This is a genomic window from Vibrio sp. CJQ_6 (assembly GCF_043106745.1).
GTDB lineage: Bacteria > Pseudomonadota > Gammaproteobacteria > Enterobacterales > Vibrionaceae > Vibrio > Vibrio furnissii.
The window spans coordinates 1-57,671 of record NZ_JBICMV010000012.1 but is presented as its reverse complement, the minus strand read 5'-3'; the positions used below and the strand labels follow the sequence as shown (position 1 = coordinate 57,671).

At 49.6% G+C, this 57,671-nt stretch carries 44 protein-coding genes and 1 pseudogene (1 of these 45 running past the window's edge); 25 read left to right on the top strand and 20 right to left on the bottom strand.

Annotated elements, in window-relative coordinates; all coding sequences use genetic code 11:
- The 9 genes and pseudogenes from cmk to ACF8PK_RS07190 form a co-directional block, all read right to left on the bottom strand.
- On the bottom strand, positions 1-58 hold the start of the coding sequence (cmk, locus tag ACF8PK_RS07230) for a (d)CMP kinase (RefSeq protein WP_038151335.1). It extends 623 nt beyond the left edge of the window; only the first 58 of its 681 coding nucleotides appear in the window; it begins with the start codon at positions 56-58; its stop codon lies beyond the left edge, outside the window.
- Between the two features lie 181 nt (positions 59-239).
- Complete coding sequence (locus ACF8PK_RS07225; RefSeq protein ID WP_392440656.1) at positions 240-536, bottom strand: ComEA family DNA-binding protein; 297 nt, start codon at positions 534-536, stop codon at positions 240-242.
- A 138-nt stretch (positions 537-674) separates the two neighbouring features.
- Positions 675-2,534 (bottom strand): peptidylprolyl isomerase, encoded by a 1,860-nt coding sequence (ppiD, locus tag ACF8PK_RS07220; protein WP_055466333.1) that lies wholly within the window; start codon positions 2,532-2,534, stop codon positions 675-677.
- Between the two features lie 153 nt (positions 2,535-2,687).
- Complete coding sequence (locus tag ACF8PK_RS07215; RefSeq protein ID WP_004726502.1) at positions 2,688-2,960, bottom strand: HU family DNA-binding protein; 273 nt, start codon at positions 2,958-2,960, stop codon at positions 2,688-2,690.
- Between the two features lie 194 nt (positions 2,961-3,154).
- The gene (gene lon / locus ACF8PK_RS07210) at positions 3,155-5,506 is read right to left on the bottom strand and encodes an endopeptidase La (RefSeq protein ID WP_004726504.1); all 2,352 of its coding nucleotides are present in this window, start codon (positions 5,504-5,506) and stop codon (positions 3,155-3,157) included.
- Between the two features lie 120 nt (positions 5,507-5,626).
- Complete coding sequence (gene clpX / locus ACF8PK_RS07205; RefSeq protein WP_004726506.1) at positions 5,627-6,907, bottom strand: ATP-dependent protease ATP-binding subunit ClpX; 1,281 nt, start codon at positions 6,905-6,907, stop codon at positions 5,627-5,629.
- An 83-nt stretch (positions 6,908-6,990) separates the two neighbouring features.
- A complete protein-coding gene (clpP, locus tag ACF8PK_RS07200) occupies positions 6,991-7,617 on the bottom strand; it encodes an ATP-dependent Clp endopeptidase proteolytic subunit ClpP (protein ID WP_004726508.1) in 627 nt (208 codons plus the stop codon).
- Positions 7,618-7,723: 106 nt separating this feature from the next.
- On the bottom strand, positions 7,724-9,028 hold the full coding sequence (tig, locus tag ACF8PK_RS07195) for a trigger factor (RefSeq protein ID WP_004726510.1): 1,305 nt from the start codon (positions 9,026-9,028) through the stop codon (positions 7,724-7,726).
- 310 nt (positions 9,029-9,338) lie between these two features.
- A pseudogene (locus tag ACF8PK_RS07190) lies at positions 9,339-9,482 on the bottom strand (TolB protein); the annotation flags it as partial.
- Between the two features lie 69 nt (positions 9,483-9,551).
- On the opposite strand from ACF8PK_RS07190, the gene ACF8PK_RS07185 reads away from it, so the two are divergent.
- Positions 9,552-11,360 carry a sensor histidine kinase gene (locus tag ACF8PK_RS07185; RefSeq protein WP_208549594.1) on the top strand — a complete coding sequence of 603 codons (1,809 nt, stop codon included), beginning with the start codon at positions 9,552-9,554 and terminating at the stop codon, positions 11,358-11,360.
- Position 11,361: 1 nt separating this feature from the next.
- Complete coding sequence (locus tag ACF8PK_RS07180) at positions 11,362-12,696, top strand: sigma-54-dependent transcriptional regulator (RefSeq protein ID WP_392440655.1); 1,335 nt, start codon at positions 11,362-11,364, stop codon at positions 12,694-12,696.
- Between the two features lie 104 nt (positions 12,697-12,800).
- Here the strand turns inward: ACF8PK_RS07180 and ACF8PK_RS07175 are convergent, their stop codons facing one another.
- The 8 genes from ACF8PK_RS07175 to ACF8PK_RS07140 form a co-directional block, all read right to left on the bottom strand.
- Positions 12,801-14,162 carry a TRAP transporter large permease gene (locus ACF8PK_RS07175; RefSeq protein WP_014205413.1) on the bottom strand — a complete coding sequence of 454 codons (1,362 nt, stop codon included), beginning with the start codon at positions 14,160-14,162 and terminating at the stop codon, positions 12,801-12,803.
- A 3-nt stretch (positions 14,163-14,165) separates the two neighbouring features.
- Positions 14,166-14,840 (bottom strand): TRAP transporter small permease, encoded by a 675-nt coding sequence (locus ACF8PK_RS07170; RefSeq protein ID WP_392440654.1) that lies wholly within the window; start codon positions 14,838-14,840, stop codon positions 14,166-14,168.
- Positions 14,841-14,916: 76 nt separating this feature from the next.
- Complete coding sequence (locus tag ACF8PK_RS07165; protein ID WP_038151338.1) at positions 14,917-15,918, bottom strand: TRAP transporter substrate-binding protein; 1,002 nt, start codon at positions 15,916-15,918, stop codon at positions 14,917-14,919.
- A gap of 266 nt (positions 15,919-16,184) precedes the next feature.
- Complete coding sequence (locus tag ACF8PK_RS07160) at positions 16,185-17,318, bottom strand: S8 family serine peptidase (RefSeq protein ID WP_208549591.1); 1,134 nt, start codon at positions 17,316-17,318, stop codon at positions 16,185-16,187.
- A gap of 381 nt (positions 17,319-17,699) precedes the next feature.
- Positions 17,700-18,947 (bottom strand): ABC transporter substrate-binding protein, encoded by a 1,248-nt coding sequence (locus ACF8PK_RS07155; protein WP_392440653.1) that lies wholly within the window; start codon positions 18,945-18,947, stop codon positions 17,700-17,702.
- A 17-nt stretch (positions 18,948-18,964) separates the two neighbouring features.
- Positions 18,965-20,419 (bottom strand): ATP-binding protein, encoded by a 1,455-nt coding sequence (locus tag ACF8PK_RS07150; protein ID WP_004726526.1) that lies wholly within the window; start codon positions 20,417-20,419, stop codon positions 18,965-18,967.
- Position 20,420: 1 nt separating this feature from the next.
- The gene (locus ACF8PK_RS07145) at positions 20,421-21,146 is read right to left on the bottom strand and encodes a response regulator (RefSeq protein ID WP_392440652.1); all 726 of its coding nucleotides are present in this window, start codon (positions 21,144-21,146) and stop codon (positions 20,421-20,423) included.
- Positions 21,147-21,366: 220 nt separating this feature from the next.
- Positions 21,367-22,836 carry a YdiU family protein gene (locus ACF8PK_RS07140; protein ID WP_392440651.1) on the bottom strand — a complete coding sequence of 490 codons (1,470 nt, stop codon included), beginning with the start codon at positions 22,834-22,836 and terminating at the stop codon, positions 21,367-21,369.
- A gap of 446 nt (positions 22,837-23,282) precedes the next feature.
- Between ACF8PK_RS07140 and ACF8PK_RS07135 the strand changes: the two genes are divergently transcribed.
- A complete protein-coding gene (locus ACF8PK_RS07135; protein WP_041942586.1) occupies positions 23,283-24,650 on the top strand; it encodes an L-serine ammonia-lyase in 1,368 nt (455 codons plus the stop codon).
- A gap of 96 nt (positions 24,651-24,746) precedes the next feature.
- Here the strand turns inward: ACF8PK_RS07135 and ACF8PK_RS07130 are convergent, their stop codons facing one another.
- Positions 24,747-25,517 (bottom strand): sugar transporter, encoded by a 771-nt coding sequence (locus ACF8PK_RS07130; RefSeq protein WP_392440650.1) that lies wholly within the window; start codon positions 25,515-25,517, stop codon positions 24,747-24,749.
- 234 nt (positions 25,518-25,751) lie between these two features.
- Between ACF8PK_RS07130 and ACF8PK_RS07125 the strand changes: the two genes are divergently transcribed.
- The 6 genes from ACF8PK_RS07125 to ACF8PK_RS07100 all read left to right on the top strand — a co-directional run bounded on the left by ACF8PK_RS07125 (position 25,752) and on the right by ACF8PK_RS07100 (position 32,489).
- A complete protein-coding gene (locus tag ACF8PK_RS07125; RefSeq protein WP_038151344.1) occupies positions 25,752-27,281 on the top strand; it encodes a bifunctional GNAT family N-acetyltransferase/carbon-nitrogen hydrolase family protein in 1,530 nt (509 codons plus the stop codon).
- A gap of 329 nt (positions 27,282-27,610) precedes the next feature.
- Positions 27,611-28,090 (top strand): hypothetical protein, encoded by a 480-nt coding sequence (locus ACF8PK_RS07120; RefSeq protein WP_004726541.1) that lies wholly within the window; start codon positions 27,611-27,613, stop codon positions 28,088-28,090.
- Between the two features lie 29 nt (positions 28,091-28,119).
- Positions 28,120-30,033, top strand: a complete 1,914-nt coding sequence (locus ACF8PK_RS07115) for a putative bifunctional diguanylate cyclase/phosphodiesterase (protein WP_392440649.1) — start codon at positions 28,120-28,122, stop codon at positions 30,031-30,033.
- 156 nt (positions 30,034-30,189) lie between these two features.
- A complete protein-coding gene (locus ACF8PK_RS07110) occupies positions 30,190-30,885 on the top strand; it encodes a CDP-alcohol phosphatidyltransferase family protein (protein ID WP_392440648.1) in 696 nt (231 codons plus the stop codon).
- On the top strand, positions 30,878-31,810 hold the full coding sequence (locus ACF8PK_RS07105) for a phosphatidate cytidylyltransferase (protein WP_154180963.1): 933 nt from the start codon (positions 30,878-30,880) through the stop codon (positions 31,808-31,810). Before ACF8PK_RS07110 ends, ACF8PK_RS07105 begins: the two co-directional genes overlap by 8 nt.
- Before the next feature lie 7 nt (positions 31,811-31,817).
- Positions 31,818-32,489 (top strand): lysophospholipid acyltransferase family protein, encoded by a 672-nt coding sequence (locus ACF8PK_RS07100; RefSeq protein WP_392440647.1) that lies wholly within the window; start codon positions 31,818-31,820, stop codon positions 32,487-32,489.
- 49 nt (positions 32,490-32,538) lie between these two features.
- On the opposite strand, the gene ACF8PK_RS07095 is transcribed toward ACF8PK_RS07100, so the two are convergent.
- Positions 32,539-33,297 carry a ferredoxin--NADP reductase gene (locus ACF8PK_RS07095; RefSeq protein ID WP_392440646.1) on the bottom strand — a complete coding sequence of 253 codons (759 nt, stop codon included), beginning with the start codon at positions 33,295-33,297 and terminating at the stop codon, positions 32,539-32,541.
- A gap of 173 nt (positions 33,298-33,470) precedes the next feature.
- On the opposite strand from ACF8PK_RS07095, the gene ACF8PK_RS07090 reads away from it, so the two are divergent.
- From ACF8PK_RS07090 to ACF8PK_RS07080, 3 genes are all read left to right on the top strand, one after another.
- Positions 33,471-33,905 (top strand): thioesterase family protein, encoded by a 435-nt coding sequence (locus ACF8PK_RS07090; protein WP_158107184.1) that lies wholly within the window; start codon positions 33,471-33,473, stop codon positions 33,903-33,905.
- Positions 33,906-34,224: 319 nt separating this feature from the next.
- A complete protein-coding gene (locus ACF8PK_RS07085; protein WP_014205428.1) occupies positions 34,225-34,845 on the top strand; it encodes a LysE family translocator in 621 nt (206 codons plus the stop codon).
- A 224-nt stretch (positions 34,846-35,069) separates the two neighbouring features.
- Positions 35,070-35,771 carry a recombinase family protein gene (locus ACF8PK_RS07080; protein WP_392440645.1) on the top strand — a complete coding sequence of 234 codons (702 nt, stop codon included), beginning with the start codon at positions 35,070-35,072 and terminating at the stop codon, positions 35,769-35,771.
- Between the two features lie 81 nt (positions 35,772-35,852).
- Here the strand turns inward: ACF8PK_RS07080 and ACF8PK_RS07075 are convergent, their stop codons facing one another.
- Positions 35,853-38,117, bottom strand: a complete 2,265-nt coding sequence (locus tag ACF8PK_RS07075) for a penicillin acylase family protein (RefSeq protein WP_392440644.1) — start codon at positions 38,115-38,117, stop codon at positions 35,853-35,855.
- A gap of 280 nt (positions 38,118-38,397) precedes the next feature.
- Here ACF8PK_RS07075 and ACF8PK_RS07070 point away from each other — a divergent pair, with 280 nt between their 5' ends.
- The 13 genes from ACF8PK_RS07070 to ACF8PK_RS07010 form a co-directional block, all read left to right on the top strand.
- Positions 38,398-39,024 carry a response regulator transcription factor gene (locus tag ACF8PK_RS07070; RefSeq protein ID WP_055466320.1) on the top strand — a complete coding sequence of 209 codons (627 nt, stop codon included), beginning with the start codon at positions 38,398-38,400 and terminating at the stop codon, positions 39,022-39,024.
- A 2-nt stretch (positions 39,025-39,026) separates the two neighbouring features.
- The gene (uhpB, locus tag ACF8PK_RS07065; protein ID WP_238772238.1) at positions 39,027-40,592 is read left to right on the top strand and encodes a signal transduction histidine-protein kinase/phosphatase UhpB; all 1,566 of its coding nucleotides are present in this window, start codon (positions 39,027-39,029) and stop codon (positions 40,590-40,592) included.
- Positions 40,593-40,684: 92 nt separating this feature from the next.
- Positions 40,685-42,004 (top strand): MFS transporter family glucose-6-phosphate receptor UhpC, encoded by a 1,320-nt coding sequence (uhpC, locus tag ACF8PK_RS07060; RefSeq protein WP_032081798.1) that lies wholly within the window; start codon positions 40,685-40,687, stop codon positions 42,002-42,004.
- Between the two features lie 106 nt (positions 42,005-42,110).
- Positions 42,111-43,145: an ABC transporter substrate-binding protein gene (locus ACF8PK_RS07055; protein ID WP_055466317.1), complete on the top strand. Its 1,035-nt coding sequence runs from the start codon at positions 42,111-42,113 to the stop codon at positions 43,143-43,145.
- 104 nt (positions 43,146-43,249) lie between these two features.
- Positions 43,250-45,346: an ABC transporter permease gene (locus tag ACF8PK_RS07050; RefSeq protein ID WP_392440643.1), complete on the top strand. Its 2,097-nt coding sequence runs from the start codon at positions 43,250-43,252 to the stop codon at positions 45,344-45,346.
- Positions 45,347-45,357: 11 nt separating this feature from the next.
- Complete coding sequence (fbpC, locus tag ACF8PK_RS07045; protein WP_172562025.1) at positions 45,358-46,416, top strand: ferric ABC transporter ATP-binding protein; 1,059 nt, start codon at positions 45,358-45,360, stop codon at positions 46,414-46,416.
- A 444-nt stretch (positions 46,417-46,860) separates the two neighbouring features.
- Positions 46,861-49,305 carry an EcoAI/FtnUII family type I restriction enzme subunit R gene (gene hsdR / locus ACF8PK_RS07040; RefSeq protein WP_392440642.1) on the top strand — a complete coding sequence of 815 codons (2,445 nt, stop codon included), beginning with the start codon at positions 46,861-46,863 and terminating at the stop codon, positions 49,303-49,305.
- Positions 49,306-49,361: 56 nt separating this feature from the next.
- Positions 49,362-50,648, top strand: coding sequence for a hypothetical protein (locus ACF8PK_RS07035; protein ID WP_392440641.1), 1,287 nt, complete (start codon positions 49,362-49,364; stop codon positions 50,646-50,648).
- A gap of 3 nt (positions 50,649-50,651) precedes the next feature.
- On the top strand, positions 50,652-51,977 hold the full coding sequence (locus ACF8PK_RS07030; RefSeq protein ID WP_392440640.1) for an MATE family Na+-driven efflux transporter: 1,326 nt from the start codon (positions 50,652-50,654) through the stop codon (positions 51,975-51,977).
- 140 nt (positions 51,978-52,117) lie between these two features.
- Positions 52,118-53,608, top strand: a complete 1,491-nt coding sequence (locus ACF8PK_RS07025; RefSeq protein WP_392440639.1) for an N-6 DNA methylase — start codon at positions 52,118-52,120, stop codon at positions 53,606-53,608.
- Positions 53,608-55,371: a restriction endonuclease subunit S gene (locus ACF8PK_RS07020; protein ID WP_392440638.1), complete on the top strand. Its 1,764-nt coding sequence runs from the start codon at positions 53,608-53,610 to the stop codon at positions 55,369-55,371. The genes ACF8PK_RS07025 and ACF8PK_RS07020 overlap by 1 nt, the downstream gene beginning before the upstream one ends.
- Positions 55,372-55,373: 2 nt before the next feature.
- On the top strand, positions 55,374-56,372 hold the full coding sequence (locus ACF8PK_RS07015; RefSeq protein WP_392440637.1) for a hypothetical protein: 999 nt from the start codon (positions 55,374-55,376) through the stop codon (positions 56,370-56,372).
- 351 nt (positions 56,373-56,723) lie between these two features.
- The coding region (locus ACF8PK_RS07010) for a tyrosine-type recombinase/integrase (protein WP_392440636.1) at positions 56,724-57,671 on the top strand (948 nt) is incomplete at its 3' end.

Sequence of the window (57,671 nt, the reverse complement as noted above, 5' to 3'; positions counted from 1 at the left end):
TGCCTTTACCCGCTCCGCTTGGTCCATCAACGGTAATCACCGGTGTATGAGAGGACATGTTTTACTCCACTTTATTTTTGTTCGCGACTGACGTTGTCTGCGATTTACCGGCGGCAAATTATAAAGGGATTCGAGGTCAGGCGCTAGGATGGATGTAAAAAAGGACGCATTTTTAAGCAAAAACTACGTAAGAAAAACTCAGATCGAAGACCTGAGTTTTTGACGGTGATAACGGCAACTTATAACAGAATGCGGTCGTCATTTTTGGCCACTATCGAAGGGCCGATACCTTTTACCTGAGTCAATTCCTGTTTGGATTGAAAAGCACCATTCGCTTCACGGTACTCGACAATGGCCTGTGCTTTTTTCAATCCAATGCCTTTGAGTAAGGTTGCCAACTCTTCGGCTGGGGCGGTGTTGATGTTGACCGTGATTTCAATTTCATCACTCACCTGCGCGCTATCAGCGGCCATCGCATGCGTGACGGGCCAGCAAATCGCCAGCAGAAAGGCCAGGCAATATGTGTTGAACTTCATCTCATGTGCTCCTTGCAAATCATCAGAGCAGCGATGATAGGGCAAGCGCTTTCATTCAGCACAGAGGGTTTAAACAGAAATGAAATGGGCTGCAAACGCAGCCCATTTTGTCAAACATATCAATTACACTCAGAGCAATTACTGGCTCACAGCGTAATATTTGATATCCGCATTTTGGCGCAATACGCTGAGCACACCCGCCAGATCTTGTTGAACGCCCATTCGTGCCAATTGCGCACCAATCTGCTCGTTGTATTGTGGATTCACTTTCGCTTCCACTTTATCCAACTCAACCACCACGATGTTACCATCAAAGTCTTTCGCCTGCGCGTAAGTCACGGCACCATCAGCAGGTTTAGCCATCGCATACACCGTACCAGCCAGTGGAGAACTGCGGTCGATCATGTTCAGTTCACCGAACGCCAGTTGATGTTGTTCAAGTAATGACAGATCACCTTTTTTCAGACCATCCACCAATTGACTTGCCAACGCCAAAGCTTGTTGTTCACCTTTCAATTTCGACAGCTGCGCAACCACTTGGTCTTTCACTTCGTTCAGTGGCAATACCATTTCAGGACGTGACTCTTCAACACGAACCACAACCACGTGTTCAGGCGCCACTTCAATGGCTTCGGAGTTCAGGCCGTCTTCTTTCACTTCTGGTGACTGAATCGCTTTCAATACGTCTGCGTTGTTAAGCGCTTTCGGTAGCTGCTGTTCAGAGACGAAGTCCGTGCTGACGATGTGCGCAGAAATCGCTTTGGCAGCATCGTCCAGCGAATCTGGAGATTCAAACGCCACTTTTTCTAGTTCGGTCTGTAACTCATAGAACTTGTCGATCGCCTGTTGGTCTTTTAGCTCAGATTTGATGTCTGCTGCGACCTCTGCATACGGCTTCGCAACGGGCGCTTTCACATCGTCTAGTTTGATGATGTGGTACCCGAAATCTGATTTGACCAAACCACTCACGTCACCCGCTTTCTTGAGTGCAAACGCTGCGCTTTCAAACGCAGGATCCATGGTGTCATGTTCAATCCAACCTAATGAGCCACCCTCTTCTGCACTGCCGATGTCTTGCGATTTTTCTTTCGCGAGTGTTGCGAAGTCGGCACCTGCATTCAACTCGTCAAGAATGGCTTGCGCGGCTTTCTCATCATCACCCTGAATCAGGATGTGGCTCACTTGACGTTGCTCTGCTGATGAGTACTTGTCCATGTGGCTTTCATAGTACTGCTTGGCTTGCTCATCACTAATGGTGATCGCGTTCTTCAGCTGTTCAGCCGACAATTCGATGTAAGACAGTTTGACCTGTTCTGGACGCGTGTAACGTTCAGAATTTTGTTTGTAGTACTGCTCGATTTCGTCATCGCTCAGTTCAATACTTTTTGCAAACTCTGCCGGTGACAGCGTGATGGTGCGAATGTCACGCGTTTGTGTGATCAATTCACCTTGCGCTTCCACTTCACCTTTCAGTGTGAATTCGCTGCCTTGCAATGCAGACAGAAGCTGGTTACGCACGAGGTCACGACGCATGTATTCAGCGAACGAGTCAGGTGAGAAGCCAGCACGGCGTAATGCAGATTGATAGATCTCTTGATCAAATTTGCCATCGGTTTGGAACTGCGGCATATCCAGAATCATTTGGCGAATTTGGGTATCGCTCACACGTAGACCCAGCGCTTGCGCGTGTTGGTCCAGTAGCAAATCGTTGATCATGCGATCCAGTACAGATTTACGGAAAGATGCGACGTATTCAGGATCTGCCAATAAATTAGAGAAGTAATCACCCAGTTGCGATTGCATGCGATTGCGTTCGTTCTGGTAGGCTTGTTCGAATTCACCACGGCCAATTTCTGTGCCGCCGACTTTGGCTGCTGCGTTATTGCTGCCGCTGATCAGGTAGTTACCTACCCCTGCGAAGATAAAAGAAAGGATGATTAGTCCTAGGATAATTTTTACCGCGATGCTGTTCACGCCTTCGCGTAATCGATCCATCATAGTTTTACTGCTCTCCGGGTTTGAAGTGACACACTTCAGCCAAAATTGAATAGCGCGATAATATCAGAAAAAGAAATGCGCATCAGTATGATGCGCATAATTTCAAAAGGTTCGAATTAATTTTGCCTCAAAGCGGCAAAACCATAATTCTAATTAGTTGCAAGCGTCTTTAAGTGCTTTGCCTGCTTTGAACGCAGGAACTTTAGCTTCTGCGATTTGGATTTCTTCACCAGTCTTCGGGTTACGACCTGTGCGAGCAGCGCGAGTACGGACTGCAAATGTACCAAAGCCAACAAGAGCCACCTGATCGCCAGATTGAAGCGTGTCGCTTACGGCTTCAATGAATGCATCAAGTGCACGGCCAGCTGAAGCTTTAGAGATGTCAGCGTTCGCTGCGATTTGTTCTACTAATTGTGTTTTATTCACTGTGAATTCCCCTTCGGTCACCAATTATTATTTTGTTCGGCGCCTATTTCGTTCCATTAATGTTAAAAACTGGCCTAAAGCCTTGTTACAACTGGGCTGGAGGCCTAGTGAGTAACGTTAGCGCCCAAAAAAAACGCTGACAAGCCTTTTTCAGCCTATCAGCGTAAACTTTTACTTATTTTTGCTGCACATCACTATTTTTTAGCGTCAAACTCGACACCAGTCGGGTCATTTTCAAGTGCAACCTTCAACACTTCATCGATCCAGCGTACTGGGATCACCTTCAGATCAGCGATGACATTGTCCGGAATCTCTTCCAGATCACGTTCATTGTCTTTCGGAATCAGAACCGTTTTGATGCCACCACGGTGTGCGGCCAACAGTTTTTCTTTCAGACCACCAATAGGCAAGACTTCACCACGCAGGGTAATTTCGCCGGTCATCGCCACTTCCGCTTTTACCGGATTCCCCGTCAAACATGAAACCAAAGCAGTACACATCGCGGTACCGGCACTTGGGCCATCTTTTGGTGTTGCCCCTTCCGGCACGTGTACGTGAATATCGCGTTTTTCGTAGAAATCGGGGTTGATACCCAGTTTGTCTGCGCGAGAACGTACCACGGTCATTGCCGCCTGAATCGATTCCTGCATGACATCGCCCAGCGAACCGGTTTGCGTCAGCTTCCCTTTACCCAGCATTGACTGCGTTTCAATCGTCAGCAGATCGCCCCCAACTTCGGTCCAGGCCAAGCCAGTAACCTGACCGATGCGGTTGAATTCATCCGCTTTACCAAAGTCGAAACGCTGCACGCCAAGGAACTCTTTCAAGTTCTCTTGATTCACGGTGACCGTTTTCACGCCGCCATTGAGCAGAATTTTCTTCACAGCCTTGCGACAGATCTTAGAAATCTCACGCTCTAGGCTACGCACACCCGCTTCGCGTGTGTAGTAACGAATGATGCCAATAATTGCCGAATCTTCAATCACGATTTCGCTAGGTTTCAAACCGTTACGTTCGATCTGTTTGTTCACCAAGTGGCGCTTCGCGATGTTCAGTTTCTCATCTTCGGTGTAACCCGACAAACGAATCACTTCCATACGGTCGAGCAAAGGACCTGGAATGTTCATTGAGTTTGAAGTCGCAACAAACATCACATCCGACAAATCGTAGTCCACTTCAAGGTAGTGGTCGTTAAACGAGTTGTTCTGTTCTGGGTCAAGCACTTCCAACAGCGCAGAAGCAGGGTCGCCGCGCATATCAGACGACATTTTGTCGATTTCATCCAACAGGAACAGTGGGTTTTTCACCCCAACTTTAGCCATTTTCTGAATCAATTTACCCGGCAGTGAACCGATGTATGTACGACGGTGACCACGGATTTCCGCTTCATCACGAACACCACCCAGCGCCATGCGAACGTATTTACGCCCTGTGGCTGCTGCAATTGAGCGACCCAGCGAGGTTTTACCCACACCTGGAGGCCCAACAAGGCACAGGATCGGGCCTTTCAGCTTGTTGATGCGGCTTTGTACCGCGAGGTATTCCAGAATACGTTCTTTCACGCGCTCTAGGCCGTAGTGATCAGCGTTCAAAATCTCTTCTGCTTTCGAGAGATCTTTTTTCACTTTGGAACGTTTGTTCCAAGGCACGCTCACCATCCAATCGATGTAACTGCGCACAACCGTCGCTTCGGCTGACATCGGAGACATCATTTTCAGCTTTTGCAGTTCCTGCTCAGTTTTCTCGCGTGCCTCTTTTGGCATCTTCGATTCATCGATTTTCTGTTTCAGCGCTTCGAATTCATCTGGCGCGTCATCCATTTCACCCAGCTCTTTCTGAATCGCCTTCATTTGCTCATTCAGATAGTATTCACGCTGAGATTTCTCCATCTGCTTTTTCACGCGGTTGCGAATGCGCTTTTCAACTTGCAGCAGATCGATTTCAGATTCCATTTGACCCATCAAGAATTCCAAACGCTCAGAGACGTCCAAAATTTCCAGCACTTTTTGCTTGTCGATGAGTTTCAAAGGCATGTGTGCTGCGATGGTATCGGCAAGGCGCGCCGCCTCATCGATGCCGTTCAAAGACGTCAGCACTTCCGGTGGAATTTTTTTGTTCAGCTTGATGAAGCCTTCGAACTGATTGATCGCACTGCGAACGATCACTTCTTGCTCTTTGTCATCAAGTTCTGGGGTGAGCATGTACTCAGCTTCTGCCGAGAAGAACTCACCCTCTTGTATTTGGGTGATTTTCGCGCGCTGCTGACCTTCTACAAGCACTTTCACAGTGCCATCTGGCAGTTTCAGTAGCTGGAGAATGGTTGCAACTGTACCGACATCAAATAGATCGGTGATTTTCGGTTCGTCGGTTTCCGGCTGTTTTTGCGCGACCAGAAGAACCTGTTTGTTGTTGTCCATCGCTGCTTCTAGGCATTGAATCGACTTTTCACGACCAACAAACAGAGGAATTACCATATGTGGATACACCACCACATCGCGCAGAGGTAGTACAGGGATCTCGATACGCTCGGAACGTTCCAAGTTCATATTTATCTCTCTTCCGCTTTTCTATATACCGCAGTATATGGGGGCTAACTAACTGGATTCAATGACAGAATAAAAAAAAGGAGGTATTAAATACCTCCTTTGATGTTTTAACGTTCTGTTTTACTCAGCGCCAGCGGCCTGACTTTCGCTTCCGGTGTAAATCAGCAGCGGCTCAGACTCACCGTTAATCACGGATTCGTCAATCACCACTTTCTCTACTTCGGTCATCGAAGGCAGTTCATACATGGTCTCAAGCAAAACGTTCTCAAGAATAGAACGCAGGCCACGAGCCCCTGTTTTACGCTTCATTGCACGAGCGGCAATGGCGCGAAGTGCATCTTCGCGGAACTCCAGATTCACATTTTCCAACTCAAACAGAGCAGCATATTGCTTGGTCAATGCGTTCTTGGGTTCACACAGAATTTGAATCAGTGCTTCTTGATCCAATTCTGTCAATGTTGCGGTCACAGGCAGACGACCGATGAATTCTGGAATCAAACCATATTTCACCAAATCTTCCGGTTCCACTTGAGTAAACAGCTCACTCAGTGATTTACTTTCATCTTTAGAACGAACTTCAGCACCGAAACCGATACCGGTTCCCGTTGCCACACGTTGTTCAATCACTTTATCTAGGCCAGCGAATGCACCGCCACAGATAAAGAGGATCTTCGAAGTATCTACCTGCAGAAACTCTTGTTGAGGGTGCTTACGACCACCTTGAGGTGGTACAGAAGCGACTGTGCCTTCAACCAGTTTCAAAAGCGCTTGCTGAACCCCTTCACCAGACACGTCACGCGTGATTGATGGGTTTTCAGCTTTACGTGAAATCTTATCGATTTCATCGATGTAGACGATACCGCGTTCAGCTTTAGCAACGTCGTAATCACATTTCTGGAGCAGTTTCTGGATGATGTTTTCTACATCTTCACCCACGTAACCAGCTTCCGTCAGTGTGGTCGCGTCCGCCATAGTGAACGGTACGTCTAGGAAACGAGCCAGTGTTTCCGCCAGCAGTGTTTTACCACTACCAGTTGGACCGATAAGAAGAATGTTACTCTTACCCAGTTCCACACCTTCACTCGTTGTATCACCGTTACGTAAACGCTTGTAGTGGTTATAAACTGCAACCGCGAGCACTTTTTTCGCGTGTTCTTGGCCAATCACATAGTCATCTAGATGCTCACGAATCTCACGAGGAGTCGGCAGTGCTGAAGATTCTTTCTTCGGCAACACATCTTTGATTTCTTCACGGATAATGTCGTTACATAAGTCGACACATTCGTCACAAATGTAAACAGATGGACCTGCGATTAGCTTGCGAACTTCGTGCTGGCTTTTGCCACAGAAAGAGCAGTACAGCAGTTTACTACTACCACCCTCTTTGCTTTTGTCTGTCATTCGCTAACCTCTTAGCCTTTACTCGTTATGGTTTGAGTGTATAACAATTTGAACCAAATTGCGTTAAACAATTCCCGGAACTGTTACTCGCCGCGATGGGTCAAAAGTGCGTCCACCAAACCATAGTCTACTGCTTGTTGCGCCGACATGAAGTTGTCACGGTCGGTGTCACGTTCGATCACTTCAAGTGGCTGACCGGTGTGGTCTGCCAACAAGCGGTTCAGCTTGTTCTTGATGGTCAGGATTTCCTGAGCGTGGATCTGAATGTCTGAAGCCTGGCCTTGGAAACCACCCAAAGGCTGGTGAATCATCACACGTGAATTCGGCAGCACATAGCGCTTACCTGGTGCACCACCAGCCAGCAGGAATGCGCCCATTGAACAAGCTTGTCCGATACACAGCGTGCTCACGTTTGGCTTAATAAACTGCATGGTGTCGTAAATCGACATACCCGCAGTCACGCTACCGCCCGGAGAGTTGATGTATAGGAAAATATCTTTATCAGGGTTTTCAGATTCTAAGAAAAGCAGTTGAGCCACGACAAGGTTTGCCATGTGATCTTCCACTTGACCCGTTAAGAAAATCACGCGGTCTTTTAACAAGCGAGAATAAATGTCGTATGAACGCTCTCCACGAGACGTCTGTTCCACCACCATGGGTACTAGCGCGTCAATAATTGGCGACATTACATTTTTTTCTTGGTAGCTCATAGTCTTATGTCCCTAAAATAAATGGCCCGGATGATGGGTATCACACGGACCATTGTTAGCAGAATAGGCGACGTGTCGTCAACCTTTCTACGTGACAACTTGCTTATTACGCAGCAACTTGTGGGTTCATTAGCTCGTTGAAGCTAATCGCTTTCTCAGTTACTTGTGCTTTAGCAATGATAGCGTCGATCGCTTGCTCTTCAAGAGCAACGTTACGCATGTTGTTCATCATTTGCTCGTTTTGCTCGTAGTAAGCAATCACTTCAGTTGGATCTTCGTAAGCAGTCGCCATCTCTTCGATCAGCGCTTTCACTTTCTCTTCGTCTGCTTTCAGCTCTTCAGCTTTGATCACTTCACCCAGCAGAAGGCCGACAACAACGCGGCGTTTTGCTTGTTCTTCGAACAGTTCACGTGGCAGCTGGCTAGCCGCTTCCATGTTACCGCCGAAACGTTGTGCAGCTTGCTGACGCAGAACGTTGATCTCTTGGTCAATCAGTGCAGAAGGAACGTCGATGTCGTTCTCTTTGACTAGACCTTCAATCGCTTGCTCTTTGATGCGCGCTTTGATTGCTTGCTTCAGTTCGCGATCCATGTTCTTACGAACTTCTGCTTTCAGTGCGTCAACGCCGCCGTCAGCAACACCAAATTTAGCAACGAATTCGTCGTTCATTTCTGGCAGTTCACGGGCTTCAACTTTGTTCACTTTGATCGCGAACTTCGCTGCTTTACCTTTCAGGTTTTCAGCGTGGTAATCTTCTGGGAAAGTCACGTCGATTTCGAATTCCATACCTTTGGTTTTACCCGCGATACCGTCTTCAAAACCTGGGATCATGCGGCCTGCGCCCATTTCCAGAGGGAAGTTTTCAGCTTTACCGCCTTCGAATTCAACGCCGTCGATTGAACCAACGAAGTCGATAGAAACGCGTTTGCCTTCTTCTGCAGCTTCGTCAACTTCTTTCCAAGTTGCTTGTTGCTTACGCAGTGTTTCCAGCATTTCAGCCACATCAGCTTCAGTGATTTCTGCAGCTGGTTTTTCAACAGTGATGTTTTCCAGACCTTTCAGTTCAACTTCTGGGTAAACTTCGAAAGTTGCTGTAAAGACTAGATCTGCGCCTTCTTTCGCTTCCACTGGAGCAAATGTTGGTGCGCCAGCTGGGTTGATCTTTTCTTTTACGATCGCTTCGATGAAGTGGCGTTGCATCACTTCACCAAGAACGTCTTGACGTACTGCTTTGCCGTACATCTTAGCAACCATCTTCATTGGCACTTTGCCTTTACGGAAACCATCGAAACGACGGTTTTTCGCGATGTTGCGTAGTTCAGCTGACACTGCATCTTCGATGTTTGCAGCTGGAACAGTAATATTCAGACGGCGCTCTAGGCCTTCTAGCGTTTCAACAGTAACTTGCATTGTTTATAAACCTCAAAACTGGCTCAGGGCTCCTGAGCGTCATGAGCCAAAACTACGTTTCGGCTGCATCCTTGTGTTGCACTCCTAAGAGCACTTTTAACTGTAAATATTGAGCATCGATATTCAAAAGCTCAGTCAGCCTGAATACCGGACTAATGAGTGATATCTTTGTCGATTTACGTCGAATAAAGGTATCTCTGATTAGTCTCAGGACAAAAATTTAGACGCGACATTCTACCGACCTCAAGTTTAGCTGTCGAGCTAATCCCCCGTCAGGGAAAGGTCAATGTCCTAAAAACTCAACCAAGTGCTAAAAATTCCACCAGATAGAAAGTGTGGATGGCTCTGAAATGGGGACAATAAAGGCTTTTTCAAGGGAATCGAGGCTTTTTTTTCCTCAAAAGCTTAAAAAGAGATCTTGCTCTTGTTTTGCACTCTCATTTTGCCATCTTTTTGAGCACGGCAGCGACAACACCCAGTATCATGAATCCTTCAGAAGGATTGTAATTATTGGACACTCAGGATGCTGTCGATTCGTAGGCTTAGCCTGCTGTTTTTTATTGTCTTTATCACGGTAACGGCCATTGCCACGCATTTGGTTTGGCGGTATCAGTACCAGACGTTGCTGCTTGACCATCAATCACAGTTGGATAAATTCTCCAGCTTGATCACCGCCAAGTTGGACAAATACGCCCACATTCCGCGCTTACTGTCCAAAGATAAGGAACTAGTGGATGCGCTCATGCACCCCACCAACACCGCTCAAATTGAAGTCACCAATCGGTATCTGGAACAGGTCAACGACGTGATTCAAGCCGCGGACACCTATCTGCTCGATCAATATGGCAACACGCTTGCCGCCAGCAACTGGAACTTAGATCGCTCGTTTATCGGCCGCAATTTCGCTTGGCGTCCCTATTTCTATCAATCCATTGCGGGGGCGGATAGCCAATATTTTGCACTAGGATCCACATCCGGGCAGCGCGGCTACTACTATGCTTACCCGGTGGTTTATGCCGCAGAAATACTCGGTGTGGTGGTGGTCAAAATGGATCTATCTGCCATCGAAGAGAACTGGCAAAACCAGCGCAGTTATTTTGTGGCCACCGACCCCAATCAAGTGGTGTTCATGTCCAGTCAGCCAGAATGGCTGTTTAAAAGCGTGGAAGACTTAAACAACGCAACACGCGATCGCATTCGCAGCAGTCGCCAATACCTCGACAAACCGATCGCCTCGTTAGGCTTAAACGGCGACTTTACCGCGCAAGAAACGGAGTGGTTCAACTATCGACAAGGTTGGATCAAAGGCGACTTTATCGTCTCCAGCCGCAGCTTGAGTAACCCCGATCTCACCATTCGCGTCCTCTCGCCTAAGATGAATGTATTCTGGGATGTGTTTGGCTTTGTGATGATTCTGACCATGGTGTTTGCGATTGTCTATCTCGCGCTATTGCTTGCGCATCATCGTCAAGTGCGCCAACGCCAAATTGAGCAATTGCAGGTGGAAGCCAAACAGAAGCTAGAATTTTTGGTGATGGAACGCACCGCCAAACTGCACGCTGAAATCGACGAACGCATTCGAGCCGAACAAGCGTTACGTCAAACGCAAAACGAGCTGATTCAAGCGGCCAAATTGGCGGTACTCGGTCAAATGTCGGCCAGTATCAGCCACGAACTAAATAACCCATTGGCCGCGATTCGTAGCTTTGCCGATAATGGCCGTCGTTTTCTCGCCAGCGGCAAGTCAGAGCGCACCGATGAAAACCTCGCGCGCATTTCTGGCCTCACCGAGCGCATGGCGAAAATCAGTGAGCAATTGAAATCTTTTGCACGCAAAAGTAGCAGCGATGAAACCGCGGACGTCCAACTCTACCCGATTGTGGTGTATGCCAAAGAGCTGATGCAGCCCCAGTTCAAATCGCACTATATCGACCTCAACATTCAGACGCCGCAAGCGCCCGTGTGGGCCAGTGTCAACCCGATTCAGTTGGAACAGGTTCTGATCAACCTGCTGACCAACGCCATGCAGGCTTTGGACGGGCAAGAATCTCGCTGCGTTGCCATCACGCTGCTGAGCGAAGAGGACGGCACGCTGATTCATGTCGATGACAACGGCCCCGGCCTTGGCCAAGACAAAATTGAGCATCTGTTCGAACCGTTTTTTACCACCAAACAGAATGGGTTGGGGCTGGGTTTGTCGATTTCCCAACAAATTATGCAGAGCATGAATGGCAACCTCACCGCGTCAACTTCGCCCTTGGGCGGGGCGCGCTTCACCATTCATTTGCCTGCATTGGCCGCCCCCACCACAGAATCAACGCAAGGAACGTAATATGTGCGACGTATTTTTTATCGACGATGAAACCGATATTCGCATTGCCATTGAACAGAGTTTTGAACTGGCAGATATTCGCGCGCGTTTTTTTGCCAGCGCCGAAGAAGCGCTGCTGGCCATCAAACAAGCGGGGTTACCGCTGGTGGTGGTGACCGATATTTGTTTACCGGGATTGAGCGGCCAAAACCTGCTGTCTACCATTCGTCATCAAGACGCGGACGTGCCCGTGATTTTAATTACCGGGCACGGTGATATTTCGATGGCAGTACAAGCAATGCACGACGGCGCCTACGACTTCATAGAGAAACCCTTCGCCCCCGAGCGCTTGATGGAAACTGTCAGCCGCGCGATGGAAAAACGCAAACTGACACTCGAAAACCAACAGCTCAAACGTAGTCTGAAAGCCAGCCAAACACTTGGCCCGCGAATCATCGGCGAAACCGCTAGCATTCAAGAACTGCGCGAGACCATCGCGCATATCGCAGATACCGATGCCGACATTTTGCTGTTTGGCGAAACTGGCACAGGGAAAGAACTCATTGCCCGTTCGCTACATGAACAGAGCTCGCGCCGCGAGCAGAATTTCGTCGCGGTTAACTGCGGCGCGGTGCCGGAAAATCTGATTGAAAGTGAACTGTACGGCCACGAAAAAGGGGCGTTTACTGGCGCCGATGCCAAACGCATCGGTAAGTTCGAACACGCACAAGGCGGCACCCTGTTTCTGGATGAAATTGAATCCATGCCGATGCAGGCGCAAATCCGTTTGCTACGTGTGCTGCAAGAGCGCGTGATTGAACGAGTCGGTTCGAACGAGCTCATCCCTCTGAATATTCGGGTGATTGCCGCCACCAAAGTCGATCTGCGACAAGCGGCGATGGAAGGGACATTTCGTCAAGATCTTTACTATCGACTCAACATCGTCACGCTTGATTTACCGCCGCTTCGCGAGCGCAAAGAAGACATTCCAACCCTGTTTCACCATTTTCTGCTCGTTGCCGCCGCACGCTATGGCAAAGCTGCAACGGCGCTCGCCAGCCAAGATCTACAACATTTGATGAATCACGACTGGCCCGGCAATGTGCGAGAGCTGCGCAATGTGGCCGAGCGATTTGTATTGCTAGGTAAGCTGGCACAATTGGATGACGCACCAGCCACCACCACCCTCAGCCTAACCGACCAAGTGGCCGAATTTGAAAAAGTCGCCATCGAAAAAGCGCTGGTTGAGTGCAACGGCAGTATCAAACACACCATGGAAGTGCTGGCGATTCCGCGTAAAACCCTATACGACAAAATGCAGAAATATCGCATTGATAAAGAGATGTACAAAGCCTGAGCAGGCTTGGCGAACGAAGAACAGGCTTGGCGCCCTCGCGAAGGAGGTCGCACAAGCCTGTGAACAAGGAAGTCTAACTTTTCTAAATCATGCACGGCACGGGATTACTTGGTGATAATTTCCGGTCCCATCAGCATGGTCGGTAACCACGTCGAAACCCAAGGCACGTACGTGACGATGAGCAGGAACAAGAACATCACACCAACCCACGGCAGTGCCGCCTTGACCACATTCATCATCGACATTTTCGCCACCCCAGCGGTGACAAATAAGTTGAGCCCGACCGGCGGCGTGATCATGCCGATTTCCATGTTCACCACCATCATGATGCCAAGGTGAATCGGGTCAATACCCAATGCAATCGCGATCGGGAAGACCAACGGCGCCACGATGATCAGCAGACCGGATGGCTCCATGAACTGGCCACCAATCAGCAGCAACACGTTGACCACAATCAGGAAGGTGATTGGGCCTAAGCCTGCCGACAGCATTGATTCGGTGATCATTTGCGGTACACGTTCTTCTGTGAGCACATGTTTCAGAATCAGTGCATTGGCGATGATGAACAGCAACATGATGGTCAATTTACCGGCATCAAATAGCGTGGCTTTGGTGTCTTTATGGATGAGTGACTCAAACACTTTGACGATCGCCGGTTTGGTGTTGGTCTTGTCGGCAAACGGTCCCATGTCGCGGTAGATAAAGTTGGCGATCAGAAATGAGTACACTGCCGCAACTGCCGCCGCTTCAGTGGGCGTGAAAATCCCCCCGTAAATGCCCCCCAGAATGATGACCACCAGCAGCAAGCCCCAGCTCGCATCTTTCGCGGCCGCTATCGCCTCTTTCCAACCAACAAACGGCTGTTTAGGCAGATTTTTCACACGCGCCGTGATGTAAATCGCGATGATCAGCATCAAACCCGCCAGCAGGCCCGGAATCACGCCACCGAGAAACATACGGCCAACTGATACGTTGGTCGCCGCCGAGTACACCACCATCACAATCGAGGGCGGGATCAAAATGCCCAACGTACCCGCGTTACAAATCACGCCAGCGGCGAATTCTTTGGTGTAACCATTTTTCACCATCCCCGCAATCACGATACTACCGATCGCCACCACGGTAGCCGGTGACGAACCCGACAGTGCCGCGAACATCATACACGCCACCACGGAAGCGACCGCCAAACCACCACGGAACCAACCCACCATCGCAATCGCAAAGCGAATAATCCGTTTTGCCACACCACCGGTCGACATGAAACTGGATGCCAAAATAAAGAACGGAATCGCCAGCAAGGTGTAGTGCCCTTCAAAGGCGTTAAACAACGTTTGTGCCACCGACGCGAGGGACGCTTCAGAGTGCCACATCAAAAACAGAATACTGGACAACCCCAGTGAGACCGCGATCGGCACGCCTGCAAGCATGAAGCCAACCACCATCAAAAATAACAGCAAAATCGCCATGGTTTACTTCTCCTTCCCATTGTCGCGCGATTCAGGCGTCGCCATCATGGCTTCCCCTGCACCTTTCAGCTCTTCCTTCAGCGCTTCAAGATCTTCTTCTGCTTCGTGACCCGCAATGATGCGATCCAACTCGCCCGTCAGCACCTGATAACCCACTTGCAGAAAACGCAACGTCAGCAGCGCCATGCCCAACGGCAACGCCATGTAAGGAATAAAGCGCGGCATTTTCTCGTACGCTTCGCCTTCGTTTAACCAATCCGCTAAAAACTGCAGCATGTCTGGCATCGGAATATCGTCCGTTTCATACCAAGCGCGCTCAGAAACAAACGGATACCAATAGTTCCAAGACCCAATCAACAACAGAATGGAGAAAGCAAGACAGCAGCCGACCGCAAACAGGGCCATCAGCTTGCGTCCGCTCTCTGGGACAAGGTTGATCATCACATCAACGCCGATGTGGAAGTGCTTTTTCACGCCATAGGAAGCGCCCACCAGTACCATCCATGCGAACATGAAAACGGTAAGCTCAAGGGCCCAAAGAATATTGTCGTTGAATAGATAACGCATAATAACGTTGACGAAAGTTAACAACGTCATGGCACCGAGGAAGAAGGCGATTAACGTCTCTTCGACCTTATCGGTTATGTTGCCGACTTTAGAAAAGAATGACTGTTCCATGTGATACATCGCTCTATAAGGCTTTAATTATGGTGAGAAATGGCCTCATTGCCCGATACAATGAGGCCCACTTCTATTACTTGTTGTTCGAAGCTAGAGCGGCTTCGATCAAGTCTGAACCGATGTCTTTCTCGAATTTCTTCCACACCGGTTTCAGCGCATCAACCCAAAGCTGGCGCTGCTCTGGCGTCAGTTCACGCACTTTGCCACCCGCTTCGATGACGTATTGCTTGTTCTGCTGTTCCACTTTGTTGGATTCTGCGTTTCGTGTTTGGCTCACTTCTTTCAGAATGGTGGTCAGTTGGTCACGGACGTCTGTTGGTAGGCCGTCCCACCACTTGGTTGACGTCACCACCAGGTAATCCAGAATGCCGTGATTGGTTTCCGTAATGCCGTCCTGTACTTCAAAGAACTTCTGGCCGTAGATGTTCGACCACGTGTTTTCCTGTCCATCAATCACTTTGGTCTGCAGGCCGCCATAGACTTCGGCAAACGACATTTTCTGAGGGTTGGCACCCAACTGTTCGAACTGAGCCACCAGCACATCAGACGCCTGAACGCGGAACTTCAGACCTTTCGCGTCAGCTGGCACCAGAATGGGTTTGTTGGCGGAAATCTGCTTCATGCCGTTGTGCCAGAATTCCAGCCCTTTCACGCCACGACGGTTCATCGCATTTTTCAACTTTTCACCCGCATCCGAGTTTTGGAAACGGTCGACGGCATCGACATCATCAAAAAGGAACGGAAGGTCGAAAAGGCGGAACTTTTTGGTGAATTTTTCAAATTTAGACAGCGATGGCGCAGCCAGTTGAACATCCCCGTTCAACAGCGCTTCCAGTACTTTGTCATCATCGTATAGCGTTGAGTTCGGGAACACCTGCATACAGGCTTTACCGTTCATCTCTTCGTTAACGCGTTTTTCTAGCAGTGAGGCAGCAATCCCTTTCGGGTGTTTGTCTGTGTTGGTCACGTGGCTGAACTTGATCACGATTTCACCCGGATCACAACTGTTCGCAGCAGCATTGAAGCTTGTGACAGCAAGAATAGAGGCAGTTAACAGGGTAAGCGGCTTTAACATTATAATTCTCCTTGGTTGGATGCATCAGTCCCATCTATGGGTACTGCATGTTTCCTAAAGAGCAATTACTAAGCCAAGTGGTTACAAATTGTTAATAATCCTTATTTAACAGTAAGTTGGAATTATCCATGAGCCGAATGAGTCATCCACGATGAATTCAAGTTACTCAAAATGGGTGGAAAATGACCCATCAAAAATCGGGTGTTGGGTCAATTTCCGCCAAAAATGAATATTGTTTATTGATGAACGAGTTATTGATACACGAGTTATTGATGAACGATAGGGTCTGGGTTGCCATCGGGATCGCCCTCGGCATAACCGGACATGCTCGGCTGACCGCGCGTGACAAGCAGTACGCCGCACATGTGTGGCGCCGCCATGGACGTTCCATTGTAAGTGACTGTTCCGCCCCCCGCTTTGGTTGATAGCACCGACACCCCAGGCGCGGCATACTCGACGTCAGATCCATAGTTCGAGAAGTACGCAAAGTTGTCGTTATTATCGATGGCCGATACTGTATACACATTGGGATGAACCGTGCTCGCAGGCGTGTACAACGAGGCGTCATCTGCTGAATTCCCTGCGGCAATTGAAAACAAGATCCCGGCATCTGCGGCGGTTTTGATCGCAGTATCCAACGCTTGCGAGTAGCCTTTCGCGCCCAAGCTTAAGTTGGCACAATCCCCTGAGGCCGCTGCCTCAGCAACGTAATCCACGCCGGCAATCACTCCAGAAATCGTTCCGCTACCAGCATTGTCGAGCACCCGAACGGGCACCACCGTGACGCCCGCAGCCACCCCCACAACATCCATTGCATTGTTGATCGCCCCGACGGTTCCAGCGACATGGGTGCCATGGCCATTTCCATCCGACGTTTGATTGGGCTTGCCGCGTGAGAAATTTCTCCCAGAGCGAGCATCCACATTCAAATCCGGATGTTTATCGTCAATGCCGGTATCGATGATCCACGCTCGGGCATCGTCGCCACTCATGTCCACAAAACCGCCTACACGCTTAATACCCCAGGGCGTGGTTTGTGGCGGCTCAGTCGACGTTCCGCTATCGCCATTGTTCGGTTTATTGCCCCCACGCGGCATCGCCTGCACGGCCAGATCCGGCTCGATGTAATCAATGTCAGGGAAACGATGTTGAAGTCCTTGTAGCGCTGTCAGTGGCATCTGCACCGCAAACCCTTGCAGGGTATGTTGATAGCGAAACAGCACCGCTCCGCGCTGGTTTTCAATCGCGGCCAACACGTGTTGCGCGGCATTTGGTGAGGCATCCTTCTTCAGCACCACGATGTAACGGTCCGTCAGATCCACGCCGGGATGGACAACCGCCCATGACGCAGATGACACAAGCAGGGAGGCTAGTGTGAGAGAAATCGTAGTTCGGCGCATAACGTCTTTCCATGTGTGATCACAACATGGTTCAATTATAGCCACTAATGATAGAAATGTTATTTAACGAACCGTTCGAAAAGGTCAGTCCATTCGAAGAGGTAAGTGCACCCTCCGTCTGAGTCATGCATTGACCCAGCCGCACCCCCGTGCTGGTTGCCCAGACCTCCCCCGAGTCCCTGAGCAGCTGTGGAGAGTGCACTTAAAGCGTTGAAATCATGACGCATTGGAAACCGAAAGTCCCCGATATGTTCACGATGATTGGTATACAGTCACACAATATTAGACCAAAAACCACGGACCAGTTGTAACAATTTGTCTGCATGGTTTGACGTCCATCATGGCATACGGCAATCCATGGACATCAAACCCAGACGTGGTTTACCTCGCCGCTTTGACGGCGTTGGCCAGTCGCTGCGCCGCCTCACGCGGATCGGCCGTGCGGTCTGCCGCAAAGTTGCTGACCACATCAAAAATAGCGGCCTGCACGTAGTTGGTGGTCGCCATGTCATGAGCCACACTTGGCACCAGCGATGCGGTTTTTGCCGAGGATTTAAACTCACGCATCGAATCCACGGCGCACTGGTCAAAGGACGACATATCCATGTCCGTGCGTACCGGAATCGAGCCTTTGTTCAAGTTAAACACCTTTTGAAATTCAGGATCCAGAATGGTTTTCGCCAAGACCTGCTGCGCTTGAATACTGTCGTGATCGTTCAGTTCAAAAAAGACGAAACTATCCACGTTGTAGATAAACGCCCCTGCCGTGCCCAACGCGGGCACGCAAACATAATCTTTGCCCGGTTGTTTGCCCGCAGCCGAAAACTCGCCTTTGGCCCAGTCCCCCATGATCTGCATCGCCGCTTCCCCTTTGATCACCATCGAGGTCGCCACGTTCCAATCTCGCCCCGGCGCGCCGCCGTCAACGTAACGATGCAGCCGCTGAAACTGCGTAAACACCTCAACCATTTGCGTACTGGACAAGGTCTTCATGTCTAAGTCGACAAACGCCTTGACGTACCCTTGGGCGCCGAGCATATCCAGCGCCAACGTTTCAAACACCGTCACATCCTGCCAAGGCTGTCCCCCATACGCGAGCGGAATATACCCGGCGGCTTGAATTTGATCGGCCGCGACAAAGAACTCATCCAAGTTAGTAGGGATCTTGGCGCCAGCCTGTTGAAATACCTTAGGATTGGCCCAGATCCAGTTCACGCGGTGCACATTCACCGGCACCGCCACGTAATCTTGGTGATATTTCATGACGTCGGTGATCATCGGCGGAATGAAGGAATCCCACCCTTCAGTTGTTGCCACCTCGTTTAAGTTGGTCAGAAAGCCCAAGCTCGCCCATTCCTGAATATCGTGGCCTTTAATTTGTGCCGCAGCTGGCGGATTGCCCGACACAGCCCGCGTTTTCAGCACAGTCATCGCACTTTCGCCGCCCCCGCCCGCGACCGCAAAATCATTCCACGTGTAGTCCTGCTGCTCGAGCATCTCTTTCAACACAGTGATGGATTTCGCCTCGCCGCCGGAAGTCCACCAGTGCAGCACTTCCACTTCGCCAGCCGAAGCATGAGAGACAGACAGCCAGAGTGCCGCGGTGAGTAAACATTTTAGTCGATTCATGATGAGCATCCGTTGCGTCACACGTCGATGGTCGGCGGAATAAACACTTGTACCAATAACCCCCCTTGGAGCGAGTTACTGATGATCAAGTCGCCGCCGTGCCCGTGCAGAATGTTACGACAAATTCCCAGCCCCAAACCGTGTCCTTCCCCATCCTCTGACAGACGGAAATAGGGTTCAAAGACGGCGTCCAATTGGCTCTCCGGAATCCCCGGACCTTGGTCATGAATTGAGATCACCACCCATTCCGGCGTTTCATGGATGCTGACTGTCACGTCATCACCATACTTAACCCCGTTGCCAATCAAATTGGTGAGTACACGTTTCATCGCCAGCGGCTTCGCGACCAAAGGTTCCATCTCAACCGGTTTGAAATGCACCGTTTCACGCGCAAAGTTATACCCTTCAGCAATGTTCAAAATCAGTTCGTTCAGGTCGATGTAATCATTGTTTTCGTGCAGTTCGGTGTCGCGCACACATTGCAGCGCGCCTTTGACCATCATTTCCAGCTCATCGAGATCGCGGTTAAACTTCTCGCGTTTGACGTCACTTTCCAACAGCTCGGCACGCAATCGCAGACGCGTGATTGGGGTTTTCAGATCGTGTGAAATGGCAGCAAAGAGATGCTCGCGATCTGACACATAACGACGAATGCGCTGCTGCATGCGGTTAAACGCACGAGTCGCAGTCACCAACTCGCTCGCCCCTTCTTCGCGTAATGGCCGCTGGGCGATATCGAGGCTGAGATCGTTCGCCGCCCGTGCCAGATTTTTCAGCGGCCGGACCTGACGTCGCATCAGCAAATAAGTCAGCAGCAGCAAAATCGTCGTCGAAAAGAACAGGAACAGAATCTGCTCACGCCCGAGAATGTTGTCATCGAGTTTGACATACGGCGCGGGCAGCAAAGCCGCGACGTAAATCCATTCGTGTTCACCGAGTTCAATCTGCACCACCAGCACCGGCGGATTCAGCGGCTCCAGCGTTAAGGTGTGATACGCCCACGATTTCGGCAGATCGCTCAATAAAATATCGTTTTTCAGCAAACGTAGTTTTTCCGGCCGGGTGAAATCCACCAGAATATTGCCGACGTGCGTCAGTTTCTGATGCAAGACGTCCTGCACAGCCTCAACCGACGCCAACTTGAGACTAGTGTCTTCAATGGGCTCGACGATGAGCTGCTCTTTATTAAACGAAACAAAAAAGCGCGTGCCGCCCATATTGCGGATCTGATCGAGGACAATGTGACGATACTTGACGGGCAGAGACTGGAAAAAAGTCACGGTTGACGCAAACATGCCCGCCATACTGGCGGAAGCCGAACGAATGCCTTCCAACTCATTGGCTTTGGATTGACTGTACCAAATCGATGTGGCGACGCCCTGTGCTAGCATCACGGCCAACAAGGTCAACAATAAGGTCCGCGCCACCAGCGACGTGGGTTTGATGCGTGTCCATACGCGATGTATCGGCATGTCAGTACTCGCGTTGAACCGGTACCGACAAGATGTAGCCATTCCCGCGCATGGTTTTGATGTAGTTCGGGAATTGAGCACTCTCGCCCAGCCGTTGACGTAAACGGCTCAATTGCACGTCGATGCCACGTTCAAAAGGCAGCGCTTCACGTCCACGGGTGGCAAATGAGATGGTGTCGCGATCAATGACTTCATTCGGACGATTGAGAAACAGCATCAACAGCAGGTAATCACTGCCCGACAATTCATGCACGTCTTCTCGTTTCAGATGAACGATGTGATGGGTCAGCGTATCCAGTCGCCAATCACCAAACACAATATGAGACGGCGTGGGTTCTTCCGGCTTCTCCTCATTGACTTGCACGCGGCGCAGCAGCGCTTTGATTCGTGCCATCAACTGACGGGGGCTAAATGGTTTGGCGATGTAATCGTCGGCACCGATGTCCAAACCGATGATTTGATCGGTCTCGTCCGAAACCGCCGTTAACATGATGATCGGCACATTGGAATCGCGTCGCATCTTTTGACACAGGGTAAAGCCATCCTCGCCCGGCAGCATGACATCCAATAAGACCAAATCTGGATAGCCATGATCTGTCAGGTATTGTGCCAACGCGCGACCATCGGAAACCGTGGCCACGCTGAAACCAGATTTGCTCAGATATTCATCCAACAGTTCACAGATTTCGATGTCATCATCAACGACTAAAATATGCGTGTTTTCCATTTCCCACCCACCGAAAGCACGATTTGGCACAGTGTAACAATCCAGTTCACTATTCATCATTGATATTTATGTAAAGTTTGAATCCATCCAAGATGGCGATCACATTTTGATGGCATCATGAACACGCCGTCTGTTCTGCGATGTTTCGCGGCGCGCATGGGATAAAAAACCCGGTTCAGGCCGGGTTCTCTCAAGACAATATGTTGCGGTGAAGGCGCGTTTAAGACGAACAGCTGATTTCGAGCTTCTTGCCCCACTCGGGCGGCAGTTTGGCGTACGCTTCGGCGTCCGGTTGTTCATCAAAAGGATGCTTCAACACCTGCGCCAATCGCAACACTTCGCTGTCGTCGCCCTGCTCCGCTTTGTCGATCGCAATCTGCGCCAAGTAATTACGCAGAATATATTTCGGGTTCACTTGGCGCATTTTGGCGCAGCGCTCATGGGCGCTCACAACCTGACCTTGCTCATCGCGCTCCAATGCACAACGGTTCAAATAGCGCGTGAGCCACGCCAGTGCCGCGTCACGGTCAAGACACAAATCCGCCACATGCTGCACAGGCTGAGTATCCAGAGCAGACAACTGACGCATAAAGCGCGTGTAATCTACGTGGTGTGTTTCGAGCAGTTCAAACAGATCATGAAACAGCTCACCGTCTCCCTCTAGCCGAGTCGTTAACCCCAATTTGTCGCGCATCAAGCCGCTAAAATATCCGTTGAGCTGCGTTTCATAGGCGCTCAATGCTGCTTCTAAAGCCTCGCGTTCAATCAACGGCGACAGCGCATGCGCCAGCGCCGATAAATTCCACAACGCAACGCGCGGCTGCTGATCGAACGCGTAACGCCCTTGGTAATCGGAGTGATTACAGATATAACCAGGCTCGTAATCGTCTAAGAAGCCGTACGGGCCGTAATCAAACGTCTGACCGAGGATCGACATGTTGTCGGTATTCATCACCCCATGCGCAAACCCAACCGCCTGCCACTGGGCAATCATCTTCGCCGTGCGATCCACGATGTGGTCAAACATCGCCGCATACGGCTGCGCGGTCTTCGCGCAGTGCGGGAGATACCATTCGATGACTTTGTCCGCCAACAATTTAAGTTCGTCATGCTGCTCGGTATAAAACAGGTATTCAAAGTGCCCAAAGCGAATGTGACTTTGCGCCACACGCACCAGCAACGCGCCGCACTCTTGCTTTTCGCGATACACCGGCGTGTCACTGCGCATCAAGGCCAACGCGCGGGTGGTGGCAATGCCCAGCCCCGCCATCGCTTCGCTGCACAAATATTCTCGAATCGACGAACGCAATACCGCGCGACCATCGCCCATTCGCGAATATGGCGTCAGACCCGCGCCTTTCAGATGGATGTCGAACACCTCGCCTTGCCGCGTCGCCATTTCCGCCAGCAATAAACCGCGCCCATCCCCGAGATCCGGATTGTAGACCCCAAACTGGTGACCAGCGTATTTCATCGCTAATGGTGAAAATGCGGCGGGTAACTGCGCGCCAGACAAGCTGTGCCGTAATTCATCATTGGGGGTAGAAGGCAGGCCAAATTGCTGCGCCAAATCGTGATTCCACGCGACCCAACGAACATGGCTGAGCGGTTGCGGTTGCACCGGCGTGAAAAACGCATCAGGTAATGTGCTGAAGCGGGTTGTTAATGTGACGCTGTCCCAAACCGACATAACACCATCTCTTGTTCAACTATTTGCGTGCAAGTTAGCAAATACCTGAGTGGAATACTAGGTTTTAACTGAAGCGCCTTCTCGAAGCGAAAGGAAATTTAAACGGCAGTAAAAACCCCAGCAGCAAGCTGGGGTTCTCTTCATTACACTTTTCTTCACTACACTAAGCAAAATACGCCGACGACGGTGACCAGGGAGAACACGAGCGTTCTGCCTATCACTCCCAATACACTCGGTTGAATCATTTCTACGTGCATTTGTCTCTCCCCTTTGAATGTGACACTGTTATGACAATATGATGAAGTTTTATCCAATTCTCAAGCGCCAACAATATTAATTTTTTGTTACATCGCAGATGACAAAAGGCAACCAAGACAAAGGTTAACGTCTACGCTTTAAAGGCGCACAATAGCGTTTTGAGGCTGAATACCACGACAGGTGACCGTATGTTATCGATCTTCGATATTTTTAAAATTGGCGTAGGCCCATCCAGTTCACACACGAATGGCCCGATGATCGCAGGCTTTCAATTTCTGTCTGTCATACCCGATATCCAGCAGGTTTCGCGTATCCAAATCGACCTGTTTGGGTCGCTGTCTCTGACGGGCAAAGGCCATCACACTGACCGAGCCGTGATCCTCGGCTTGCTCGGGAACCAACCAGACACGATCAAAATGACCAGTGCCACGCAGGCCATGCAACGCGCGATGGACGATGCTGTGCTGCATTTGGGTGCTCAAAAAGAGATTCCGTTTCACTACACCAGCGACCTGCTGTTCCACAGTGAAAATTTACCGCTGCACGAAAACGGCATGACGCTGTCCGCGTTTGATGCCCAAGGCGTCATCGTCGCTTTTGAAACCTACTACTCGATTGGCGGCGGCTTCATCGCCACCGCAAAAGAGCTCGAACACGGAACATCGGAATCAGCCATCCACGTCGAGTTTCCGTTCAAATCAGCCGAAGAGCTGTTGAAAAAGGCTGAACGCAATGGCTTGAGCCTCGGCGGGTTGGTGCTGCGCAACGAATCGGCATGGCGCGACATCGATACCATCGACCAAAAGACCGAACAGATTTGGAAAGTGATGTCGCTGTGCATGCAGCGCGGTTTTGATACCGAAGGCATTTTGGAAGGCGGCCTCAACGTGACTCGCCGCGCGCCTGCGCTACTCAAAAAGCTGGAAGCCAATGCGGCCATTGAGAACGACCCCATGGAAATCATGGATTGGATTAACTTGTTTGCGTTCGCCGTGAGCGAAGAAAATGCTGCTGGCGGGCAAGTCGTGACCTCACCGACCAATGGCGCAGCGGGCGTAATTCCCGCCGTGTTGATGTACTACCACCGCTTTATTCGTCCACTCGACACCAAACAGCTCAAAGATTTTCTCGCCGTCGCAGGCGCGATTGGTATTTTGTACAAAACCAATGCCTCCATTTCCGGTGCCGAAGTGGGCTGTCAGGGGGAAATCGGCGTGTCTTCGTCCATGGCAGCGGCAGGATTGACCTCTTTGCGCGGTGGCAGTAATGAACAGATGTGTATCGCGGCAGAAATTGCGATGGAACACTCGCTGGGCATGACCTGTGACCCCATCGGCGGCTTGGTACAAGTGCCATGTATTGAACGCAATGCGATGGGCGCGATGAAGGCGATTAATGCGTCGCGTATGGCGTTGAAACGCACCAGCAAATGCTTAATTTCTCTCGATAAAGTGATCGATACGATGTATCAGACGGGGAAAGACATGAATAAAAAATACCGGGAAACGTCGCTGGGCGGGCTGGCACTGATTCATCTCGCGCCGCCCTGTGAGTAAACGCCGGCTTCGCGCGCAACCTAGAAAACAATCCTGAACAGCGCATGACGCGAACAACCTCGCGTCAACCTTGAAATCATTGGCCTGGCAATGACGTCAGGCCAGCAAATTCAAATGCGATTGCTGCAGCAGTTTATCAATGGTTTGACGCTGCACAATCCACTGATAACTCAACGATAAAATACAAATTTCATACATCCAAGCCAGATAAGACAAAAGGCCAAATCCCAGCGCCAAAAGCCAGTTGCCGTCGGCCGGAACATTCGAGAACAGAAGGCCCGAACTCATCGGAATGAGGCCCGTTAACACGAACAGAGATCGCTTGTGCTCCTGCGATAAGCGCCACGCAAACCGCAACCCGCGCGGCTCATCATCAATCGCCGTCGCTGGAATGACTAACCCGCAGCGGGAAATCAGCCACACCATCATCAGCACTGTCACTGCCGTGATCAGCATCTGCGTCCAGAATCCACTCTCTTCATGAATTAGCCCAATCGCGCCGCTGACCGACACCCAACTGAGCATCATCACCAACAGCGTCACGCACATCAACAACCAATACCCGATGATCCGAAGCTCGCGCATACCGGGCACTGGCGCCACGTCGTTTGCTGCGCTTGAACGGGTCAACAGAATGTCGCGATGCAAGCGTACCGTCGCCCACGCCATAGCCACCAAAAACACCAACCCAAACAGGATCTGCATCGGTAATGCATCCGTCTCAAAGCCATACACGGGAGCCATTTGCGACACCAGAGTGACGGCCAGATAAGGCCAAGTGCAGCGCACAAAGATCCGCCAACGGTCTCTCATCAAGTGAGCCGAAGTGACTAACGTATACAAAATCGGTAAGGGGTAATGTTTCATGATCCATGCTCGGCGCTTCGCGTCCTTACAATATGACTCAAATTGCCTAGCTTTACAGTGCAAACTGCGTGACGTGCCTCAAGGGAACAACACGAGTTACTAATACAATAATGACTAATGCACGGCGAGCCCGCGAATGAAAACAAGCGGTTAAATCTTAGCCCAAACCTTGAATTGACCGCACAAGTTGTCCAGTATGGATCCATGAAGGAAGCCACTGAGGACAGTAAGTGTATGAGTAGTGATACACCGCGTTTGACACTACGTGTGATAGAAAAAAGTGATTATCCCGAATTAGCAGCACTCATGGATCTGGTTTTTCACGATGTGGGCGGCGCTTGGCCACGCATGACCATCATGGATTTAATTCACCAGTTCCCCGACGGCCAGATCTGCATTGAGGACAATGGCAAAATCGTCGGCGCCGCGCTCACCATCAAAGTCGACTACAACCGTTTTTCCCTCCCCCACGTCTACACCGACATCATCAACGAACACAACGTCATTCAACACAAAGCCAACGGCGATGCCTTGTATGGGCTTGATGTGTTCGTCCATCCCGATTATCGCGGGTTACGCTTAGGGCGACGCCTGTATGCTGCGCGCAAAGAGCTGTGTCGTAGCGATAACCTCAAAGCGATTTTGGCCGGTGGCCGCATTCCCGGTTTTGGTCGTTACGCCGACACCATGGACGTGCCGGAATACATTGAGAAGATCAAGCGCCGCGAGCTGTACGATCCGATCTTGTCGTTCCAACTCTCCAACGACTTCGACGTCAAACGTATCATGCGCCATTATTTGCCCGAAGATGACAGCTCGCGCGGTTACGCCACCTTGCTCGAATGGGACAATTTCTTTTATGAGGAAGACATTCATTCGATTCATGACGTGGAAAAAACCTTGGTGCGCATTGGCATTGTGCAGTGGCAAATGCGCGCCATGCTGAGCGTGGAAGATCTGATTGAACAGGCAGAGTTTTTTGTCGATTCGCTCTCCAACTATCAGGCCGATTTTGCGCTGTTCCCCGAGTTCTTTAACGCGCCGTTGATGGGCTTGAAAAAAGACCAGAATACGGTTGAAGCGATTCGCTTTCTGGCGTCATTCAGTGAAGAAATTAAGCTGCGATTCTCCAAGCTGGCCGTGACGTACAACATCAATATCATCGCGGGCAGCATGCCGGTGTTGGAAGATGGCCAGTTGTACAACGTGGCCTATTTGCTTCACCGGGATGGCACCATTGATGAACAGTACAAAATTCACATCACACCGCACGAAAAACGCGATTGGGTGATTGATGGCGGCAATCAAGTTCAAGTGTTTGAGACCGATGCCGGACGTGTGGGCATTTTGATTTGTTACGACAGTGAATTCCCAGAACTGGGGCGGATGTTGGCCGAGCAAGGCGTGCAGATCATCTTCGTGCCGTTCTGGACCGACACCAAAAACGGCTACCAACGCGTGCGTTTGTGCTCGCAAGCACGTGCCATCGAAAACGAATGTTACGTCGCCATTGGCGGCAGTGTCGGCAACTTGCCGCGCGTCGATAACGTTGATATTCAGTACGCGCAATCTGCGGTGTTCTCGCCGTCAGACGTCTTTTTCCCGCACGATGCCACCATCGCAGAAGCCAGTCCCAACACCGAAATGATCATCTTTGCCGATGTGGATCTCGACAAGTTAAAGCAATTGAATACTGAGGGTTCGGTGACCAACTTGCGTCATAGGCGCATGGATTTATATGGCGGTTTCACCCACACCAAGTGATGAAACTTGTTGAGAGCCGTCACAATAACTAGTCTGACCAGCATGCACTCCCCATTTTTGGCGGAGCGCATGCTTTTTCAATTTGGTAATCACGCCACTTTTCCGATCAGCGAGTTACCCCTTCCCACGTCTCTAGTGCAACAAGCGTCGCATTTTGCAAATCAACAACCCTTTAAATTTCAATTAATTAACGTTCATACTCCTTTAGTATAAGTGCCTTATGCCCCCTCTTGCACTTCGTGCATAAACTTTTTATACCTATAGAGAACCCGCAAGTTTTTGCGAGCAATATCCCACTTTATACCCTAATTACTGGTGAGGACTACGCCATGTTAAACGCCCTTGTTTCCCGTCAATCTGCTGTGTTGCTTCTGTGGTTTACCTCTCTGGCGGCTTTCGCCAGCAGCGATGCGATCCTCACCGTCGACAATCAAGGTCAGAAAGCGTATTTCAGCCTTGAGCAGTTGCTCACGCATGCCGACAAAGAGATCGTCACCAACACGCCATGGACGGACGATTCCACCAAATTCGTTGGCGTTTCAGCCAAAGCGTTACTGCATATGATTGGCGTCGAAAAGGCCGATCTCAAAGTGACGGCACTCAACAACTATTGGTCGACGATTCCCTATGACGACATCGAAAAATACAACCCGCTGTTTGCCGTCAAAAAGAACGATGACGTGATGAGTGTGCGTGACAAAGGGCCGATCTGGGTCATTTACCCGCTCACCGAGTTCAATGAACTCAATAACGAAGTGCTGCACAGCCGTATGGTGTGGCAAGTGAGCCAAATCGAAACGTTGCGTTAACCGCAACCAACTGAGTGTGCAGGTGCCCTATGAGTCGCAGCGTCGCTTTCTTCATCTTATGTGTGTTTGGACTGTTCATCTTCTCCATCTGGACGTTGGTGAAGTTCAACGACACCTATAACATGCTGACGAAGCACACTCAGTTGTCGGCGTGGGCTCTGGCACAACTCGAAATCGAAACGCTGGAGTTTTCCTCGCAACTCGACACCTACCTGGTCAATGACACGCGTTCATCCAGCAAACTCAATTTGAAATACGACATTTTGTGGAACCGTTACGACACCTTCCTCAACAGTGATGAGACGCGTGAAATTCGCTCACAATTTGGCTCTGGCGAAGTGGTTGCCGCTGCGTTTAACGTGCTGCGTCGGTATGAAAATGCGGTACTGAAATCCGACTTAACCGCACTGAAAGACTTTTCTGCAGAACTGAAAACGTTGATGCCGGGCATTCGCAACCTCATGATTGTGAATTTCACCGGCGAAGAATCCGCGCGCAATCGCGCCATCATCGCCCAAAACAAACAAACCGTGCTGTACGACATGCTGCTGATCTTGTTTGTGCTGGCGTACATTTCCTTGCGGGTTTATAGCGATGCGAAGTATCAACAATTTATGGCATGGCACGATCCGCTGACCAAATTGAAGAACCGCAACTACCTGCTCAAACAGATTGAAGTGTTGAGCAAACGCAACCATCACTACGCGCTGATCTTACTCGACATCAGCCACTTCAAAGAGATCAACGACATCGTCAGCTATGAATATGGCGATAAAATTCTGATGGAAATCAGCGAGCGCATTCAAGACAAGTGCGATAAGTTTTCCTTTCTGTGCGCGCGAGCCGGTGCAGATGAATTTGCGATTCTGATTAACCGCAGCGAGTTCAACTTTGAGTTTTTCGTCAAGTCACTGCTGAGCGATTTAACCACGGTACTTCACCGACTCGACCCTTCGAAGCGCATGACGCTCTCAACCGGGATCGCGCTGAGCCATGAGATGAGTGAGCACACCAAACGCTACCTGAAAAAGTCTTCCGTGATCCTCAACAACGCCGATTTGGCACTCCATATCGCCAAGCGCCACCCCACGGAATCGGTGGTGTATTACAGCAAAGAGATGGAGATTGAGCATCGCAAGAAACGGAAACTATCAGAAGAATTGGAAGTGCTGCTCAACACCAGCCATCAAAAACAGCTGTACATGGCCTTTCAACCCATCATCTTGCGTCAAAGCGAACGCTTAGGCTGCGAAGCGTTGATCCGCTGGAATCATCCCACTCATGGTTTTATCAATCCAGAATACCTGATTGCGATTGCCGAAGAGTCGGGACTCGCTAAAGCGCTTGGCCGCTGGATCATGCAGCAAGTTTATCAAGCGCTGTCGGTCGATTGGCTTGCGTTTAATTCGCGCATTGAAGTGGCCATCAACTTGTCCGATTCGCTGTTCGATGAAGAGTTACCGGCGTTGGTGTCCGATATTTTTGCCTCCAACATCAACTATCTCGACGCCATCGTGTTGGAAATCACCGAGACCATGACGCTCGACGAAATCGATCGCAGTGTGAGCATTATTCGTCAGTTGGAAGACATCAACATTCGCTTGTCCCTCGACGACTTTGGAACTGGCTGGTCATCGCTGTACAACCTCAACCATCTGCGGTTTAACAAACTGAAAATCGACAAATCGTTTGTGCGCGACCTCAATAGTTTGGAGCGCCAGAAGTTCTTCATTTCGGCCATTGTGACCCTGTCGCATCAATTGGGTATCAAAGTGGTTGCTGAAGGCGTCGAGGATGAAACGCAGCTTCATCGTCTGCAAGAATTAGGCGTCGATGAGTTTCAGGGCTACTACTTTTCTAAACCGGTCACCAAAGAAGAATTTGCCCGCTTTAGCGATCAATATTTCGCGCGTGCCCAACCGGTTTTGAGCGCTGCTGAATGAGACGGGTCACGTGGGATCGCCAATCGTGTTAGCTGCTCCCAGAACTGGCGTGACCACGCTTCAAAAATACACCAATCCATGTTAATACATCGCCTCTTATAAAACTTGTTTAATAATTAATCTATCAAAAATAACCAATCACACGTCAGAGGCTTTATGACTACCCCAACACTGGAAGAGGCGAATCGTCGACCGCTCGCTGTCCGAGAACTCAAACTCACCAAACGCATCGCCATCTGGCTGAGCCAGAAACAGGTGACGCCCAATCAAATCTCATTACTCAGCATCGCATTCGCGCTGGTGGGTTTTATCAGTTTGATGCTACATCATTTCTATCCGTCTGCGCTGTTATTGCTCTTGGCCGCAGGCTGTATTCAACTGCGCTTACTGTGCAATTTGTTTGATGGCATGGTCGCCGTTGAAGGCGGCAAAAAAACACCCGCTGGCGAACTGTTTAATGATGTCCCCGACCGCATCGCCGATCCGCTGTTTATCGTCGGAGCAGGCTTTGCCACACACTCACTGTTCGGCATGGATCTGGCTTGGATCTGCGCCATTCTCGCGGTCCTCACGGCGTATGTACGCGTGCTGGGCGTCAGCATGAACGGCCCAGCCGATTTCTGCGGCCCGATGGCCAAACAGCATCGCATGGCGTTGCTGACCGCATCTCTGGTGATTTTGTGCGTCTATCAAGGGCTGCACCTACCGCTGCATTTCCTCAGTTATACCCTCGATTTCGCACTGGCGCTGATGTTGTGCGGCTTGGTGATCACCACGTGGCGCCGCTTGGAGCACATCTACCATTTCCATCACGCGCAATTTGCAAAGCAGGACGCCCAACCACATGTTTAATCTTCCCGTTCACGCTCAACACGTCATGCTGACGATCGTCGCCGTACTGCTCGTCGGCACGGTCTGCTATTTGTGGTTGTCACGTCGTCATCGGGATCGTGATTATCTCGAGCTAAAACTGCGCATTCGCTCTTGGTGGTGGATGGTGGCCATCGCGTTTGTGGTGTTGGCACTGCCGCTCAACTACACGCTGTTTTTCATGGGATTTTTGAGCTTTTTGGCGCTGAAAGAGTTCCTGTCGATCGTCCCAACTCGCATGACCGACCGTCGCGTCATTTTCTGGGCTTACCTTTCCATTCCGTTCCAATTTTACTGGTTGTCGATTGGTTGGTACGGCATGTTCATCATCTTCATTCCGGTGTACATCTTTTTGTACCTGCCGATGGTGATGGTGTTGATTGGCGATACCAAAGGGTTTATTCGCTCGGCCGGTATCATTCACTGGGCCATGATGCTGACGGTATTCTGCATCAGCCACATGGCGTATCTGCTGGTGCTGCCGAGCCTGAATCCAAATGCAGGTTCATTGGGCATGCTGCTGTTTTTGCTGGTGATGACTCAGTTTAACGACGTGTGTCAGTACGTGTGGGGTAAGAGCTTTGGCAAACACAAAATCGTGCCGAAAGTTAGTCCGAACAAAACCTGGCAAGGGTTTATCGGTGGCAGTGCGACGGTGATTGTGGTGTCCTATTTCGCCGCCCCTTACCTGACGCCACTGACCCCGATGCAAGGCTTAGTGGCCGGCATGATCATCGCGTTTAGCGGCTTCATTGGCGATTTGGTGATTTCATCGGTTAAGCGGGATCTGCGTATTAAAGACACCAGCCAGTTTATTCCGGGCCACGGCGGCATTTTGGATCGCATCGATAGCCTGATGTTCACCGCGCCGCTGTTCTTCCACTACATCTACTATCTCTATTACTGAGGCCCTCATGGCAAGACTACTCAAACTGCTGTTTGTGCTGCTGATCGTCAAGCCGCTGGTGTTTATTGGTTTGGGACTCAACATCATACAGCGACACAATCTCCCCGAGCAGGGGCCGATGATCATCGCCGCCAACCACAACAGCCATCTCGATACCTTGGTGTTGCTGGCGCTGTTTCCGATTCATATGGTGCATCGCGTGCGCCCGGTGGCGGCTGCCGATTACTTTCTCGCCAATCGCTTTGTGGCGTGGTTGTCCCTGAATGTGATTGGCATCATTCCGATTCGCCGCGCGCCATCTGCTTCCCAGCGCGACGCCGTTTTTGACGCTTGTCATGCGGCATTAAATAACGATGAAATTCTGATTATTTTCCCCGAGGGCAGCCGCGGGGAGCCGGAGATCATGAGCGGATTGAAAAAAGGCATTTATCATTTAGTGCGCGAGCACTCCGGCGTCGCGGTGCTTCCGGTGGTGATGCGAGGTCTTGGGCGCTCACTGCCCAAAGGAACTGCGATGCTGGTGCCTTTTAACTGCGATGTGGTGATCGGGAAGCCGCAAACCGGATTTACCAGCGCGCAGCACTTTATCGACGCCATGCAAACCCAATATCAGCAACTCGCGCAGCACTGCATCACGCAGACAGGCAGCGCCGATGCGCTCGATGGGGAAGCGGGATAAGCAGGAAACACAGTAAAATGGTAAAACGCGGCAATGGCCGCGTTTTTCTTTACCAGTAACGTTCGTGAATGTAGTTCCCACCCGTCGCCTGACGAAATGGCGGCAACCCTTTGTCGCGCAAGGTACTGGCGGTGTCTTTGATCATCTCCGGATTACCACACATCATTACAAAGCTGCGTTCTGGCGCCAACTCTAACTCACTTACAGTTTGCAGCTCACCTGAATCAATCAGGGCCGGAATACGTCCGCTCATCGCGTCGTCTACCGCTTCTCGGCTCACCACGCTGTGATAACGCAACCGCCCCTGATACTGTTCCACCAGCGTTTGAATCGCTTCGCGATACACGCGGTCACGGTCATAACGCACGCCGTGCACCAATACGATATTCGGTTGGGTCAGGCGCTGATCCGCGAGCAGCGACAGAAATGGGCCAATCCCCGTCCCAGTTGCCAATAGCCATAGATCTTGTGTGAAGTCAGGGATCGACGGCTGAATCAGATCGCCGTAGGCCGAATCGCCCATCCATAAAGCGTCACCGGCGCGAAGTGATTGCAGGCGCGGCGAGAGCTTGCCTTGTGGATGCGCCACAATCAAAAATTCATGTTCATCCGTTTGAGCCTCTGGCGCATTCACCAACGAATAGGCGCGACTCACGAGGTTTCCCTCCTCATCACTTAACCCCAATTTGGTAAATTGCCCTGCAGCAAATGGCAACGCAGCGCCGCGAACGCGCAACGAAAACTGCTCTGGCGTCCAGTCGATACGTTCGATCACGTGTACGGGGTTAAACCCTGCGAATTGACTCATGACGTTTCTCCTCACCGATTATCTTTGAGTGACGTTACGCCCCTTCACTCATTAAGTAAAGTTTTTGCCTTACTTATTAAGTTAATGTTTTGTTAACACACTCACCGACAACTCTATGCGATGACGGCTAGAATAATTAGTCTAATCACAGCCCAAACAAGGAATAAAAGAAGATGGAAAACTTACTGCAGGACTTTCCAGTCGTGACCGAAATCCCGGTGGCATGGGGCGAAATGGATGCCTTACAGCACGTCAATAACGTGGTCTATTTCCGTTATTTTGAAACCGCGCGCATCGATTATTTTCGTCATATTCAGTTGATGGAAGACATCGCGATCACGCAAATAGGGCCCGTGCTGAGCGAAACACAATGCCGCTACAAAATCCCGGTGACTTTTCCCGACACGCTGCTAGTCGGCTCACGGGTGAGCGATGTGCAGGCGGACCGTTTCTCGATGGAATACCAAGTCGTGAGTAAAAAGCTCGGCAAAGTGACCACCACCGGCAGTGCCACCGTGGTGATGTTTGATTTTAAAAACAACACCAAAGCGCAGTTGTCTCAACGCATTCTTGATGCGATTCAAACCCTGCAAGATCTGCCTTCCTGATACGGTTCGACACCTACCTGCAGGCTGCTAGCCACAAGGCAGCCTGAAATACTGCATTCGTGCCGATGTGAGCCATGGCGGCATATACCCAAACAACTTGAAGTTGCAGGTAGGCGGCAAATGAGTGAGTCCCCATGAGCATAGATACGCTATGTGATTGGGGTGAATGAATGCAGCCAACACCGCTGCAGCTTCAAGTAGGAAGGGTATAGTGGTTATAACTAATTCTCATGTTGCCAGCGTGTGAATCGTATTGCGCATTCACGCGGCTGCGCTTATTGTTTGGCCTTTGTCGTCCTCTTTTCATTTGGAGCCCTTCATGAACACCGCACTTCTGGGCATGTTTATTCCCACCTTCTTTTTGGTCTCAATCACGCCAGGCATGTGTATGACACTGGCCCTGACTCTTGGCATGAGCATCGGCTACAAACGCACGCTATGGATGATGATTGGCGAGTTGATTGGCGTGGCATTGGTTGCCGTCGCGGCCGTGGTGGGAATTGCAGCCGTCATGCTCAATTACCCGTGGCTGTTTACCGCCTTCAAAACCGTCGGTGCCTGTTACCTGTTCTATCTTGGCGTGCAAATGTGGCGCTCCAAAGGCAAATTGGCGCTCACTTCAGAGTCCGACACGCACTATCAGGGCAGCGATTGGGGCTTAATTGTTCAGGGCTTTGTCACCGCAATCGCCAACCCGAAAGGCTGGGCATTTATGATTTCGCTACTACCGCCATTTATCGATCAATCGGCCAGCCTGACACCGCAATTAATTTTCCTCGTGTCGATCATCATGGTGTCCGAATTTGTCTGCATGACGCTCTACGCCACTGGCGGTAAAGGGTTAAAACGCGCCTTGGGCAAATCGCAAAACGTCCGTGTGATGAATCGCGTTTCCGGTTCCCTGATGATGGCGGTAGGCATTTGGCTCTTTGTCAGCTAAACGTTGTGAGCTAAACGGTCCTTTATAATTTATGACCTATCAAAGCGGCCTTGCGCCGCTTTCTTTACATGGCTTTACACTCCTAACAATCCCCATTAAATTCAACAAGTAATGTAAAAATTGGCACTCAATCGAAAACCCAATTGGTTCATTTGGTGTTTACAACAGAATTCAAGCGCGTATATTTATGAGCCATAACATCAAATAAACCAAAAGGTGATGAAATGACTATCTATACCTACTCGCGCTTTTCACCCCGCAACCCAGATTTTCAGCAAGATATGGAAGCGCTCATAGCAGCCTTCCCCGACGCTACACACATTGAAGATTCCGCTCGCGGCCGTATGCCAGCCATGGAACGTCCAGACTTTGTTGCCTTAGTCGACACACTGCAAAGCGGCGACACACTGGCCGTCAACTGGCTGAGCAGCATCAGCAAAGATTTCCAGCAGTGCCAACACGTATTGCAACTGCTGATGGAGAAAAACGTCACACTCAAAACCACCAAACCCGCCATGACAGTGACTCCGGGCAGCGAAACCGCAGCGGCAATTGCACTGGTGCTGGAAGGGTATGGACAAGCGGACACGCGCCATCGCTTACACGCCGCAGAAATGGGCCGCCGCGCCCTGCGCGAAGATGACCGCGCGTGGAAAGAGAAATTCCGCGGCCGTCCGGCCAACAAAGAGAAACACATGAAAATCGCAGGCCTGCTGCTAGAAGGCAAAACTCTGGAAGAAGTCGCACAAATCTGCGATTGCAGCCTGTCGACGGTGAAGCGCGTCAAAAGCCGAGTGAGCGAACACGATGACGAAGGCGCGCTGCGTCGCCGCGGTCATGGCCGCCACCGTCATGGGATGCATCGCGGTGATCACCGTGGTGAAGGTCGTGGACACCGAGGCCGCCCAACGGACAGCGAAGCATAAGATCCCGACAAACGTCAGGAAACCAAACGGCGCCTGATGGTGCCGTTTTTTATTTGAATCAAATCATTCGAAGATGGAGCACTAACTCATCCGCAGCGACGCAGTTGCGGTGAACGTTGCCGCGTCGAGTTGCGCTGCGGTAAAGGGGATGTCGTGCAGTTGTTTATGGGCAAACTGCTGCAATTGCGTTGTTCTGCCCAGAGATTCAACGCCATCCCGCTGGCCGTGGCTGAGGATGCCTTGGACGGTGATGCCCTGCTCATCCCACGTCGCCAACTGGATATACGCACTGCCAAACAAAATATGCGGAAAACCGTTTTGTTCAAGCGGAGCGGGCATTTCGCCATTGAGGAGCCCTTCTTGATACGAGCCGCCATGCAAGGCGATTTTGGTTTTATCCGCCGTCTCAAACAGCGCCTCGCCCCACGCGGTATCGAGCGCAAATCCCAACGCATTCAGTTCATCAACGGCATCGGCTAACGCCTGTGTGATGACCGGTCCATTCGCCTCACGGGTATCCAATTGAGAGCCCAGTGTCGGATCGCCACTGCTGGGGACGTTCAACACATTGAGTTGCACCATACGGTTCCAGAATAGATGGAATAACAGCGCGCCTTGGCTGGTCGCATTGTTCTTGCGATCCCATCGACTCAGCACTTCGCACGCGTGGCACACCGCGGCGGAAGCAGAAACGCGTCCAACGCTTAAGATCTGATCAAGAAACGTTTCTGCGGCGTAGTTGCGGTTATCAAAGATGATCGGCAACACCTTGTCTGGCGTGATGGAACCTTTGGCCGTAAGCTCATCCAGTCGGCGCGTTGACATGATCAACCTTGGGTCATAACGCAGCCCGGCGGCAATGTGTTTCCCGACTTGATACGCCGCTTTGTGCTGGCCAAATACCGACGGAAAGTCCGGTTGAACGGCCCTGTATTCAGAAAACTTATAGCTGTTGTTGGTGTTTTGAATGATACCGCGCGAGATGACCGTCGGGTAAAACGACGCTGGCGCCAGCAATGGTCGGCCATCGCTGCCACGCAAAAAAGCATCGGAGCGCGTACCATCCAGCACATTAAACGCCGATTCCGCATCGCCAACATGGCGCTGGGCCATGGCGTCATCATTCAGCGGCGGCACGTTGCCCGCGACCACATAAGCCACCTCGCCGTGGCGGTCGGCCACCACCAACTGGCACAAAATCCCCCGCTGCGATTCGATGGCCGCAACAAAGTCTCGGGTCGACGTAGTTTTCGCCGCTGCCAGAAACTGATCCAGCCCGCGCGCATTCTGCTCTCCGGGGTTGGTGATGGCATACCAACCTTGCGGTTTACCCGCGCGGTGCGGCAGGTAATAGAGCACCCCGAGTTCTGATTCAAGGAACTCATAATGGCGTGTCGCAATCTCGCCGGATGCTTCTAACACCTCGACCGCCACGGCGCGAACCGATAATGGACGGTTTTCACCATCGACTCGATAGCTCAGTGTCTTGCCTGAGGTATGAATCGCCATTTTCTGCAGCACAAACGGCGTCACCGACGCCGCATCTAAAATGCTCCACGCCACATCGGCGTTATAGCCAGTCATCGGGAGCGGAAAACCAAGAAATGACGTGCCTGCGACGTCTAGCTCGCCGGGAATAGTCAAATGGTACTGATGCATGTAAATGCGTTGCTGATGCGGCGTTCTTTTCCAGGCCGAATGGGGGTTGCCAAGCAATATAGCACGGTCTCCGGCGACAACATCGCCACCAAATGCCCAGGCGTTACTGCCAAAGCCGCCTTCCACTTCAACCGGTATCGCATGCGGTGAATCAGCCGTGTCAGGTGCAGATTCCGCACGCCATTGCTGCGCCGACGAAACAAGGTGCGGGCCAATTTCAACCAGCTCTTTCATGATGCCAAAACGCATCGCGGCCCTCACCACGTCTTGCTCGGTAAAGGTCACCAGTGGCTCATCGGCGCGCCAACGCTGTTTCTCCTCTGTCGGCATCTGATCCACATAATGATTCAATCCGCGCACGTAGCCTTGCACGTACTCACGTGTTTGCGTGCCGAGTTTTGCCAGTTCATTTTCGACCCACTCAGGCGGCAGACGTAAACGAAACATCAGATCGGAATTCAGGTTGGTGGTTTTGAGAAAACCGATGGTGGAGAAACGCTCCGCACCATAATGTTTTGAGCGCTCACCTCGCAAGGTGATCACCTGCCCGGAGAGTTCACACAAGCGGTCGCGCGCATGCACGTAACCGTAGCCAAAACCCAAACTTGCATAATTCTGCGCTTCGATGTGCGGAACATCATGATCCGTCCAACGAATGTTGACCTGATCCCATTCGTGTTGATTCATACCGTTAAAGCCTGCCTGTCGTATTGAATTGTCTTAGAAAATTTAACGAGAATGATAACACATATCATTTACACAAAATCCCCTGTGCAGATCAACTTTCAGTGCTTTGTTGAGTACGCTTTTCACTAAGAGACTGGGCGAGAGGGAAAGCCCGTAGGTTGCACAACACGAATAGGCAAATAATCGCGCTGTGCAGTACCTCTCGATAACGCAACGCAATACTCGATAGACTGCCAATCATTACTGAGAGTGTTCACAAAAGCTTCATAAATAAACCACAATGATAAAAATAGCTCTGATTGACGACCATACCATCGTACGTTCCGGATTCGCTCAGTTACTGAATCTGGAGCAAGACATTGCTGTTGCCGGCGAATTTGACAGCGCCAGCGACGCCTTTCGCGGATTAACTCAAATGCCTGTGGATGTGGCGGTCATCGACATCTCGATGCCGGACGAAAATGGTTTGAGTCTGTTGGAAAGGCTTCGCCAGCACGATCCGGCGTTCAAAGCCATCATTCTCAGCATCTACGATTCCGCCTCTTTTGTTAAAAAGGCGCTCGATGCCGGCGCTCAAGGCTATCTGTCTAAACGGTGTGGCCCGAGTGAACTGGCGAGCGCCATCCGCACCGTGGCGGCAGGCAAGCGCTATTTGTGCGCCGATGCGTTGGTCAATCTCAGCAACCCGGACATCAACAATGTGCTGGCCGATCTGACCAAGCGCGAGTTGGAAGTGTTTGATCAGCTGATACAAGGCAAAGAGGTTAAAGAGATTGCGCAGGCGCTGTTTCTCAGCCACAAAACGGTGCATGTGCACCGTGCAAACATCCTCAGCAAACTCAACCTGACCAATAATGTCGATCTGATTCGTTTTGCCATACAGCACCATTTGCTAGCGGAAGGCTAAGTATGCCGGGACTCGTGTTTACGCTGACCTTCAGCTTTCTGCTCTACAGCATCAGTCAGTTCAGTTTGTGGAACATCAGCCAATATCTGAGTCAAGCCCCACTGCACGCGTATCTCTTATTTCCCACGGGCCTGAGATTGGCGGTTTATCTGCTGGTGAAGCCCGCTTACCTCTGGGTACTGATCCTCAGCGATCTGCTACTGGCGGGTGCGATTCTGGTGTATCTGCCCACCGAGGCGGATTCGGTGTTGTTGCTGATGCCGTTTGTCGCCTGGTTTGCGACCTCTTTTGCCCGCAAGCGCTGGCAACACCTCACTCTCTATTGGCAAAAACTGCTGTTGATTGTCGCGCTGGTCATCGTACACAGCGCAGCCACCGGACTGACGTTCGTGCTGCTCGGTAAGCCACTTCGCATCAACGCCGACACCATCACCGCCGTCACGGTCGCATCGCTGACTGGCGGAATCGTGTTGACGCCGTTTCTCTATCTGGTTGCTGACTACCTGCGCCATCAGACCTGGTCGCCCCTGACACCGCAACTCATCCATCAGGATGTAAAACTGAAGCCGAAAATGCTGGTCTGGAGCCTGTTTTTCTTCGCCTTAGGGTTGCTGGCTGAACTGACTCTGCTGGATCAAATGAAGCCATTTGCGCTGCTGATCATCATGTTGCCAACCATATTCATGGCCTACCGTTATGGCTGGCAAGGGGGTGTACTGGCGAGCAGCTTGAACTGCATCCTGCTCGCCACTGCACGTCAGATCAGCGGCTCATTTGACTCCGATCAGGAGCTGCTGATTTTCATGTCTAGCCAGGCGTTGGTTGGTCTGGGACTGGGGATCGCAATCAGTCGTCAGCATCAGTTGGCCCTGCTGGTGCAGAAGGTCAACCTCCGGCTGGCACGGGAACTGGAAGAAAAACAGCATCTGGCTCGCCAACTGGTTTCCGTCGAGGAACAAATTCGCAAATCGGTAGCCAGAGAACTGCACGATGAAATCGGTCAGAACATCACCGCGATACAGATCCAATCCATGCTGGCACAGCGGCTGGCCGAAGATGAACAGGCCCGGAACGCCGCCTCAACTATTCAGTCTCTGGCGATGCGAATCCACCGCTCCACCCGTCAACTGTTAAAGCAGTTGCGACCCCATATCCTTGATGAGCTTGGGCTGGAACATGCCATTCGGCAGTTGATCCAAGAGATGCGTTTCAGCGAACAAGGCATTCAGGTTGGCCTTAATATTGGCGTGGATCCGCAAAAACTCGACGATACCACCAGCGTGACGCTGTTTCGCATCGTGCAGGAGCTGCTCAACAACGTCTCCAAACACGCCAAAGCACGCACTGTTAACATCAGCCTGTTCCCCGGCAGCGATATGGTATTAGAAGTGAAAGACGACGGCGTTGGCCTGCCAGCGGACTGGCGCATTCGTGGTCAGGGTCTGAAAGGATTGGCTGAGCGGGTGTCCGCGCTGGGTGGCAGTCTCAACGTCACCACGCCATCTTCGCCTACGGGCGGTACGCGCATAATTGTTAACCTGCCCACAAAATCATCACCTACGGACTAAAAACTAGGAATATTTCCTAGATGAATACAACTCCTTCTCATGTTTTTCCTGCTCCTTCTCTCTAGGATCAGATTCAACAAGGACAAACAAGCATGAAGATTGTGCCGACACTCAACAACAGCACAAACATGGACACCAATCAGGCTTACCGCTACTGGCGCATTCAATTGATGGTTTCCATGTATGTCGGATACGCCGTCTTTTACCTGACCCGTAAAAGCTTCAACTTCGCGCTGCCGGGCATGCTGACAGATTTAGGCCTCGACTATTCCGATCTTGGTCTGTTAGGCACCCTGTTTTACCTCACTTACGGCGTCTCCAAGTTTGTGTCCGGGCTGATGATAGACCATTCGCGCTCACGCTACTTTATGGGGCTGGGTTTGCTGGCTACCGGCATCGTCAATATCGCCTTTGGCTTCAGTTCATCCTTGTTGGCGTTTACGTTACTGTGGACAGTCAACGCGTTCTTTCAGGGTTGGGGCTGGCCGGCCTGTGCCAAGATCCTGACCAGTTGGTACTCGCGCAGTGAGCGGGGCTTCTGGTGGTCCATCTGGAATACCTGCCACAACTTGAGTGGCGCGCTGATCCCGGTTGCGATTGGCTTTATCAGCCTGAATTTTGGCTGGCGTTACGGGTTTATCGTGCCCGGCTGTGTGGCAGTACTGGTTGGCATCTGGCTCTGCTATCGCATTCAGGAAAAGCCGACTGAAATGGGATTACCCTCGGTCGGACAATGGCGCAACGACGCACTGGAACTCGAACATGAAAAGGAAGGGCAAGGCCTGCCCTTTAATGTTGCGGTGTATCGCTATGTACTGACCAATCGCTACATCTGGCTGCTGTGTGGATCTTATCTGCTGGTGTATGTCGTGCGCATCGCGATTAACGATTGGGGCGCGCTGTATCTGGTTGAGCGCCATTCCTTTGATGTGCTGAGCGCCAACAGTGCCGTTTCGATGTTTGAAGTAGGCGGATTTCTGGGCTCGCTGTTTGGCGGATGGGGTTCGGACCGATATTTCCATGGTAACCGCGCGCCAATGAATTTGATTTTTGCATTAGGCATTTTTGCTTCGGTCGCGGCGCTGTGGCTGACCCCCGTCGACCACATTGGCTTTCTGGCCGGATGTTTTTTCTGTATCGGCTTTTTCGTCTTCGGCCCACAAATGATGATCGGCATGGCCGCTGCCGAATGTGCCAGAAAAGACCTGGCAGGCACCGCCACCGGATTTATCGGCTTGTTCAGTTATCTGGGCGCCGCACTGGCGAGTTACCCGATGTCTCTGGCTATCGAGCATTGGGGCTGGGAAGGCTTTTTCTGTTTGATTACCGCGGCAGCAGCCGTGATCAGTTTGCAACTGCTGCCGTTTATAAAAGCTCAACAACCGAATTCGGACGATGAGCTACCAATATGATGAAAACTCTACCATCCAACAACGTGACAATGCTTCGCTTGGTGACCTGATTGGCGTTTTTGCCTGACCGGGGATTCTGGCAGGCATAAACAAGAGGGAAAACCCAATGATTGTTAACGCAAAACGTACGCTGCTCGCACTAAGTATCCTCGGTTCGGTGATGGCTGCGCCTACTGCTCAGGCTGCCGGGCGTCTGGTTGTCTACTGCAGCGCCACCAACGCCATGTGTGAAGCGGAAACCAAAGCGTTTGCCGACAAATATGATGTGAAAACATCCTTTGTTCGCAACGGCTCAGGCAGCACGCTGGCTAAAATCGATGCTGAGAAAAATAACCCTCGTGCCGATGTCTGGTACGGCGGCACACTCGACCCTCAATCTCAAGCGGGTGAAATGGACTTGCTGCAAGCCTATCAGTCTCCTCAGCTTGATAACATCATGACCAACTTCCGCGATCCAGCCAAACGCAAAGGGAACTACTCATCCGCCGTCTACATGGGCATTCTGGGCTTTGGTGTTAACACCGAGCGTCTGGCAGAAAAAGGCATTCCGGTCCCTCGCTGCTGGAGCGATCTGACCAAACCGGAGTATCAGGGCGAAATTCAGATTGCTGATCCACAAAGTTCAGGCACAGCCTACACCGCGCTGGCCACCTTCATTCAGCTTTGGGACGAGCCAACAGCCTTTGAATACTTCAAACAACTCGACAAAAACGTCTCTCAGTACACCAAATCAGGCGTGACTCCGTCACGTAATGCTGCACGCGGCGAAATCGCCATCGGCATTGGCTTCCTTCATGACTATTCGCTTGAGCAAGCCAAAGGTGCACCACTGGAGCTGATTTCTCCTTGTGAAGGCACTGGCTACGAAATTGGCGGTGTGAGCATTATCAAAGGTGCCCGTAACCAAGACAATGCCAAACTGTTCGTTGACTGGGTGCTATCGAAAGAAGGTCAGGAACTGGCATGGCAACAAGGCGAATCGTTCCAAATTCTGACCAACACCTTGGCAGAGCAATCGCCGAATGCCCTCAATCCGAAAGACCTCAAACTGATTAATTACGACATGGAAACCTACGGTTCTTCCGATGAGCGTAAGCGTTTGATCACCAAATGGGTGAACGACGTCAAGATGGGCAACTAATCCATCGGTTCTTTCTGACCGTCCTCTGACGGTTTTCCTCACCTGACACTCAGTCTGCTGGTTCTGGCGGGCAGGCTGAGTGCAGCTCAAAAAAAGGTTCCAACATGAACGAGCGAATTCAGGCTTTGAACCTCACGACCAGCCAGCCACGGCGCATCGATGCCGTTTTTTACTGGCTTGGCGTGATGGTGTTTAGCTTTATCCTTCTGCCATCCTTTGCTTTGGACTATGGTCTATTTGAATCGACCGCAGACGAGTTTTACGACGCGATGGGCTGGAGCTCTGTCAACATTTCCTGGCTCTGGTTCAGCCTGCCTCTGTTTCTGATTGTTCGCCCACTGCAACCCGCAGGACGCCAGCACAAAGCCCGCCATTATCTGGATATCGGCTATTCCGCGCTGTGCATGCTGGTGATACTGATCAGCTCCTGGCTGACGCATCAGGGGTTGGGTTATTCCACCATCTTGCTGTTTATTGCGCTTGGCGCTGTCATGACCACGGCTTTCGCCCGCCTTGAATATTTGGGCGGCGACCATTTTGTGATTGGGTCGCTCATCAGCATTATTTTGCTGATTGCCATTTTCATTATTTTTCCAAGCATCGCGATTTTTCTGCCGATGTTCAAAGATGAGATGGGCCAATGGACCGCGTGGCAATTTATGGAGATTCTCTCGCAATCTCATACCCTGTCGGTGATCCGCAACTCCATCGTTCTGGGTATTGCGGTGGGGGTGGGTGCGACGTTCTTTGGTTTGATCTTCGCCATTTACACCACGCGCATCGCCAAACGGTCGGCGTTTATTGCCCGCGTGTTTTCCATTCTGCCCATCGTGACACCGCCGTTCATCGTCGGACTCGGCGTGACCTTAATGCTGGGTCGCTCGGGTTACATCACGGAATTGATGGTGGACTGGTTCGGGCTGCAAAAAACCAACTGGTTATACGGCTTTACCGGCATTTGGCTGGCTCAGGTTCTCGCCTTTGCGCCAATGTCGTTCATGATTCTGGATGGTGCCCTCAAATCCCTCCATCCGTCACTGGAAGAGGCGTCTTACACGCTGAAAGCCAACCGTTATCAGACATTCTTTGGCATCATTATTCCGCTTTTGAAACCGGCACTCGCTAACTCGTTTCTGATTATTTTCGTGCAGTCGCTGGCCGATTTCAGTAACCCGTTGGTGCTGGGCGGAAGCTTTGACGTTCTGGCGACCCAAATCTACTTCTACATCGCCGGAGCACAGCTCGATTATGCCTCTGCCAGTACGCTGGGTTCTGTCCTGCTGCTGTTCTCACTGGCCATCTTTGTCGTCCAGTATCTGTGGATTGGGCAACGTTCCTACGTCACGATTTCCGGCAAAGCCTATCGTGGCGACGTGCAGGATATGCCAGCGTCACTCAAACTGGGCGTCACCTTGACGCTGTACGTCTGGATGGTGTTTAACGTGCTTCTGTACGGCAGCATCTTCTTTGGTAGTTTCACCGTGAACTGGGGGGTGGATTACACGCTCACACTGCAAAACTACATCAACCTATTTGGCAACGGCATGTCTGATGGTGCCTGGCCGTCACTGATCACGACCATGATTTACGCAGGTGTCGCTGCGCCAATCACCGCCCTGTTCGGCTTACTGATTGCGTATGTGGTAGTTCGTCAGCAGTTCTACGGCAAAAAGGTCATCGAATTCTCAACCATGCTCTGCTTTGCCGTTCCGGGCACCGTGGCGGGGGTGTCGTATATTCTGGCGTTTAACGATGCGCCTATTTACCTGACAGGCACCGCGGCAATTGTAGTGATCTCGATGGTGATGCGTAACGTGCCGGTGGGCATTCGCTCCGGTATCGCCGGACTTGGTCAGCTTGATAAATCACTCGATGAAGCGTCATTGAGCCTGCGCGCCAGTTCCCTGCAAACCATTCGTCACATCATCCTGCCACTGCTGCGCCCGGCGATTCTGTCGACACTGGTTTACAGCTTTGTGCGTGCGATGACGACGGTGAGCGCGATTATCTTTCTGGTTACCCCGGAAACCCGTGTTGCCACGTCGTACATTCTGAACCGCGTCGAAGATGGCGAATACGGGATCGCCATTGCGTATGGCTCTGTCCTGATTGTGGTGATGTTAGCCATCATTCTGTTGTTTGATTTATTGGTCGGTGAAGCTCGTATTTCCCGCTCCAAAGCCACCAACCAAGATTCCTAGGAGATGTCACCATGGAAAAACAAAACTTCGTTGTACTGAAAAACATCTGCAAGCGATTCGGTAACAATACCGTGATCGGTCATCTGGATTTGGAAATTAAGAAAGGCAGCCTGGTGACCCTGCTCGGTCCGTCGGGTTGCGGTAAAACAACTGTACTGCGTTTGGTGGCAGGACTGGAAAAGCCCACCAGCGGCCAAATCTTTATCGACGGTGAAGATGTGACGGAACGTTCCATTCAGCAGCGCGACATCTGTATGGTGTTTCAGTCGTACGCCCTTTTCCCGCATATGTCCTTGTATGAGAACGTGGCATATGGGCTAAAAATGCTCAAACTCCCGGCCGAAGAAATTCGCCAGCGGGTCGATGAAGCGTTGAAAATCGTCGACCTAGAAGGCATGGGTGAGCGCTTTGTCGATCAGATCTCCGGTGGCCAGCAGCAACGCGTTGCCCTCGCCCGCGCTCTGGTACTCAAACCCAAAGTGCTGTTGTTTGACGAGCCGTTGAGTAACCTAGACGCTAACCTACGCCGCAGCATGCGTGAAACCATTCGCGAGTTGCAACAACGTTTCGACATTACCTCGCTGTATGTCACGCACGATCAGGCTGAAGCCTTTGCGGTATCGGATACGGTGATCGTGATGAAAAGCGGGGAGATCATGCAGATTGGCTCGCCGCAAGAGCTCTACAAGTCGCCGAAATCGATGTTTATGGCGAACTTTATGGGTGAAGCGAACCTGTTTCAGGGCCATTTCGACGGCGAGCGTATTCACATTCATGGTTACGCGATCGATGCCGACCCAGAGGCGACGCAAGGCAAAACGAAGGGAGAATATCAGATTGGTGTTCGCCCGGAAGCCATTACCCTGAATACGCAAGGCGAAAACAGCCAAGCATGTGAAGTGCTCAAATACGCGTACATGGGTTCAATGTATGAAGTCACAGTCAAATGGCACGATCAGGAACTGCTGCTGCAACTCAACTCAGCCCAATTTCGCGATGAACTGACCAAACACGCTTATCTCGAGTTCAACCCGAGAGGGCTGTTCTTGCTCCCTGCCGACGAGGTTTAGTTCATTGTCGGCAAACCAAATCAACCCCACTTCGGTGGGGTTTCTCTTTCATGCTTAGCCGTCCCTACCATACTGAAACATAAACAATCCTCGTTTAGAAACGAGTTTTGGTATGCCATCGAGATCATTCATCTGCATTACACCTCTATCATTCTCTGTGCTGAGAATGTTGAAAAGCTCTACCAGATAGCTTGAATTCTCGATTGTGAAGTGACAGATCTTTAATCCAAAGATCGCCCTGACTTTGGATTAAAAGAAGCTTAAGCTCTTGAGCTTTTTTACGAACAACTACCTTGCTCTCGCAGTGTCGATTTCTACTTGTAAAGTTCCTGCTGCTGTTCTGGAGAAACACCACCCACATCACTGATAAGTCAGTATCTTTTCTGCTTTTATGCATCCTTTGGTATAGTCATGAAATGCATTTGTACAGAGCTGGCTAATCGCATGGAATCGACAATCAATAAATCAAAGCTATCTGAAACCGACATCATCACAAAATTCATTCTTCCTGCTATCAAAGGTGCGGGATGGGATGATATGTCGCAGATTCGTCAAGAAGTAAAACTACGTGATGGTAAAGTCATTGTTCGTGGTCAGGCAGCAGCGAGGAAAAAGGTCAAATCGGCAGACATTGTTCTTTACCATAAACCGAGCATGCCTCTAGCGGTTGTCGAAGCAAAAGCGAATAAGCATGAAATCGGCAAAGGTATGCAACAAGGCCTAGATTACGCCAGCTTACTTGAAGTCCCTTTTATCTTTGCCTCAAATGGTGACGGTTTTATCTTCCACGACAAAACCAACACAGCTCAACTCGAAACTGAAATTCGACTTGAAGACTTTCCAACACCTCAGCAACTATGGGACAAGTACTGCGTTTGGAAAGGTTACAAAACCGAGCACCTTCCCGTCATTACTCAAGATTATCATGATGACGGTAGCGGAAAGTCTCCGCGCTACTATCAGCTACAAGCGATAAACAAAACCGTAGAAGCGGTAGCCGCAGGACAAAACCGTGTACTGCTGGTTATGGCAACAGGTACGGGCAAAACTTACACTGCATTCCAGATTATTTGGCGACTGTGGAAGTCCCGAGCCAAAAAACGCATCCTATTTCTAGCGGACAGAAACATTCTGGTCGATCAAACTAAGACTAACGATTTCCAACCGTTTGGTACCGCTATGACCAAAGTCACAGGGCGAACAGTCGATCCAGCTTACGAAATCCATCTCGCTTTATATCAAGCGCTGACTGGGCCAGAAGAGCACCAAAAAGCATACAAACAGGTCGATCCTGATTTCTTCGATCTCATTGTTGTTGATGAGTGTCACCGTGGCAGTGCCGCTGAGGACAGCGCATGGCGTGAGGTTCTTGAATATTTCGGTTCAGCAACGCAAATCGGGCTAACCGCAACACCGAAAGAAACCGATATCGTTTCTAATACCGAATACTTTGGCGATGCTCTTTACACCTACTCTCTAAAGCAAGGCATTGAAGACGGTTTCTTAGCCCCTTACAAAGTTGTGCGTGTCGATATCGATGTAGATTTACAAGGTTGGCGACCAACCAAAGGGCAAGTCGATAAACATGGTGAAGTCATCGAAGACAGGATCTATAACCAGAAAGACTTCGACAGAACCATGGTCATTGATGAACGCACAGAGCTTGTTGCACAAACCATCACCAGTTATCTCAAGCGCACCGACCCTATGGCGAAGACCATTGTGTTCTGTAATGACATTGACCATGCAGAGCGTATGCGTCGGGCGCTAATCAATTGCAATCCTGAGCAAGTTGCTAAGAATGAAAAATACGTAATGAAAATTACTGGTGATGATGAAATCGGCAAAGCTCAGCTTGATAACTTCATCACCCCCAAAAAGGCTTACCCTGTTATCGCGACCACCTCAGAACTCATGACAACCGGTGTCGATGCAAAAACTTGCAAACTGGTTGTTCTTGACCAGGGCATTCAGTCGATGACCAAGTTTAAGCAGATCATCGGTCGTGGTACTCGTATTGATGATCGTTACGGAAAGCTCTGGTTTACCATTCTCGACTTCAAAAAGGCAACTGAACTGTTCGCGGATGAGCGCTTTGATGGTGTCCCTGAGCGAGTTAAAGAGACAAAACCAGAAGACTTCGATACCGATGAAGGACTCGATGAGATCATCGATGATGAGGATGAGCTTGAACAAGACGATCCATTTGAAGGGGAAGATATCGACCCTGAAAGCATCCATGAACCAGAAGCTCCATACGACTCAGGTTCATCTCCTTCTGACGGTGGCAATTCCGATGATGATTGGCAGGATGAAAACCGAGTGAGAAAGTTCCATGTCAACGGTGTAACGGTGAAAGCCATTGCCGAACGTGTTCAATACTACGATTCCGACGGTAAACTCGTAACCGAATCGTTCAAAGACTACACCCGTAAGACGATGGCAAAACAGTTCACCTCGATGGATGACTTTGTTAAGCGCTGGCAAGATGCCGATAAAAAGCAAGCAATCATTGATGAACTGGCAGAGGAAGGCATCATCTGGGAAGCATTAGAGCTGGAAGTCGGCAAAGATCTCGACCCATTCGACATGATTTGTCATGTCGTGTATGACCAACCAGCACTCACCAGAAAAGAACGCGCTGACAACGTCAAAAAGCGCAACTACTTCACTAAGTACGGAGAAACGGCTCAGCAGGTGTTGAACAACCTACTGGACAAGTACGCAGATGAAGGCGTTCAAGAGCTTGAGAATATTCATGTACTCAAAGTTAAGCCTTTTGACGAGATGGGACGCCCTGCTGAGATCGTCAAAAAGTGCTTTGGCGGCAAAGCGCAGTATTTAGAAGCGATTACTGAGTTGGAAGCTGAAATATATCAATCAGCTTAATCACCATTTAAACCAAGCTAGGGATTCTTTAGCTTGGTTAACGACACCAAGTCACAATGCATATCTATATTTTTGGTAACCTAAATTCAGGCAAAACAACCTTAAGCCAACAAATACAAAGACGTTTGCCTGAGTTCCCTTATTTATCTTTAGATGAGTATCGAATTCGCTTTGGCGATGGAACCGAGCAAGGTGAGCAACTTGCTTGTGAATACTTCCTTGCAGCGGTTAAGCAACAGGAAAACGCGATTGTTGAATTTACTGGATACGGTCAAACAGCGAACCTTCTCACCAATCAATTAGATAGGAAAACAGGTATATCAATCTGTTGCACTAGAGATATTGAGCAGAGCATCAATTCAATTAACGACGAGAAATACTCAGAAACCCCTTACCCATCGTCCTACAAAAAACTGCAAGCTGTTGATGAAGCTATTATATTTTTGAAAGATAAAGTCATGCCGACAGCACTAGAAACTCACTGGCAAAGACAGATTTGGCAGTCTTACTGTTTTGACTTTTCTGATAACTTTGATGCCTTCTGGGCGGCCTTTCCATTATCTCAACACACTTGGGTCAGTAAGCTGAATAAAGTATTGAGCACAGATACAAGCGCATCTACAGCGCTACTTTACGGAAGCTTGGGGGCTAATCAGTTAACAAAGCGCTCCGATATCGATTTATTTATTCAGTCATCGATTTCGGTTCAGAGTTGGCATGAAAGACTCCTCAGATTGTTCGGTGAACAATTGGCTCATACCGATATTTTGGGGTCGAAAATCACTCTTAGGACACAAGACCGTTTGCTGATAGAAATCGTTGTAGGCCAATCGCTGTCTGACATTTCTCTTTATTATCGTGAATCACAAATCTACAACGTTCATTTCACTATTTTAAAGGGTGAGCTTGGTCTTGCAGAACAATTAGACGCCGTTACCAAAACACATACAAGCGAGCGAAAGCAAGCCAAAGAGTTGGCCGCTCAGGTTTACTTTTTATTTTGCTCCTTACCGAACCTTATCGCTAACAACGACAGTTACAAGTACCACTTTCACTGCGCTATCATCCAGCACTATTGTGTTCAGCTAGAACATTTATTGCTAAGTGAGTTTAAACACAACTACCTTCCCAAACATGCCGCTATAACATTGATTAATTTCCCATGGCAAGTATTTAACTGCTCAGCAACTCATATCAGTACAGCGCAATATACTGAGCTTTATCAGTACCTCATCACACTGTTCGAACGGCTTAGAAAGAAACAACTGATTAAAAGTAATGGCTATTTCTCTGTGGAGAGTTGCTTTCTCCACGAGATCCCTAGTGAAGATAACAAGGCTTAAAAATTGAAACATCATCAAATAAAAACAATCAACTACCAACTGTGGCTAGTGCTGATTCTGACAAGCTTAATACCATTAATCTACTCAACTACACGAATCCATTTCTTGGGCAGCATCCCTAGCCCATGGACTTTTAGCATTGCAGCACAAGTTGCATGGCTAAATGTAGGATATGAAGTCCTCAGCGAAGCATTACTTATCCCTCTAGCATTTATTCTAGGCAGAGTGATTCATAGTAATGAAGCTTTTCGCGAACGAGCCAGCCTATCTCTTTTGGTTACCTTAATTTGCTACTTTGTGGTGACCTTAATGGTATTGTGGCTAGCCCCGAATTTTGTAGATGCTATGCAGCAACAGGCTGAATTATTGACCCAAACGATCCAATACATTCGATTGGAATCTGCCGCTATTCTACTTTCCAGCGTCTATGCTTTTTTGTCTTTGGTTCTCGTCCTAAAAAATGAACGCAAGGCGTTGTATGGACTTCTAGTAGTACAAACGCTCATGACAATCCTTTGTGACAGCGTCTTTGTTAGTCAATTCGCCTATTCCCTTCAGTTAGGCGTGAATGGTATTGCGCTGAGTAATATCGTAGTCAATAGTCTTCTCGCGCTGTTTGCCCTGATTTATTTATCTAAATCAGGGATCACGCTGAGCTTCAAGTTTTCTAGAAGAGATCAATCGCAGTGGCTTAAAGAATGGGCAAAGATTGGATGGAAGTCAGGGCTTGAGTCGCTCGTTCGTAATACTGCCTTTATTGTCATGATTCTTCAGCTTATCAACCAAGTACAACAAGCGGGAACGTTCTGGGTTGCGAATCAATTCATTTGGGGTTGGTTACTCCTTCCCGTTTTGACATTAGGACAACTGGTCAAGCAAGATGCCGCGACGAATGATGGATTAACATCTGAGCGAGTCAATAGCTACCTTTGGATCACGTTAGGAATCATTGCTGTTTGGATGCTCACCGCACCGCTTTGGAACAGCTTTATCGCCAATGTCATGGGGATAGAGAACCCAGAATCAATCACCAGTCTAGTTTGGCTAATGGTTGCGTTCTATGTCATTTTCAGCTTAAACAATGTCATCGACAGTTACTTTTATGGTATTGGACGCACGGATTTAATGTTGTATCAATCACTTATCGTAAACACCTTATTTTACGGTTGTGCTTATGTGCTTTATCAAATCGGTGTCTTTGTCCCTACGCTTGAACGAATCGCCATAATGTTCGGCTTGGGCATTACTGCTGATGCGTTCATCACTTGGGTGTTGTACCTTGCCTTACGGAGCAAAGTGAATATGAATCAACAACCCGTAAGCCATTAATTTATATAGTTCTCATAGATATAAATGCCCACTAACCTCCATCGTTATTGGGCTCCGCCTCTCCCCTTTTCAGTACTCACACTAACGTAGCAGTGCTATAATCTGCCCCAATTTTTTCAGTCAGTTAGTAGTAGAACTTTATGTCAATCAGTTCAGTGATCAAGTCTATTCAAGACATCATGCGTAAAGATGCAGGTGTTGATGGTGACGCGCAGCGTTTAGGCCAAATGTCGTGGCTTTTATTCCTAAAAGTGTTTGATGCTCAAGAAGAAGAGTTAGAGTTCGAGCAGGATGATTACCGCGAACCCATCACAGCAAAATACTTATGGCGAAACTGGGCGGCAGATAACCAAGGCATTACAGGTGATGAACTGCTGGAATTCGTCAATGATGACCTATTCCCTGGTTTAAAAAACCTAACTGCACCGAAAGACACCAATCCTCGTGGTTTTGTGGTGAAAGAAGCCTTTAGTGATGCTTTCAACTACATGAAAAATGGCACACTGCTGCGCCAAGTGATTAACAAGCTCAACGAGATCGACTTTACTGACTCTAAAGAACGCCACCTGTTCGGTGACATCTACGAGCAAATCCTCCGTGACCTACAAAGCGCAGGTAATGCGGGTGAGTTCTACACCCCTCGCGCGGTGACTCGTTTTATCGTCAACAGACTGGATCCAAAGCTAGGCGAACAAATTATGGATCCCGCCTGCGGTACGGGCGGTTTCTTGGCTTGCGCGTTCGATCACGTCAAAGAGAACTACGTGACAAGCACGGCCGACCACCAAACGCTGCAAAAACAAATCCATGGTGTAGAGAAGAAACAACTGCCACATTTGCTGTGTATCACCAATATGATGCTTCACGGCATCGAAGTCCCTGTGCAGATCAAGCACGGCAACACGCTTAACAAGCCGCTTTCAAACTGGGACAGCAATATCAATGTGATTGCAACTAACCCACCGTTTGGCGGCACAGAAGAAGACGGGATTGAAAAGAACTTCCCAGCCGAAATGCAGACTCGTGAAACGGCTGACCTTTTTTTGCAACTTATTGTCGAAGTATTGGATAAAGAGGGTCGCGCTGGTGTGGTATTACCTGATGGCACCTTGTTTGGTGAAGGTGTAAAAACCAAAATCAAAAAGATGCTAACGGAAGAGTGTAACCTGCACACGATTGTTCGCTTACCTAATGGCGTGTTCAACCCATACACAGGTATTAAGACCAACATTCTGTTCTTTACCAAAGGCCAACCGACCAAAGAAGTGTGGTTCTATGAGCACCCTTACCCAGAAGGCGTGAAGAACTACAGCAAAACCAAACCAATGAAGTTTGAAGAGTTCCAGCAAGAGATCGATTGGTGGGGTAATGAGGCCGATGGATTCGCTAGCCGCATCGAGACCAAGCAAGCTTGGAAAGTGTCGATTGAAGATATAATCGAGCGCAACTTTAACCTTGATATTAAAAACCCGTATCAGGACGAAGTCGTCAGCCATGATCCTGAAGAATTACTAGCGAGCTTTCAGCAGCAGCAACAAGACATTAAAGCACTGCGTGACCAACTGAAAGGCATTCTCGGTGATGCGCTTAGCTCTACCATTCAAGGTAAAAAGCAAGGTGGAGAGCAATAATGGCAGTCGACCAATCTCCGATGAATAAGCTAATCACCGAGCATATTGATATTTGGACGTCAGCAGTAAAGACCAAATCGACCTCTGGTCGTGGCAGCAGCAAAAAGCTAGAGCTTTATGGTGTTAAGAAGCTGCGTGAGCTGATCTTAGAGTTAGCGGTGCGAGGCAAGCTTGTTCCTCAAGATCCGAATGATGAGCCTGCTTCGGTGTTGCTTGAGCGTATTGCGCGAGACAAAGCGCAGCTTATTAAAGATAAAAAAATAAAGAAAAACCGTAAACAGCCTGAGATTACTCAAGAGGAAATCTATTTCTCTGTACCTGAAAATTGGAGTTATGCTCGCTTAGAAGACATATATGATGTTCGTGATGGTACTCATGATAGCCCCAAGCCAACTAGTAAAGGATACCCATTAGTAACGAGTAAAAACTTATCATCAGGTAAGCTAGATCTTTCGACAGCAACATTAATTTCGAAAGAAGATCACTTGAAGGTCATAGAACGTTCTCGCGTTGATAGGGGGGATATCTTATTTGCTATGATTGGCAGTATTGGTAACCCTGTAATAGTGGATACAGATATTGAATTTAGCATTAAAAACGTGGGGCTTTTCAAGTATTACAATCCTAAAGATTCTTCTCCAAACTTCTTAAATTACTTCTTGAAGTATGCTGCTGAGATAATGAAGAAGCAATCGACAGGCGGTGTTCAACCATTTGTATCGTTAGGTAAGCTTAGAGGTTTTGTAATGCCAATTCCTCCAATATCCGAACAACACCGTATCGTCGCCAAAGTCGATGAGCTAATGGCGCTCTGCGACCAGCTAGAGCAACAAACCGAAGCCAGTATCGAAGCGCATCGAATGCTGGTAACAACTCTGTTGGACACACTCACCAACTCTGCCGATGCTGACGAGTTAATGCAAAACTGGGCGCGAATCAGCAAACATTTCGATACCTTGTTCACCACTGAAGAAAGCATCGATCAGCTTAAGCAAACCATCCTACAACTGGCAGTGATGGGTAAGTTGGTTCCACAAGATCCAAGCGATGAACCTGCTGCTGAGTTACTGAAAAGAATAGCGGAAGAAAAAGCACAGTTAGTCAAAGAGAAGAAAATCAAAAAGCAAAAGGCGCTACCGCCGATTGCTGAAGATGAAAAGCCGTTTGAACTTCCTAATGGGTGGGAGTGGTGTCGAATTCAAGATGTAGCTCTATTTACTACATCGGGTTCTCGAGATTGGGCTAAATATTACTCTGACTCTGGTGCTCTATTTGTCACCATGGGCAATTTATCCCGAGGCAGCTACGAGCTGCGTTTAGACAATTTAAGGTTTGTACGCCCACCTAAAGGGGGCGAAGGCTCTCGAACTAAATTGGAGGCGCGAGATCTATTAATTTCCATAACAGGTGATGTCGGTAACTTGGGATTAATTCCTGAAGAGTTTGGTGAAGCATACATAAACCAACATACGTGCTTATTACGATTTATGCCAGAATGCCAAGGAAAATACTTCCCTGATTTTATGAGGTCTCCACTAGCTAAATATCAGTTTGATGCTCCACAACGAGGTATTAAAAATAGCTTTAGGTTGAGTGATGTTGGTGAAATGCACTTACCGCTTCCTCCTCTAAATGAACAAGTCCGTATCACAGAAAAAGTTAGTGACTTGCTCAGTATATGTGAGCGCTTAAAAGTCAGACTTCGAGAGTCTCAAATCACCCAATTACACCTCACCGATGCAATTGTTGAGCGAGCAGTATAACGATGAGTCTATACAATATCGCCAACAAAAACCTCACCGCACTCACACCGACCACCTTTGCAGCCGAAGGGCTGCAAGAGCGGCACGATCTACAAGAAGCGCTGAAAGGCTGTATTGATGCCATCGCGCCTGATTGTTTGGTGATATCAGAGGAGTTTTCAGACTGGGAAGACAGTCGTCGCCGTATAGACCTTCTAGCCATCGATAAAAATGCCAACTTAGTCGTCATCGAGCTTAAGCGTGATGATGTCGGTGCGCATATGGAGCTGCAAGCGCTGCGCTATGCCGCAATGATCTCTACCATAACGTTCGATAAAGCCTGTGACTACTATGCACAATACCTGAAGAAAGAAGGCCAAGAGATTGAGGCCCGCGAAGCCATTCTGGAGTTTGTCGATCTCGATGAAAACAGCTTGGATGACTTTGGTAATGATGTTCGAATCGTTTTAGCCTCAGCAGACTTCGGTAAAGAACTCACCACTTCTGTCTTGTGGTTGCGTGACAAAGGCATCGATATCAGTTGTGTGCGCCTCACGCCCTATCGCTACAAAGAAGATGTACTGATCAATGCTGAGCAGATCATCCCTGTTCCAGAAGTGGAAGAGTACCAGGTGAAGTTCCGCGAGAAGCGTGCTGAGCAGCGCACAAGCGTTCAAAAAGGCGAAAAAGATTACTCGGAGTACCGCTATAACGGTAATACCTATAAAAAGCGTCACCTCGCGCTAGCGTTAGTCACGGACTGGATTGAGAAGCATCAGCCACAAAGCTTGAATGATGTGCTCAACGCATTTAACGAACCAGTAAGACGACGCATTGCCATCCTAGCGGATGAAATCCCTCAAGGTAGAATTCGCCGTTTCCACAGCGATGAAGACGCGCTGATTACGCTGCCTAACGACGAGGTGATAGCCATCACCAACCAGTGGAGCCTCAGCAATATCACTCGATTGATTCACTTTGCAGAGCAAAGTGGCATGGTTATAGAAAAAGTTAGTCGATGATACCTGCATGAGACACTAATGGTGCGGATCAGTGTGTGTTTGAAAAGAGGCGGCTATAAATCCTCAAAACGACAAAGGCCTGACAACTTCATAAGCTGTCAGGCCTTATAGAATAAATGGCACGCCCTGTAGGATTCGAACCTACGACCACATCCTTAGAAGTGATGTAGTCACAGGATTACACACAATTACCTAAAGTTACATTGCCATTTAAAATCAACGAGTTAATGACAATCAATAAGATAACAGTATCACTTATAGTTACATTTGGCTACACTAGACTAAACAGTAACCCGACTACATAGCCGACTACGAAGTTTAGCTAATAGCAGTTCATTCAAGGTAACTAATATGTTAACTGTAAAAGAGATAGAAGCATTTCCTGCAAAAAAAACTGCTTACTATAAACCAGATAGTACAGGCGAAAGAGGAACTGGGCGCTTAACTGTTCAAGTAACTCCCGCAGGTTCTAAGATCTTCAAGTTCAAATACCATAAAGAGAAGAAAGAAGTTTTCATCGCTTTGGGTAAGTTCCCTGCTCTAACTTTATCTAAAGCACGTGATCTAGCTAACGAGTACAGTGAAATGCTCTCTAAAGGATTAGATCCAAAAAATGAGCTAGAAAGGCAGTCTGAAGAGAAGAAAACAGCAGAACGTGAAAAAGATCAATTAGGCACCTTTGAGCAACTTATTGAGTTCCATAAGCAGAACAAACAAGATAATGGAAATCGTAGTCACGAAGACGAATATCAGCTCATAGTGAAAAATGTGTTCCCTCATCTCGACATACATCGAAAAGCGAAAGATTTTGAAACTGAAGATTTTTTGGACATATTAGCAATCCCAATTGAAGAAGGATTTGTGGACAAGAGTAATAAAATTCGCTCCATTCTGCATGCGGCATTCAACTTCGCTTTAGGGTACGAAAATAACCCTAAATTCAGAAAAAGAGAAACCAAATTCGCTCTTGACCACAATCCGATATCGAAAATACCAAAACAACCTGAAAAAATTGGTTCACACTTCCTATCTTGGAATGAAGTAACCCAATTACTTTATGACATGGAACATAGATTTGATGATTTAAACCTTGCATACCAAACCAGACAAGTGCTAAGGCTTTGTTTTTACTTGGGAGGGCAACGACCTCACGAAGTGGTAACGATCAAATGGTCGCACATAAATTTTGATCAAAAAACTGTTCTTGTCAGCGAAGCTTTCCAAAAAACAAAGAAAAATCACATGCTTCCTCTGACTAACTCTGCAATCCAAATACTAGAAGAAATCAGAGAACAAACG

Coding starts and splice junctions, on each gene's coding strand:
- ACF8PK_RS07120 (WP_004726541.1), top strand. CDS start 27,611: ATGTTAAACGCCCTTGTTTCCCGTCAATCTGCTGTGTTGCTTCTGTGG.
- ACF8PK_RS07090 (WP_158107184.1), top strand. CDS start 33,471: ATGGAAAACTTACTGCAGGACTTTCCAGTCGTGACCGAAATCCCGGTG.
- ACF8PK_RS07035 (WP_392440641.1), top strand. CDS start 49,362: ATGCATATCTATATTTTTGGTAACCTAAATTCAGGCAAAACAACCTTA.
- uhpC (WP_032081798.1), top strand. CDS start 40,685: ATGAAGATTGTGCCGACACTCAACAACAGCACAAACATGGACACCAAT.
- ACF8PK_RS07100 (WP_392440647.1), top strand. CDS start 31,818: ATGGCAAGACTACTCAAACTGCTGTTTGTGCTGCTGATCGTCAAGCCG.
- lon (WP_004726504.1), bottom strand. CDS start 5,506: ATGAACTTGGAACGTTCCGAGCGTATCGAGATCCCTGTACTACCTCTG.
- ACF8PK_RS07020 (WP_392440638.1), top strand. CDS start 53,608: ATGGCAGTCGACCAATCTCCGATGAATAAGCTAATCACCGAGCATATT.
- ACF8PK_RS07080 (WP_392440645.1), top strand. CDS start 35,070: ATGACTATCTATACCTACTCGCGCTTTTCACCCCGCAACCCAGATTTT.
- uhpB (WP_238772238.1), top strand. CDS start 39,027: ATGCCGGGACTCGTGTTTACGCTGACCTTCAGCTTTCTGCTCTACAGC.
- ACF8PK_RS07105 (WP_154180963.1), top strand. CDS start 30,878: ATGTTTAATCTTCCCGTTCACGCTCAACACGTCATGCTGACGATCGTC.
- ACF8PK_RS07095 (WP_392440646.1), bottom strand. CDS start 33,297: ATGAGTCAATTCGCAGGGTTTAACCCCGTACACGTGATCGAACGTATC.
- ACF8PK_RS07150 (WP_004726526.1), bottom strand. CDS start 20,419: ATGCCGATACATCGCGTATGGACACGCATCAAACCCACGTCGCTGGTG.
- ACF8PK_RS07160 (WP_208549591.1), bottom strand. CDS start 17,318: ATGCGCCGAACTACGATTTCTCTCACACTAGCCTCCCTGCTTGTGTCA.
- ACF8PK_RS07225 (WP_392440656.1), bottom strand. CDS start 536: ATGAAGTTCAACACATATTGCCTGGCCTTTCTGCTGGCGATTTGCTGG.
- ppiD (WP_055466333.1), bottom strand. CDS start 2,534: ATGATGGATCGATTACGCGAAGGCGTGAACAGCATCGCGGTAAAAATT.
- ACF8PK_RS07130 (WP_392440650.1), bottom strand. CDS start 25,517: ATGAAACATTACCCCTTACCGATTTTGTATACGTTAGTCACTTCGGCT.
- ACF8PK_RS07135 (WP_041942586.1), top strand. CDS start 23,283: ATGTTATCGATCTTCGATATTTTTAAAATTGGCGTAGGCCCATCCAGT.
- ACF8PK_RS07155 (WP_392440653.1), bottom strand. CDS start 18,947: ATGAATCGACTAAAATGTTTACTCACCGCGGCACTCTGGCTGTCTGTC.
- fbpC (WP_172562025.1), top strand. CDS start 45,358: ATGGAAAAACAAAACTTCGTTGTACTGAAAAACATCTGCAAGCGATTC.
- clpX (WP_004726506.1), bottom strand. CDS start 6,907: ATGACAGACAAAAGCAAAGAGGGTGGTAGTAGTAAACTGCTGTACTGC.
- ACF8PK_RS07015 (WP_392440637.1), top strand. CDS start 55,374: ATGAGTCTATACAATATCGCCAACAAAAACCTCACCGCACTCACACCG.
- ACF8PK_RS07050 (WP_392440643.1), top strand. CDS start 43,250: ATGAACGAGCGAATTCAGGCTTTGAACCTCACGACCAGCCAGCCACGG.
- ACF8PK_RS07085 (WP_014205428.1), top strand. CDS start 34,225: ATGAACACCGCACTTCTGGGCATGTTTATTCCCACCTTCTTTTTGGTC.
- ACF8PK_RS07180 (WP_392440655.1), top strand. CDS start 11,362: ATGTGCGACGTATTTTTTATCGACGATGAAACCGATATTCGCATTGCC.
- tig (WP_004726510.1), bottom strand. CDS start 9,028: ATGCAAGTTACTGTTGAAACGCTAGAAGGCCTAGAGCGCCGTCTGAAT.
- ACF8PK_RS07115 (WP_392440649.1), top strand. CDS start 28,120: ATGAGTCGCAGCGTCGCTTTCTTCATCTTATGTGTGTTTGGACTGTTC.
- ACF8PK_RS07125 (WP_038151344.1), top strand. CDS start 25,752: ATGAGTAGTGATACACCGCGTTTGACACTACGTGTGATAGAAAAAAGT.
- ACF8PK_RS07145 (WP_392440652.1), bottom strand. CDS start 21,146: ATGGAAAACACGCATATTTTAGTCGTTGATGATGACATCGAAATCTGT.
- ACF8PK_RS07175 (WP_014205413.1), bottom strand. CDS start 14,162: ATGGCGATTTTGCTGTTATTTTTGATGGTGGTTGGCTTCATGCTTGCA.
- clpP (WP_004726508.1), bottom strand. CDS start 7,617: ATGAGCTACCAAGAAAAAAATGTAATGTCGCCAATTATTGACGCGCTA.
- ACF8PK_RS07170 (WP_392440654.1), bottom strand. CDS start 14,840: ATGGAACAGTCATTCTTTTCTAAAGTCGGCAACATAACCGATAAGGTC.
- ACF8PK_RS07075 (WP_392440644.1), bottom strand. CDS start 38,117: ATGAATCAACACGAATGGGATCAGGTCAACATTCGTTGGACGGATCAT.
- ACF8PK_RS07110 (WP_392440648.1), top strand. CDS start 30,190: ATGACTACCCCAACACTGGAAGAGGCGAATCGTCGACCGCTCGCTGTC.
- ACF8PK_RS07140 (WP_392440651.1), bottom strand. CDS start 22,836: ATGTCGGTTTGGGACAGCGTCACATTAACAACCCGCTTCAGCACATTA.
- hsdR (WP_392440642.1), top strand. CDS start 46,861: ATGGAATCGACAATCAATAAATCAAAGCTATCTGAAACCGACATCATC.
- ACF8PK_RS07185 (WP_208549594.1), top strand. CDS start 9,552: ATGCTGTCGATTCGTAGGCTTAGCCTGCTGTTTTTTATTGTCTTTATC.
- ACF8PK_RS07055 (WP_055466317.1), top strand. CDS start 42,111: ATGATTGTTAACGCAAAACGTACGCTGCTCGCACTAAGTATCCTCGGT.
- ACF8PK_RS07165 (WP_038151338.1), bottom strand. CDS start 15,918: ATGTTAAAGCCGCTTACCCTGTTAACTGCCTCTATTCTTGCTGTCACA.
- ACF8PK_RS07070 (WP_055466320.1), top strand. CDS start 38,398: ATGATAAAAATAGCTCTGATTGACGACCATACCATCGTACGTTCCGGA.
- ACF8PK_RS07025 (WP_392440639.1), top strand. CDS start 52,118: ATGTCAATCAGTTCAGTGATCAAGTCTATTCAAGACATCATGCGTAAA.